Origin of the sequence: Fibrobacter sp. UWP2 (genome assembly GCF_900141705.1) — a bacterium.
Taxonomy (GTDB): Bacteria; Fibrobacterota; Fibrobacteria; order Fibrobacterales; family Fibrobacteraceae; genus Fibrobacter.
Genome location: NZ_FQYM01000024.1, coordinates 1 through 45817 on the forward strand (window position 1 = coordinate 1; position 45817 = coordinate 45817).

Genomic DNA, 45817 nt, shown 5'->3' on the forward strand with positions numbered 1-45817 from the left:
GAAAAGAGCATGAAACTACTTGACAATGAAGCGCTAATAGCCTAGATTTACACCAGTTGGAGACCTGGATTTTCAACTAAAAAAGGGACAAATTCAGCAATATACCACTTTTCTCTTTTTGGTTCTTTTTCTCTTTTTTGAGGAAAATTACATTTAGCAACATCCACAAAGGAGGCGTCATGGACGCAATCAGAAAACCGAGCGTAGAAACGCTCGTGAAAATCGGAAAATTCGAATTGACGGTGGTCGCTTACAGGGCTATTACCGAAGCCGAAGCAAAGATGGCCGCAAGGCAATATCTGGCAAACACTAAAAGCCGGTCATATCCAAAGACCGGCAAGGGGAAAATCGTGACTATTATCGGGCACGACGGGCTTTAAACGCTAAAACCGAAAATAGCCTTGGACACAATCTTCATTGCATTCAAGGACGCTTCTTGCGCCTTGAGCGTCTCTTGAATAAATTTTTCAAAATCCGCCTGTTCTAGCATGTGGTAAGTTGGGCCGGCCTTAGCCTCGGCCTCAGCTTCTTTCCATATTTTTTCGTTTTTCTTTGCCATGCCGTTAATATAGATTTGGCGAGGCGATGCGGACGCGAAAAAGTAACAAGTTATTTTTACGGGCAAAAAGAAAGGCCGCCGAGGGCGACCTGAGTTGAAAGAAACCGTGCTTTAATCACACAAAGCCTTTACCACAGCAATCTTTAACCTTTTTCCCGGAATTACAGGGACACTTTGCATTTCGACCAAGCGATCTGTAGTATTTCGCCTTGACATCTTCCGCTTCTTTTACAAAATCTATTTGCTTTTCGGACGGATACCTGAACGAAACGACTGTCCGCCGGTCTTTATTAGTTATGCAAAAATCTCCAAGGGTAATCACGTTCATTCCGATAATCATATCGAAATCATTTATGGATTTTGTCGAAAGCAGCTTGACATTCCTGACAATGACCTTGTTGAGCAGTTCTATATCGGCAATGTAAACATTGACCTTGGAAGAACCACCAGCGTGATTCATGGTTGCTTCACTTATCTTAGTCAGCCCAATTTTTTCAGCAAAACTTTCAGAAATAACACACTGCGTAGCGCCAGTATCCCACAAAGCATTCAATTTAACCTTGTCTACAGATCCTGGTTTCGAAACAAAAGCGTCGGACTTTATCCTGTGGGTTATCCCGTTATAAGTAATCGTAAACGAAAGACTCATCCGATGAGTCCCATAGTAGAAACCGTCGCTGTATAAGCCTCCTCGCCAGGAATACACGTCTGAAGAGAGAAATTACCCTCGCCAAACATGCCTACACCTTCAGAATAAGCCTCGCCAACAGAATCATAAGCACCGACAAGCTCATCGCCATGAAACAAGAGCTCTTTTCCACAATACTTCTCGACAAGTTCGCTCTGGTGAGCAATGAAGTAATCTAGCGCTTTTGCGTGAATATCTGTAACCATATGACAAATATACATTTTTTACAATTTTAAACAAAACCACATTTTACATCATTTTTGTAAAACGACGGCGTTTTATTCATTTTGTAAGAAATAAATTACATATTAAACCGGGCTTTTCCAGCCTTCGGCGCGGACGAACCAGTAGGCCCACACGGGCACGCCCTTGACCTTGCAATCGGGCAGGCGGGCGCACTCGATCATCCAACGGACGTAATCCTGGTAGTAAATCTGGATGTCGCCCTTTTCGCCGTGACGGAGCGCCGGCAGGCCTTCGCGCACCCAGGTGTAGACAGCCTTTGGCGTAACGCCCTCCTTGGCGGCGAGTTCCTTGGGGCTGTACTTGCCCATGTCGGGCTTTGCAGCCAGGGCCTCGGCGCGGCTCGCCACGATGCAGAAAAGCGGACGATCCATCGACTATTCCGCATTCTCGATTTCAAGCGTTTCCGTTTCGGAAAGTTTCGTGGACCATTTTTCGAGTTCGCTGGTAAGTTCATCGTCCACCTTCTTCAATCCGGCAATCATCAGCTTGTGAATCTGCTCGTAGGACAGTTTGAGTTTTTCGCCCTCCTCGGACAGTTTGACATGCTCGCGTATAAGAATCCTGAACGACTTGATGCACGTGATTCTTGCCTTGCAGTATGTGACTTCCATTTCCTTAGCGTTCATACCTTTTCCTTGGTTAAGTTCGTTGCTATCCCCATTTCTTCCAGGAAGCGGTTGTGCGCGTTGAGTAGCCGTTTCTTGAAGAAATCCTCCTGCTCGGCAAAAGTCTCGCCGAAAAGCTCGTAATCGGTAGCGCCCATTTTCTTGAGCTTGTAGATGACGTCGTACACCGGCGTATTGGTCCCTGCGGCCCATTTATACACGGTCTCCGGCTTCACGCCAACCTTCTTGGCAAGTTCCTTCTGTGTGATGCCTATGCGGGCCACGAATTCTTTAACTTTAAACTTTGGCATGCATATAATATAACAAAACTTTTATAAAAAATACAAATTTTTTATAAAAATTATCATAAAAAATATAAAAACTTGTATAAAAAGTATTATATTTGAGAAAAACACACCGAAACGATAGGCAAAAGCACGGCATGAAGACGATTGGACGCATCTACGCAGTTTTACTTGAATGCTTTACCGCCCGCATCAGCGCCGAAGAGGCCCTGGAAGCAATCCGCAAGATCCTGATGATGTAAGATACCCAGCATCTTTTTTTTTGTAAGAAATAAATTATAAAAATTGTCAAAATATATATTGACAATAGTAAAAATATAATGTATATTATAGACATGGAAATCAAAGTGAAAGAGATGATAAAGCTTCTTGAGTCGAACGGATTCCGGCAAGTCAGGTCAAAGGGTTCGCACTTCCGCTACGCTGACGACAAGGGACACAAGGTCACGATACCGGCAGGGCACGGAATGAACGAAACCTTGAAACCCGGAACCGCAAAGTCGATAAAGAAGCAGGCGGGGCTGAAATAGGCCCCTCCCCTCTCTTTGAAAAGTACACAAGACGAAGACAACAATTAGAAGACGAGGTATAAGATGTACTACACTGCAAAACTCACCAAAGAAAAAGACGGCGGCTACTCCGTAAGCTTCCCCGATCTGGACGGGTGCTTTACGCAGGGCGACACCCTTGAAGAAGCGCTCGCAATGGCGAACGAGGCGATGGAACTTACCCTCGAAGATGTGTTCGACGGCGACCCGCTGCCGGAATGCAAGACAAAAGCCAACGAGAAGAAGGGACTCTACCGCATCGACGTGGACCCGGAACTCGCTATCGCGCTCCAGGTGGCCGCAGCTCGCGGCAAGGTGCCACAGGCAACCGTCGCCCGCGAAATGGGCATGACCAAGCAAGCCTACCAGCGCCTTGAAGACCCGAAGGCGAACCTGAGCGTCAAGATGCTTAAGCGCATCGCCGAAAGCATGGGCAAGCGCCTGGAAGTCCAGTTCGTGTAACTCGCACCTCACACAAAAAAAATATAGCCCGGAGAAATCCGGGCTTTTGTCGTCAGCAAAAAAAGATCAGTGGATTTTGCGGATTACGCAGTATCCAGGAACCAGCCCGCCTTCTTTCGACTTGTAGACGACCGTAATATCGGCCTTGACGTTTGCACCAATCTGCACCTTGGTCACGTCGACTCCGTCAGCAACCTTCACTTTGATCCTACGGTCAGAAACCGCCGGGACTTTCGCAGCCCACCCGCTCTTTACGGAGTCAAGGTCGGCCGCACGAATCTGCACATCGACCTTTTCAAAATCTTTCAGCTCATCGACAGCATCAATGTCGATATTCTTCGGGAACGCGTCTACAACTTCTTTGGGAAAGTTGTAATCCTGAAAGTCGTTAAATTTAAACGCGCTGCTGTCGCCGAAGGCGTTGAAAATCTTGTACGAATCTTTTGCAAGCCTTATCGAATCCGAATGAGGGATGGCACGCTCTATGATTTCGCGAACGGCATCGGCATCCTTACCCACGTCTGCTGATATCATGTTTATGATTGTCGTATTGTTCGAGTTGATGACAGGAGACGAAGAAGCGTCGCCAGGAGAAATAACTCGGTAAGCAATAATGCCGCCAGCAATCAGCAGCGCAAAGAAAAGAATGAACGGTACAGCCTTGTGATTCATAACCGCCAAAGCCGAACTTCACAACCAGGTCATCGTAAAGCGATCCGATTTCAATCTTGTTGACATCAACCGTGACCGACTTGATTGGTGCGTCGAGCAGAGCGGAAAGAATTTTAGGGAACCTCTTTGCAATCCCATCAAATCCCTGAAGAGAATCGACAACTTCCTGCAATGACGGCGTCGTTCTCCTGTCGAAGAAAAAAGGCATTGGCAAAGAGATTTCGTTCGTTTTTATAATATACCTTTTAATCTTGTCAGCAAACTGACAAAAAGTAACAACTAAAATTTGTTGATGGGTTTGGCGGACGGGAGCAGGCGTTCGATTTCCTGGCGGACAATGTCCTTGACTTTTTCCTCGGGGACGAGGCCTTTTTTCATCAGGTCTTCCATAAGCTGTTCGCGGAAGCCTTCGAGCAGTTCAGGATGCGCTTTAAGGAATTCCGGAGACGGAGCCGCCGATACAGGTTCGGGGGCGGGCCGGTGGGTGTCGGCATAGTCCACGCCGAAGAGGGTTTCGACGGATGCGCCGGCCTGCAGCAACTTGACAACGGCGTTAAAGTCGGGTCTACTACCGTCTTTATGCATATATTGCCATTTATAGACAACCTTCGGACCTATTCCAACGAGTTTAGCAATTTCTTCAATCGTTTTACCGGTCTCTTTTTTAAGAGTTTCGAGATTGATTTTGTGTAAAAATTTGTTTTCCGATTCGTCCATATTCGTAAAAATAACCAATTCAATAAAATAAAGAAAATTTTTCTCCAAAAAAAAGAAAAAAAGTATTGACTTTCTCCAAATGAGAAACTATATTCTCTGTTGCAAAGACAAAATTCTTTGTAACAGAGAATCTATATTCGACTCTGTTATGACAAAAAGGACGTTAAAATGGCAAAACTTCTTCAAGTAAAACTCCCGCCAGAGATGGACGCCATGTTTGCCGACATAAAGGCGGAACGAGCAAAGAAGTTCGAACCCTTATCGAACACATCAATCGTTATTGACGCCATAAAGGAAATGCATTCCAGAATTCAGGAGCAGCAGTAATGGCATGGCTCGCACACGCAATTCAATCGCACAATTCGTGAGCTTCGATATGACGGCAATGGCGAATCGCATTCAAGGCATGACAGACGCGCAGCTCGGCGCGTGGTGCAGGAAGATGGTAATCGACTGCTGCTCGGGCTGTCTTGACCCGAACACCGACCCTTTTGTTCGCTCATACTACAACCGTTCGCACTCCAAGATGCTTGAAAAGCAGAATCAAAACTCACGCAATTACCAATCACGTATCGCACGAAGAGCCGCAGAATTTTTCGAAAACGAAACAACCGACCAACCTATAGCTGAAAGCGCAATGCGCACCTCAGAGGCCGAAAAGGCCTTGGCAAATGGGGACGCTCGCGAGGGATCCCTGAACGTTGCCGACGGCAGCAATGCCGCCCGAATGGAATCTGGTACATCTGCCAAAACTTTAGGCAAGGCTAGGGAAAGCCGGCGCACGGTGGGCACTCCTAAGAGGGTTGAGAAGCCTACGGCAAGCCATGCCGAAATGCTCCCCGAGCGTTCCCCGGACCTGTTCGGCGAAGGCGAGAAGAAGCCCTACGGCACTTGCAAGAACGTGCTCCTTTCCGATGCCGACGGTCACCACCTCCGCGATGTGTACGGGCAGGACCTCTCGATAGCAATCGAAATTCTGGATTCCGCGCTGGAGAACAACCCGAAGCTCAAGAAGCGTTACAAGAACCACGCCGCAGTGCTGCGCTACGGCAACTGGGTGTGGCAGGAAGTCCAGAAGATCAAGGAGCGTCAGGTTCGCCTGGAAACCGCAGAAATCAACAAGAAGGCCGCAGAAAAACGCGCCGCGAACGGCGACGGCCGCACATTCAAGCAGAAGGACAGCGACGACCGCAACGAATGGCTCCGCACGTCCATGTTCACAAACGAGGCCGCAAATGGATAGGATGAACCGTTTAATCACAAGCATTTGCGCTTGGATTCTGTCAAGACAGTCCAAAGCTTTCATGAAGCGGATGGGCTTCAAGAATATCCGCCGCAATCTTGGCAAGCATAACGACCTTTTTGTAGTCGCCTACATCTGCACCGACTATCCGTTCTACAAGGGAAAATTGAATGTTGCCGCAGACAACGTAATCGATATCATCCAGCCTCAAAATCATTTCGATGCGCATCAAGCAGACTCTGACAGGAGTCATGATCCCTGTCCTGATAAAGCGCAAGATACTCGGATTCGCTGACACCGTAAATCACGTAATGCCCACCGTCTTTATAAAGGAAAAGTTCATGCCCGTCATACTCTGCTTGAAAGAACACCGGACTGTCAATGTCGGTAATAACGCTGTCAATAATCATGCCTTTAACCTCTAACAAAAGAATAGAAAAAGAATTTATGGATAACGTCCAGGAACAGGTAAACACGCTCGCCAAGGCGCTCAGGCTGCAGGTCATCGAGGCGCTGGTGAAAATCGACCGCGTGAAGTACGGTGCGCCCAAGATCGATGGCGAGGAACTCTTCTTCACGGTCAAGAGCATCGACGCGCTCCCCTGCTGCACGGCACAGCTGCGCAGGCTCTTCGAGGACACGCACGACTACCACAACGATATCGGCATGTACCCGCACGCCGCGACCATCGGCGACCTGGAATACTGCTGCAGGCACCGCACTATCGGCTACAGCAGCAGCCAGCACGTGCCCAACTCGTGGCTCCCGAAAAAGCAGGATGCCGACCTGCGCACGCTGCCGGCATTCAGGCAGCTCGCAAACATCTACCGCCCGCTTATCGCCGCAGGCAAGCGCATCTTGCCGCCGGTTGACCGCAAGGCCGTCGAGAACGAGGCGGACACAATCATCAACGAACTTGCGACGAATCTTATTGGAGGATAAATGTCGACGAACGTATGCGTATTTATCGGGCGACTCGCCAAGAACCCCGAAATCACCACTCTCCCGAGCGGCAAGGAGCGCACCCGCTTCAGCATCGCCGTGGACCGCGATTACAAGAACGAGGACGGCTCGCGCACTACCGACTGGCACAACGTGGTTATCTGGGGCAGCGCGAATTACATCCGCAAGACCCACCTTGGCCAAGGCGACAAGGTGTGCGTGATGGGCCGCATGGAAAACAACGAGTGGATTGACAACGACGGCATCCAGCACCGCGAAAAGGTGCTGAACTGCAGCAAGATTGAACTGGTGCAGAAGAAGCGCAGCGACAAGGATGCCGCCGCCGAAGACACCGCAGCCGCAATGCAGCAGGGCACCCTGCAGGAAGAAGACGATTTACCGTTCTGATGGAGGCAACCATGAAGAAACTGTTCTACACGGAAATAAAGAACGCCCAGGGCCAGTATGAGCCGCTCGGTGTAATGACGATGGAAGATGCGTTCAAGTACGCATGGGCGCACGACCACGCCACGGTCAAGTTCACCGAGGCTCAGGCGCTCTCGCCCGCAGGCACCGCCCGCTGACCGCCCAAAGGAGGCCCGCCATGGGAAAGCGCAAGGATATCTGGAAGAACCGCACGGTCACGCCCGAAATGATGCAGAAGGCCATCAAGCGCCACAACTTCTATCTCGCTTTCGAAAAGCTCTGCGAGAAACTCGGCGAGACGAGGAATTTCTTCCGCCTGATCCGACGCCGCGACCCGGAAGCCACCATCGGCGAAATCGCGGAGTTCAAGCGCAAGATGACGCGACTCCTGGCATTCAATTACGACGTGCACCGCTGCCCCGAGCCGTGCACCAACAAGAAACTCTACGGGGACGAACCACTCAAATACCCGCCCGAATGGAGGGAAGCATGACCGTAATTATCGCCAAAAATCCCGTCGGAAAACGTTATCGCCTCACAGTCGAAGACGACGGTACCCGCGTCAAGCAAATCACTATAACCGGAGTCGCACCGATGTGGATACAGCAGCGCGTAAACACTTACCGCATAACGAAACCGGACTACCTGAACGTGCTCGCGCTTCTCAAGTCTGAACTGATACGTCACGGCGAACTCGAATCCATTACGGCATAAATACGAACGGAAACTTCAGCAGATGAAAAATTCAAGACCGTGGATGAACAGCGACGTCGCAGCGCTTCGGGCTGGTCGACAGCCTCACGGGCGAACGTACCGGGCATGCATGATGTTCTGCATCAGACACGGCATCCCGTTCCCCGGGAAAAAGGCTTTCGAAGAAAACAAGGAACTCGACAAAAAATTCACACAACTACAAGGCATCATCATGACTAAAAAAACACAACCCAAGAAAAGCACGACGGCGAGCGTCAAGGACGCGAAGGCCGCGGCAAAGGCCAAGGCCACCCCCGACGCCGTGAAGGCCACAAAGCAGGACGCCACGAAGTCTGAAGAACGTTCGTACAGCTTCCGCACCATCGACGTAGACAAAATTCTCGGCAATGGCGACAACGTCCGCAAAGTCAACGACATCGAAGATCTCGTCAGCTCGATCCAGGCGCACGGCATCATCAACCCCATCACCGTCACGCAAGACGTCGGCATGGCTACTTACTATCGCGTCATCGCTGGTTTCCGCAGGCTTGCGGCCGCAAAGCAGCTCAAGCTGAAGAAGGTCCCGTGCCACGTGGTAAGCAAGGACACCGAAGGTTTCGATGAAATCCCGCTTTCCGAAAACGTGACGCGAATGGACATGACGCCATACGAAGAATGCATGGCCGTGAAGAGCCTTTCCAACAGCAAAAAGACGCCCGCCGCCATCGCAAAGCATTTCGGGCGCACGTTGCGCTGGGTACTGGTCCGCAAGAAGCTCGCGGACGCTGGCGAAAAAGTCCTGAAGAAGGTCAAGGAAGGCGTAATCGAACTTGCACTGGCCGCAAAGATTGCCGACCTCCCGGACAACGTCTTCAAGCGCGAGCTCGAAAGCTGCTACCGCACGGACAAGTATTTCATCGACGGAGTTCTGGACCGTTACCACAAGGACCTGAGCCGCGCACCGTTCGAGCACGAAGCCTGCCTGAAATGCGACAAGTGCAGCGCATGCCAGGCGGACCTTTTCGAGAACGAACCGAAGGCCTACTGCCTCGATCCGAATTGCTGGGCCCGTAAGGCCAAGAAGGCCGCAGAGGCCAAAGTTAAGAAACTCCAGGAAGAAGGCAAGAATGCACGAATTGGAAAATTCTCCAGTTACGGCGTAGACTGCATGGACGAAGCCGACAAATATGAAATCGGCAAGTATGACAGCAGCGGACAGAAGCAAGCCAAGGAAGCCGGCATCCAGAAGAGAGTCCTTGTCGATGCAGCTACTCTCAAGACGTTCGAATACTTTGACAAGCGAGACCTGCCCGACTACCACGAAGAAACTGAAGAGGAACGCGAAGCAGCAGAAGAAGAAGAAAGAAAGGAATTCCGGTTCCGTAAAACAAAACAAGACATGACGAAAAACCGTCTCCGCAAAGCCATTGCGGAAAAGTTCCAGAAATGCGACAAGGATGACGTGATTGCACTGCTGCTCTTTTGCTGCTACGACCTTGATGACACAATCGACGAATCGCAGTATGACATTCTCGGAATCAAGAACGACGAAAACCGCTGCGCAGGCCTTTCCGACATCGACAATCAGGTCAGGCCTTGCGACATCCACGACGCTGTTCTCGGCAGCGTTGAACACATCCTCGAGAGAACCTACGATATCGATATTCTACGGAAGATGTACTCCATCATCACTTACGGCGACCCGAAGGAAGCCGAACCCGTGGACGACGAAGTCGAAGACGAAATCAAGCGCCAGGACGAAGAACGCACAAAGAACAAATCCGAAGACGACGATGACGATCTTGAAAACGAGGAGGAAAACAGCGATGACTAACGAATTGATGATTGATATTGAAACCACGGGCCAGAAGCCCGGATGCAAGGTATTGAGCCTCGGGGCCTTCGGCTTCGACAAGGACGGCAACCAGGTGGAATTCTACCGCCGTTTCGCCATCGACAAGCAGGCAGATGCCGGGCTCACCGATGACGCCAGCACTATGGACTGGTGGCAAAGGCAGTATCCAGAAGCACGCGCCGAAGCTTTCGGCGGCAAAACTGATCCGGCAGAAGGCCTTGGAGAATTCAAACAGTGGTTCCTGAAGAATTTCAGCACGGGCAAGAATGACGAATTCCGCGTGTAGGCCTGCGGCCTGGATTTTGACTTTCCGATTCTGCAATACTTCATGCGGACTTTCGGTTATTCCTTTCCGTGGTTCTTCTGGAATCAATATGACTATCGGACCATCAAGAACCTGTTCCCGGTAATCAAGGCGGACGAAGGCAACGTCGCTAAGCACACTGCCCTGGAAGATTCCAAGGCTCAGATGCGCAGGCTCAGGAGTTTCTTCGTAAAGCTCTACACTGCACGAAAGAACGGCGTCATCAACTTCTAAATAAAGCCCGGCGACAATGAAAAAGGCAACCAATGAACGCAAAAAACTTGAAAAGGCAGCTGGTTAACATTTGGATGTGGTTCGTGGCCATCGTGGCCACCATGTTCATCGCGTGCTCCATCCTTCTCGGCATCGGATCTGTCGTATTGGGGACGATATCATGGCTAAGATAAACATCATGGCCGAAGCCCGCAAAAGGACTCTCGAATCGATGCAGCGAGTCGCCGATGCAGCCAAAAACGACGATTCGTCAGAGGTCGCAACGGCCGCAAAGGCCGACAGGAAGTCTCGCATGCGCATCAACTACATCAGGTGGCGAGACAAGCACATCGAAGAAATCCGTCTCAAGGCCCGCTTGCGCTACCACAAGAACCATCCAGGATCGAAGAAATACGAAAAATGCTGGGAGAAGGAGGACAACTAATGGCTATGCAATCACACCACTTGCACACACACGGTCCGCAACCGCTCTACATGCAGATAACCGTCGAAGAATACAAAGCCCTCAAGAACGAAAACCGCGCGCTCAAGGTGCTCAGCGAGAATGCGGAAAGATGGCACCACATTGACGAATGCCTTCCTGAAGAAGACCAGTACGTTCTTTGCTGCAATTACGAGGATTCCGCAAATCCTGGCTACGACGTAATGATGGTCGTCAGCAGGACGCTTCAGGGAGGCTCCGTAAAGCAATGGTTCAACGGTCACGACTATTTAAGCATCGACGACGTAACGCACTGGATGTACTTGCCGAAACACCCGGAGAATGCAAAAACCAATGGAGAACGCCAAAAATAAAACATACGTCGTTTGCCACCTATGCGGATTCCGCAAGTGGTGCACAACGGACAAGAACCAAAAGCCGATTTGCCTTGCCTGCAAGACATACGGCGTCAACCCAAGATTCACCAAGGACAAATGCAGATAAACAAATAAACGCTGAAAAAGCAAAGGAACAAACAAATGTCTAACAACCACGAACCGCGCTCAGCGCAGAGCAATGATTTTCGGGTGGACACCCGTTTCGCCCAAAAACGACATCGCAAGCGTCGTCAACGGCACCAAACATAGAAAGCCTTACCAAATCAAACTCATCAACAAGCGCCTTGCCAGCAACGGCTTGAGGACCATCCGCGCATAGCGCAAAGGAACAGACAAATGGATAACAATAACGAAACAAACAAGCTCCCAGAATTTCTCAAGGAAATCCTCGAAAGATTAGAAACACGCAAAGACTCACCCAGCGAGAAAATCATAAAGCTGGCTATCGAACGCGACACCATCTACGACAAAATTAACCGCAAGACGAAGGAACTTGAAGCCATCGAGAACGACGCCCTCGACGAAGTTTCTTTCCTGAAAGCCCAAATCGCCGGACTAAAGGACCAAAAGGAAATTCTCGGCAAGCGCATCAAGCAGCTGGTGGACGAAACCTAAAACCACATCGGATGTAGCTTAATTGGTTAAAGCGCGGCTATACCCGAATATCGGTTCGACTCCGATGAAAGAAGGTGTTAAACGGTTACACGCGGGAAGAAGGTGCCGAAGGTTGCGGGTTCGACTCCCGCCATCCGAGATAATAACAGGAGACACAACATGAACTTTGTAAAAATTGGTGAAAATTACATAAACATTGACAACGTGACTACAATCGAAAAAACGGAAAATGGCTATGTACTCCACTTTGCCGGACAAACACACAGCCGCAAATGCAGTAACGCCGATATGATAAAAATCAAGTTGGCGTTAGATACCGAGAAAATCGTTCTTAACAACCCTCTGGTGGAACCATGAACATCGTTCTCGCAATCCATCCGAAGTGGGCCACGCTGATTTATTCCGGGAAAAAGACAATCGAATTCCGCAAGTCTTTTCCGAAAATCTACTACCCGCTCATGAAGATTTTCATTTACGAAACGGCACCAGTTTGCCGCGTCACAGGATATTTCACCTGGGCCGGAACAAAGCGATTCCAGAATGTTGACTGGACAAAAGCCGACGCATACCACAAGAAAATCCTCGACGCCGGCTGCGTGCCTGCAGAAGATCTGAACGCCTACCAGGGCAACCGCAAGACGATTTGTGGATGGGGCGTCGAGAAGACGGTAAAGTTTGACAGGCGGCTCACGCTGCTAGACTTTGGCATAAACACACCGCCGCAAAGCTGGTGCTATACCGACTACGAAATCACAGCCTTCGGGCAAGGGAGATCCGTAAAATGACAATCACACTTTCTTGGCCAGTGACAGCCATCATCATCTTCGTCCTTGTCACGCAGATTTGGGCGTGGACGAGGGACGGTAGCAGTTTCTATTTCCCGATCTCGGACAGGGGTTTCGCAGTCCTGTTCGCTACGTTCATAGACGCATTTTTCATTGCCGTAGTAGGAGGTATTTGGATATGGTAAAAGCAATTGACGACTACACAACTGACGGCTACATAACCATTAAAGAGCTGACAAGTAGCAGGTCGGCGTTCAAGTGCGCGACGTGCGACAACAATATAACCGAATTGAGGGCCATGAAGTTCCCGATATGCGACGAGTGCATGAAGGACCTGAGCCGAATAATCTCCGAGCGTAGGAAACCGAAAGTAGGGTGATTGGAGGTGTAGAATATATTAAGAAAAAGGAGCAAAAAAAAATGACCGAAAATGAACATGTAAAACTCACACCAAGACACTACGGCGATCGAGCTGAAGAATGGATGCGGACCAAGGAAGACAACGTCAAAGGCGACATGTGTTTATGTAATGGTCTTGATTATTATTACAACGGTGAAAAATGGACCATTGTTAATTCAATATTCAACAGAAAAAAGTCGTCTGACTTTAACGCAAGGCTAAAATTGTACGAAAGGTTGGTTGACAGGCTCGTAGCAAGAGAGACGACGAAAACGAAAAACAATTCCGTCGATTACAGCATAGTAGTGCTTTGCGGACTGATAATGATGTTCACTCTAGGATTCATTCTAGGCAGCTTGTAGAACCAAACCAATAAGCGAGACAACAAAGGAGAGAAAACCATGAGAAACATCGCAGGAAAACCATGCTTCAGCGTGAAAGATCTCGTCGATTTTTCCGGCTTTTCGCGTTCTTACATCAGCACTCTTATTGCCAAGACGAAGGAAGGCAAGCTCTCGCCTCCATTACCATTCTATGATTTCGTGACCAACAAGCGCCATAAGTATTTTTTCGAAAAGGACGCTATCTTGTCTTGGTTCGACGCCATAAGATCTGTCTAGGAGTACAAAATGAAACGTTACAGCATCTTCCAAAAGCACAAGCGCAGGGGCAACATGACCTGGTACGGCCGCATATCGGAAAACGGCCTGTTCCACGTCATTTCCCTCGGCACCAAGAAAAAGGCCGACGCCATCGCCTGGCTCGATCTGATGAACGCGCAGAAGTTTCTTCCGGAAGGATTCGCGAGCGACAAGCCCGACGCGCACCTGGTCGAACTCAAGAATAAGTTCGTCGATTCCATCGAGGTCGCAAACTCGGCAAGCGATTCGACGGTCCGCGCATACCAGCTCAGGCTTTCGTATTTTCTCGACTGGGCTGCATCGAGAGGCAAAAAGCTCGTGTCCCAGGTCAGCGACAAGGACGCCGTCGACTTTTCGACCGTCATCGCCACCAAGTACGCCCCGAAGACCGCCAGCGAGATCCTGAAGCTCACCAAGGCAATGTTCTCTTTTTCCCAGCGTATATACAAGACCATCGGGAACCCGTTCGAGTACGTGCGCCGGCCGAAGCTCAAAAGGACCGCAAAAGGCTTCTGGACGCCAGAAGAAATCAACGCCATCTTGGCCGCAGCTCCGAGCACCGCATTCCGCAAGTTCTGGGCCCTCATGGCGTTCGCCGGACTTCGCTACTTCGAAGCCCGCGATTTGCGCTGGAAAGACGTCTCCGGGGACAAGATCACGCTCATGGGCAAGGGCGACAAGCTGGCCACCGTTCCGCTGTCAGAACGCCTCAAAAACGAGCTTGGCGAGCCAGGGAACCCGGACGAAACCATCGTGGCCTCAGGGACGTTCGCCAACAACACCACGAGCATCCGCACGCTCCGTGCCGCAGTCATATCCGCCGGCCTGGATCCCGAAGGCGCAAACAACCACAAATTCCGCCACAGTTTTGCCAGCAACCTCATCAGGTCAGGCGTAAACATCAAGGCAGTCCAGCAGCTCATGCGCCACGAATCCATCGACATCACCCTGAACACTTACTCGCACCTGATGCAAGACGACCTCAAGGATGCAATCAACGCAATCTAGTCCCTTGTTTTTTTGGTTTTAGGTGGTTACAAAATGGTGACTACATCTGCACACAACAAGGAAAAACGGCAAAATTACGCAAAAAACGGCAAATAGCGTATTTTTAGAATTTTGGCAAAAATCGGCATTTTCGCAGGTATCAAAAACAGCCGAAAAAATAAAAAAAGTGCCGAAATCTTGCGAAATTCGGCACTTTAGTGGATGATGCAGGGGTCGAACCTGCGACCCGCTGATTAAGAGTCAGCTGCTCTACCAACTGAGCTAATCATCCATTGTCGCTTGGACGCGCACAATTATAGAAAAGGATTTAACCCTTGGCAAGGGGATTTTAGAAAAAAAATTATCTTTTTTTTGAAAAACTCGTCAAAATCTATGAGTCTAAACTACAATCGGCTAGACGCCTACCTTTCTTTTTTGGGAGTGGAACGGAACCTCTCCCCCAAGACCCTCCAAAGCTACCAGGAGGACTTGCGGCACTTTGTCGCCTGGCTCGACGAACGTGGGCTCGACCTCAAAGAAATGACACCCGCCGTGCTGGACGAGTTCCTGACACTGACCGCCGAGCGCGAGGACTACTCCCCCACCTCGGTCGCGAGGCACTTTTCGAGCCTGCGCGGGTTCCTCAAATACATGCAGAACCAGGGCGAGTACGACTACAGCACCGAATCCATGCTCGCCACGCCCAAGCTGGGCCACTACCTGCCCGAGTACCTCACCCGCGAAGAGGTGGACAGCGTCTTTGAAAGTGCCGCCAACGGCAAGAACCCGTTGCGCGATACGGCGCTTTTCGAGCTCATGTACAGCGCGGGGTTACGCATTTCTGAAACGCTAGGCATCAAACTTTCGCAGCTGGATCTGGACAATGAATGGCTTACCCCCATCGGGAAGGGCAACAAGCAGCGTCTGATTCCGCTCGGGAGCAAGGCGAAGGAGAACCTGAAGGCGTGGATTGAAGAGGGGCGCCCACTCACCCACCCGACTACAGACAACATAATTTTGAACTCCCTCGGCAAACCGATGACCCGCATGGGAGCTTGGAAAATCGTACAACTGCACACGGCCCACTTGACCAAGCAGGTCTCGCCGCACACCTTCCGGCACAGCTTTGCCACGCATTGCCTGGAGGCAGGCATGGACCTGCGCGTACTGCAGGAACTTCTCGGCCACGCCGACATCAGCACCACGCAGATCTACACGCATATCGACAAGGAATTCATCAAGCAGGAACATAGGCAGTTCCACCCACGGGAAAAAGGGGCTTCTGCCTCCGGTTAAAAAAAACTATAATTGCCGTTGTATGGGAAAAAAAAGGAGCTATAGTATGAGAAAAAAGGTTTTCTCTCTTTATCTCGTGGTCTTTTTTTGTACCACATTGTCATTTATAGCCTGTAGTAACGGCGATTCCTCCAGTCGCGAAGTTATAACGGAAGTCAACTCGATTTTCGAACTCGGAATATGTGGCGAAGATAACGAGGGCGATACGGTATATGCCAAGGAACAGGATGCAGATTACTACTGCCACGAAGCGAAATGGTCGCCTGTTGCCACCCCCGCTTCATCTAGCTCTGCAAAATCCTCTAGCAGTGTCGCCAGTTCATCGTCCATGACCAAGGACGAACTCAAGACGTTTACAGAGCTGTGTAAGGCTTCCGGTGGTACCGCGAAAGATGGGGCCTGCGTCTGCAAGAGCGAACTCTGCGATATCGGTGCAGTCTGTAACACCATCACGGGCGTCTGCGGCAACCAGAGCAAGCCCTCCGACATATCGTCGGATTCCAAGAGTTCCAGTTCTTCAGCTACAGCAACATCTTCTTCCAGTGAAAACAAGCCAACGACTTTCGCCGACTTGTGCAAGGCATCGGGCGGTACGGCAAAAGACGGGGCTTGCGTCTGCGACGAAGTCTCCTGCGACGAAGGCGTTCTCTGCAACACCAAGAGCAAGGAATGTGCGAACAAGGACGCTGTTGAAATCGAATGTGACGCGAGCTACAAGAACTCCTGCTCCAACAGCCCCGCAAGTATCGGCATTGTCAAGGAATGCATAAAAGGAATCGTCGTGAACCGCTCGTGCGGCACAGTCTCTTGCAACGAAGAGGGCTCGGACTGCGGCGAATGCCTCGACGACGTACAGACTTGTACCGAAGACAAGAACTTCAAGGCGACCGTCACCCGCTGCGAAAAGGGCAAGAAGGTGACCGAGAGTTGTAACGGGAAATCCTGCGACCCGCGCGACAACGCATGTGGCGAGTGCACGAACTACGAACACACCTGCACCAACGATGAAACAGGAAAGGGAACTGTCTACGAATGCGTCGCCGGCGAAGCCAAGAAGGCCGTTTCCATATGCGGCAACAAGTCGTGCCGTACCGACAAGGCCATCTGCGGCGAGTGCCTGAACGGCGAACTGAGGTGCGACAACGACATCAACAACAACGCCATCATGTACAGGTGCGTCGACGGGCAATGGGAAAGACTCCATAACAAGTATGACCCGCTCGACAAGGACAATTACAAATGTCCCGTCGCTTGTAGAGAAGGCTACCCTATAGATAAGATGATAGACCAATGCGACATGGATCAATGTTCGAATTGCGATCCCTGCTGGGGTGAACCCATGATTGGATCACCCTCCAATCCAAACCCCTGCTACGACGAGGAACGTTGCAAACAAATTCTTAAGGACGAAGACCCCGACTACCCGCCGTTCAGGGATTTTGAGACGAAACAGAAATGGAAGGACCTGATTCCTAGCAAAAAGATGGTAGCAAAAACCGTCCACGGGTACAACTGGATGAATCACAAAACAGTCTCCGATCCTGATGAACGCGTGGAAGATTTCGAATTCGACCTTACTAACGAGACACGCCGCGTATCGTGCGACGCCCTGGGAACCTACTTCGGAGTTTGCCACAATTCCCTCCAGACCTGCATCAACACAAGTTATCACAAAGGCGGATTCATGGTGGTCTGCGCAAACGGCGAGCTTGTCGACACCGATGGCAACAACGACGGAATCGCTTGCAATTGCGAAGATCTTGGCAACGTCAACGCCTACGGATGTTGCTACACCAGAAGTGCCTGCTTCAAGCAGACCAACTGGGCTAGAGACCGCTGCGCTAAGCCCCAGAGTACCGCTGCCGACGAATAATTTCATCGACTTTTCAAGAGAAAGGAACCGCAAGGTTCCTTTTTTTCTATCTTTGCCTTGGTCAAAATTTAAACCAAGGATTAACAATGAGCAAGAATTACAAGATTGCAGTGCTTCCGGGCGACGGTATCGGCCCCGAAGTCATGAAAGAAGCTGTCCGCGTGCTGGACGTGGTCGCGAAGAAGTTCGGCTTCGACGTGAACGCCGAATGGGCAAACGTCGGTGGTGCCGCCTACGACGAAAGCGGTTCCCCGCTGCCGGAAAGCACCCTCAAGCTGGGCGAAGCTTCTGACTGTATTCTTTTCGGTTCCGTGGGTGGCCCGAAGTGGGAACACCTCCCCCCGAACCTGCAGCCGGAACGCGGTGCACTGCTCCCGCTCCGTAAGCACTTCAAGCTTTTCTGCAACCTCCGCCCGGCCCGCGTCTATAAGGAACTCGCAGGCGCTTGCCCGCTCCGCGCCGACATCGTGGGCGACGGTTTCAACATCCTCACCGTCCGCGAACTGACGGGTGACGTTTACTTTGGCCAGCCGAAGGGCCGCGAAGGCGTTCCGGGCTCCAAGGAAGAAATCGGTTTCGACACCATGAAGTACAGCCGCTACGAAGTCGAACGCATTGCCCGCTTCGCCTTTGACGCCGCCATGCTCCGTAACAAGAAGGTTGCCTCCATCGACAAGGCCAACGTGCTCACCACGAGCGTGCTTTGGCGCGAAGTCGTGAACGAAGTCATCAAGGACTACCCGGAACTGACTCTCGAACACCTCTATGTGGATAACGCAGCCATGCAGCTCCTCAAGCGCCCGCGTGAATTCGACGTGCTCCTCTGCCCGAACCTCTTCGGCGACATCCTCACCGACGAATGCGCCATGCTCACTGGTTCCATGGGCCTCCTCCCGTCCGCTTCTATCGCCGAAGGTTCCTTCGGTCTGTACGAACCGGCCGGTGGTTCCGCTCCGGACATCGCAGGCAAGGGTATCGCTAACCCGCTCGCACAGATTCTCTCCGTGGCCCTCATGCTCCGCTACACCTTCAAGGAAGAAGAAGCGGCCAAGGCTATCGAAGCGGCTTGCGAAAAGGTGATTGCCCAGGGCTTCCGTACTGGCGACATCTACCAGGAAGGCTGCACCAAGGTCGGCACGACCGGCATGGGTGACGCCATCATCAAGGCACTCGGCTAATAGTCGCGCTCATCGATATGACATAAAAAAATCCCTCGGTTTAAAACCGGGGGATTTTTTAAACCTAAGTTAAAACTAGTCCTCGACGAGGGCTTCGCCAGCATCTTCCACGGTCCAATCGCGGATGTGCTTGGCGAGCGCCACCTGGCCGTCCTTCTCAAGAGTATCCGAAATGGCGTTCAAAACTTCGGCGTCCTGCGTAGTGAGTTCCTTCTCGAACAGGTCGAGGTAACCCGAGAGCTGGTCGTAGCACTTTAGCGAGACCATGAGCTGCATGAACTCCACATCGAGGCCGTCGCCGCTGCGAAACTTGGCATGTGCCTCCACAAGGCTCTTGACCTCGGAGGGCGGCACCACCGAGCACAGGCGCGCGAGGTGGATGACCTTCGGGAAGGTCTCGTAAAGACGGTGGGCGATTTTCACGCAGTCCGTCTTGCGGCCTTCGCGGTCAGCTATGGCGGCGAGCAGGTCCAGGTACGCCTCCTCGTCCTCGTTGCCTGGGTTCTGGACGTCACCCAGCCACTGCTTGGCAAGCTCAATGTCGCCTGCCATAAATTGCGAGTTCGCAATGTCAATAAGCGTCGCGTTGCTCTTGTCCGGGTCCTTCATGAGCGCAGCCTTCGCAAAGTCCTCTGCGTCCTTGATGGAATCGGCCATGTCGCAAATGGCGTCCAGAACATCCTCGCGGTTTTCGAGTTCCACCTCAGAGACCGTATCGATGAGTTCACGAATCAATGCCTTCGCGCGTTCCGCCGGCAAGAATTCTTCCAAAGAGAGGAACACCACGGAACGGCCTTCCCCACCCACATGACGCAGCGCCAAGTCGTGCACCAGGTCCGCCACGTAATCCTTGTCCTCGAAGGCAGTTGCGAGTTCAACAAAAAACGTACCCGCGTCGTAAAACAGGTCGTTCCACGCCTCCTGTTCGTCGTCCTCGGCCTTGAAAGCGACAAAGTCCGCACGCAAGGTCCAGGCGAGCAGTTCCAGCTGGAGCCTGCCATCCTTCACGTCCTCAATATCGTCGATACCCTTCGCGATGGTGTCGAACAGTTCTTCCGGGCGATTCAACAGACGGGACTCGCCCGAAACAATCTGCGAGAGCGTCTCGCGAATACGGTCCTCTTTACCGCGGTTCGCCTGTGCGAGTGCAGCCGACTTAAAAAACTTCTTTTTCTTTGCCATGCGCAGAAATGTAGAAAACTAGCCGCAACGCGTCTTCTGCGAATCGCTACCGATGTAATCGGGATAATCGTTGTCAAAACAGGCGGCACAGTAATGCTCGCCGTCGCCGGTGCATTCCTTCATGCCATCGACGCTCAGGTAGCCAAGGCTTTCAACGCCGAGCATCTTGGCAATTTCTTCGGGCGTCATCGAACTTGCCGCAAGCTCCCCCTGGCTCGGGAAATCCATCCCGAAAAAGCAGGGGTGCGCCACCGGGGGCGACGCGATGCGGATATGCACCTCCAAAGCGCCAGCATCCCGCAGCATGCGAGAGAGGATCTTGAGCGTCGTCCCGCGAACAATGGAATCTTCAACGACGCAAACGCGCTTGTTCTTGAGCACGCCCACAATCGGGTTGAACTTGAGCTTCACCTTCTGTTCGCGCACGTTCTGCGTCGGATCAATGAAGGTTCTGCCCACATAGTGGTTACGCAGGAGACCTATTTCAAATCTGATGCCGCTCGCCTGCGAATAGCCGAGAGCCGCCGTTGTCGCGCTGTCCGGGACAGAAATCACGATGTCCGCATCCACCGGGCATTCCTTCGCTAGTTGCTTACCCATCTTGCGGCGCACCTTGTCGCAGCTCTGCTCGAAAATCACGGAGTCCGGACGACTGAAATAGATGTACTCGAAAATGCAATGCGCCTGACGGTCCTTCTGCGTAAAGCGCTCGGAATGTAGCCCGTTGTTCGTGATGGTCAGGAACTCACCCGGCTGGATATCGCGCACATAATTCGCCCCGAGCAAGTCGAAGGCGCAAGTTTCGCTCGCCACGCACCAGGATTTTCCCATTCTTGCCAAAGACAGCGGGCGGAACCCGAAACCGTCACGGGCGACGTACATCGTGTCCTTGCTAATGAATACAAGGCAAAAGCTTCCCGTAAACTTCGTAATCGCCCTCTTGAGGGCTTCCCCCAAGGTATCGGCGGAAGTGCGTGCGATTTCGTGCAGGAGGATTTCGGAATCGGAAGTCGTCTGGAAAATGTGTCCTTCAGCTTCCATCTCGGCGCGGAGTTCGTTCGCGTTGGTGATGTTGCCGTTGTGGACTACCGCAAGCTGGCCCCACTTGCAGCTCACGAGTATCGGCTGCGCATTGGCCAAGGTACTTGCACCCGTAGTGCTGTAACGCACATGACCAACTCCCGCAAAGCCTTGCAGTTCGTCAACGTTGTGTTCCCGTAAAAGTGTAGAAACCAGACCCATGGACTTACGGACGCGAACCTTGTCGCCGTCGGTGACCGCGAAGCCAGCGCTTTCCTGACCGCGGTGCTGAAGAGCATAAAGACCCATGGTGATATTACGTACAACGTTATCTCCATTATAAATTCCGATAACGCCGCATTCTTCGTGCAATTCTTCGAGCATAACGCCTCTTTGAATTTTAGCCTCCCCCACCTCTAAGGTCGCAGCCCATCCACGCGGATGCAAGCAGGGAAGCGGACGTCAAAAATATAGCAACGGCAAAACCCTTCAACAATACAAAAAACAAAACATTTTTTTGCCCTTACGTCCCGAGCGCATAAACAAACCAAGCACACTTTTACATTTTTTGATTTTTTTTCATTTTGCGAAAAGAAAATGTAAAACAAGCACTTTTCAAACACGCCGATTCTTTTACGTGTTATGAAACTGTCGCCGATTTTTCACGTTTTTTGCGAATTTCCTACGACATAAAAATTTTGGCACGCAATTTGCATAATGGATAACGAAATTCACAATCCCGTGAAAATCAAACAAGGGAAACCCATGAAGCTCGTAACAGCTTACATTCAGCCAGAAAGGCTCAATCTCGTGAAGCAAGCGCTTTACGAAAACAACATTTTCAAGATGTCAGTAACCAACGTGCTGGGCTGCGGCCAGCAGAAAGGCTACAACCAGCGCTTCCGCGGCGTGGTGACCGAGGTGAATTTGCTCAAGAAGATTTGCCTCAAGATTGCGGTGAACGACGAATTCGTGCAGCCCTGCATCGACGCCATCATCAAGGGCGCGCGCTCCGGCGAAATCGGCGACGGAAAGATTTTCGTCACGAATCTCGAACAGTGCATCCGTATCCGCACCGGAGAAAGTGGGCCGGAAGCGATTGGTTAATCTTCAACGAAAAGGATCTTCACAATGAACGAAGTTACACAAGTCGTACCTGTCAGCGACGCCATCTTTATGACAGAAAACATCTGGATCATGATCAGCGCCATGCTGGTGTTCATCATGGGTCTTGGATTCGCCTGCGTTGAAGCGGGCCTCGTGCGTGCGAAGTGCGCCGCCAACGTCGCCTTCAAGAACATCGCGGTCCCCGCCATAGGCATCACGATGTATGCCCTGCTAGGCTTTGGCCTCATGTATCCGGGAACCTTCAACGGGATTCTCGGTTTCGCGGGCTTTGGCATTGGCGACTGGGCGAATCCGGCCAGTTTCACCTCTGCCTACAACGGCCACTTTACCTTGTTTGCAGACTGGCTGTTCCAGGCAATGTTTGCCGCCACTGCAGCGACGATTGTCTCTGGTGCCGTGGCCGAACGCGTGAAGCTCAACTCCTTCCTCGTATTCACTCTTGTCTACGTGGCTATCGTCTACCCCATCGTGGGCAGCTGGACATGGGGCGGTGGCTGGCTTAGCACCATCGGCAAGGCTGGCTTCCATGACCTCGCTGGTTCTACGCTCGTTCACTCCGTGGGTGGCTGGGCAGCGCTTGCCGGCGTGATGATCCTCGGACCGCGTATCGGCAAGTACGTGAACGGCAAGGTACACGCCATTCCGGCACACAACATCCCGCTTGCAACCATCGGTGTATTCATGCTGTGGTTCGGTTGGTGGGGATTCAACGCCGGTTCCGCCCTCTCCGGCGACCCGAAGGCAACTAGCTGGATTTTGGTGACCACGAACCTCGCCGCTGTCGCTGGCATCATTACCGCAACACTCACGAGCTGGATTGTTTCGAAGAAGCCCGACGCCACCATGGCCCTCAACGGATGCCTTGCCGGTCTCGTGGCAATCACTGCCGGTGCCGACGTGGTGACTCCGCTCTCCTCCTGGATTATCGGTGCCATCGCTGGCGTGCTCGTAGTCGGTGCAGTGTTCATGTTCGACCGCCTGCACTTGGACGACCCGGTCGGTGCTCTCTCTGTTCACCTGGTGAACGGCGTGTGGGGTACGATTGCCGTGGGTATCTTTGACATGACGGGCGATTACAGCGTGCTCACTCAGCTTATCGGTGTTGCCGCCTACGCCCTGCCCTGCTTCGCCGGTGCTAGCCTGATCTTCTTCGTCATCAAGAAGACAATGGGCCTGCGCGTCACGGAAAGGCAAGAACTCCGCGGTCTCGACCAAAGCGAACACGGACAAGAATCCTACAGCGGATTCCAGATCTTCAGCAACATGTAATGTCAAGTGGTTAGTGATTAGTGATTTGTGATTAGGAACGCTAATTAGAAATCACGAAAACTAACTTCATGAATTTCTCTGTTAACTAAAAAGCCCCGGGACAAAAGTCTCGGGGTTTTCCATATTTAGAGTAAAATAAAAAAGCCTCGATTGGAGGCTTGAATACTCGCATTTTTAGTGATTAAATTTATTTGGACCAGTCCCCAAAACTGGAGTCACTGGGCATGCGCCAGTCGGCACGGGGCGACAGCGAAATGGTACCGACCTTCGGGCCGTCCGGGATGCAACTGCGTTTGAACTGTTGCGAAAAGAATCGCCTGATAAAGACGGCGAGCGCCTTGTCGATTTCTTCGTCGGTATGCTTGTTTGCGAACGCGTATTTCGCAAGGTAACGGAGCTTTTCGGGAGCAGCGCCGTATTTCGCAAAATGGTAAAGGAAAAAATCGTGCAGTTCGTAGGCACCGAGAATGCTTTCCGTCTTTTGAGCAATCTGGCCGCTTGAATCGGCGGGCAAGAGTTCCGGAGAAACGGGAGTATCGAGGATGTCGCGGAGGACTGCGGCAAGATTCGCGGCTGTTTCGCCGGGTTCAAGATGCGCGCCGGGTTCGCTCGGGTTACTAATTGCGCGATCGGCATACCAGTTCACGATGTGGCGCACGAGCGTCTTGGGAATATCGCAGTTCACCGCGTACATGGACATGTGATCGGCATTGTAGGTGCTCCACCCGAGCGCAATTTCGGAGAGGTCACCCGTACCGATGACGATTCCGCCCTCGCTGTTCGCGATGTCCATCAGGATTTGCGTGCGTTCGCGGGCCTGCACGTTCTCGTAAGTCACGTCAAGCTTTCGCGGGTCATGCCCGATGTCAGCGAAGTGCTGGAGGCATGCCTTTTGGATATTGACGGTGCGGAGTTCCACGCCCAGAAGTTTCGCGAGTTCAACCGCATTGTTCCTGGTGCGCTTGGTAGTGCCGAATCCGGGCATCGTGAGCGCAAGGATTTCTTTTGCAGGGCGGTTCAGCAGCTTGAATGTTTCCGCAACCACAAGAAGCGCGAGCGTCGAATCGAGCCCGCCGCTCAGGCCAATCACCGCACGCTTGCTATGAGACGCTTCGAGACGTTTTGCGAGACCAGCGCACTGTATGTTGAAAATCTCGGTGCAAGATGCATCGCGGGCTTCGGTGCTCCCCGGCACAAAGGGCGTCGGCGAAACAAAACGGTACTGGAGCATATCGCAATCACGCAGGCCTTCAAGAGTCGCTGAACGCGCAATGATAGCACGGCTGTCGAAATCCTGGAAGCTTCCTTCGCTCAGGCGCTGCATATTCAGGCGTTCCACGTCCACATCGGCATACACGATTTCGGTTTCCCGCGAGAACGGCTTGCTTTCGGCGAGCATGTTCCCGTTTTCCGCAATTATCAGGTGACCGCTAAAGACCATGTCCGTCGTAGATTCGTGCACTCCGGCGGAAGCGTAAACATAGGCCGCCATGCAACGCGCCGACTGGTTCATCACCAAGTTCCTGCGGTAATCGCGTTTGCCTACCAGCGCATCGCTTGCCGAGAGATTCACGATGACGTTTGCGCCCGCAAGGGCAAGTTTCCCGCTCGGTGGCGCAGGCGTCCACAAGTCCTCGCAGAGTTCCACGCCAATGCGAACTTCGGAACCCGAATTACAAGATGCGCAGCCCTTCACAGTAATAAAATTCGTAACGGGTACTTCGCCCGCGCCCTCGATAAAACAGCGGAGAGGCACGCAGCCATTACCCGCATTGCCACGCAGTAAATCGCGCCCGCTCGAAAAATGCCTTTTCTCGTAGAACTCGCGCTGGTTCGGCAAGTGAATCTTGGGCGTAACGGCAACAACGCGACCGCGCTGCACAAAGGCGGCACAGTTGTAGAGGCGGCCAAAAAAACGCAACGGCAGGCCCACTGCAATCACGGTGTCGCTGTCAGAGAATGCTTTCGCAATCTTCAACAGCGCGCGGGTGCTGTTTTGCAAAAGCAGTTCCTGGTGAAATAAGTCGCTGCAAGTATAGCCCGTAATACTGAGTTCCGGGAAAACGACAAAAGCCGCCCCGTTAGAGGCAGCAATTTTCGCGCTCCTGATGATTTCCTCGGTATTGTAGGCGGTATCGGCCACCTTCAACACCAGAGAAACGCATGCGAACCGGTAGAATCCGAACATAATTCCGCGCGCAGTTTATAGCAGCTATTACTTCAGCGCCGCGACTTTAGCCTTTGCATCGGCCATGGCACGCACCACAAGGGAGGCGCCGTTCGCGCAGTCGCCCACCGCATAGATGTGTCGGGCAGGATCCGGGATAATCGCCGTACGCGGGGTGAGTTGCAGGCCCAAGTCGTTCACCAGGCCCTCGGCAGGCACTCCGGTAAAGCCCATGGCGAGTACCACCAAGTCGGTATCAATGACCTCAGTAGAATTCGGGACTTCGGCAGGCTTGAGCGGGCGGCCCTGCGGAGACATTTCCCATTCCACGCGAACTGCTTCCACGCCGGCCACGCGACCGTCCTTCACAATGAACTGCTTGGAAGAAACATTCCAGCGACGCTCACCGCCTTCGTGCTGAGCGTAGCTCGTGCGCAGCATGTACGGCCAGTCGGGCCAAGGCGTAGACGGGGAACGTTCCTCGGGAGGCTTGGGCATGAATTCCACCTGGAGCACGCTTTCGCACCCTTCACGAATGGCCTTGCCCACGCAGTCGTTACCCGTATCGCCACCGCCAATCACCAACACCTTGCGGCCCTTCGCGCTGAACTTTTCGGGATTGCTTTCACCCGGCATTTCGGCACCGTGCAGAAAATCGAGGGCAAGGAAAATTCCTTCGGCTTCGCGGCCCGGGATTTTCAAGTCGCGGGCGTTCGGCGTACCGATGGCGAGGAACACCTCGTCATAATTCTTGTGGACATATTCTGCGGCAATGTCCTTGCCGATTTCGGTATTGTAGACAAACTTGATTTCGGCGGCTTCGAGCAAAGCGATGCGGCGGTCGATAATGGACTTGTCCAGTTTCCAGTTCGGGATGCCGTAGCGCAGCAGGCCACCCGCTTTCGCTTGCTTCTCGTAAACAGTAACAGCATAGCCCTTACGGCGTAAGGCTTCGGCAGCGAACAGACCCGAAGGACCAGAGCCGATGACAGCGGCAGACTTGCCGTTCGGTTCAGCCGTAGGGAGCACCACGCGACCTTCCTCGAAGGCGGTCTCGATGATGAACTTCTCTATCTGGCGCACCATCACCGGGTCGTTATGCACGTTGCCAGTACAGGCGGACTCGCAGAGCGCGGGGCAAACGCGGCCCGTGAACTCCGGGAAAAACGCCGTCTTGCTGATGATATCGTAGGCCCGTTCCGCATTCCCGGCAGCAATGGCCGCATTGAATTCGGGAACGAGGTTACCGAGGGGGCATCCCGCACCATGGCAGAACGGGATTCCACAAGTGTGGCAGCGTTCCGCCTGATTGATGACCTCTATCGAGGTGAGTTTGCGCTCAACTTCGTTGTTGTCCTTGACACGCTCTTCGACAGGGCGGTAGATGTCTGCGATTCGGTTGATTTCCTGCATATTAACCTCAAATCCCTATGCCTTTTGGGCCTTCAAAAGAGCGTTCCTGTAATCCACCGGGAATATCTTCACGAACTTCGGACGTTCGCTATTCCAGTTCTCGAGAATGCGCTTGCCCTTCTCGCTACCCGTCGCCTGAACGTGCTGGTTGATGATATCGAGCAATTCGCTTTCGCTCTCGGTACCGGGGAGCACGCTTTCGAGGTCGGCGGAATCCACGTTGCAGCTCAGGTCAAAGTGGCCCGTCTCATCGTACACGTAGGCAAAGCCACCCGTCATACCGGCAGCGAAGTTCACGCCCACGCGGCCAAGCACCACGACGCGACCGCCCGTCATGTATTCGCAACCATGGTCGCCCACGCCTTCGCTAACCAGGAGCATACCCGAGTTACGGATACCGAAGCGTTCACCAGCGAGACCATTGATGAAGATCTTGCCCGAGGTTCCACCGTAACCGATGACGTTACCTGCAATCACGTTGTCTTCGGCCTTGAAACTTGCATTGCTAGGCGGGCGCACGATAATCTTACCGCCCGAGAGGCCCTTGCCCATAAAGTCGTTCGCTTCGCCTTCGAGGTCGAGCGTAATGCCCGGAGCAAGGAAGGCACCGAAGCTCTGGCCCGCGACACCCTGCAGGTGAATCTTGATGGTATCTTCGGGGAGGCCCTTCACGCCAAAATATTCGTCCACCTCGCCGGAAAGTTCCGTACCCACCGTACGGTCGACGTTGTGCACCACCGTGCAGAGTTCCACGGCCTTGCCGCTCTTGAGCGTGTCAGCCACGAACGGCAACAGTTCACGACGGTCGAAGTTTTCAAGCGGTTCCTTCACGAAGTTCTTGTCGAAGGACTTGATGCCGCCATCAACAGTTTCGAAAATCTTGGAGAAATCGAGGTTGTGCGCCTTGTAGAAGGCAATCGCCTCGTCACGTTCCAGCAAATCACTACGGCCGCAAGCTTCGGCCAGCGAACGCAGGCCAAGGCTTGCGAGAATCTCGCGGACTTCGTCGGCGATGAAGAAGAGGAAGTTTTCCACGTATTCGGGCTTGCCCGCAAAGCGCTTGCGGTAATCCGCATCCTGCGTGGCAATGCCCATCGGGCACTGGTTCGTATGGCACTTGCGGTCCATCACGCAGCCAAGGCTTACGAGAAGGTTCGTGGCAAAGCCGAATTCTTCGGCACCGAGGAGAGCGGCCACAACCACATCGCGGCCCGTCTTGAGCTGGCCATCGACCTGGAGCTTGATGCGTCCGCGCAAATCGTTGAGCACGAGCGTCTGTTCCGCTTCGGCAATACCGAGTTCCCACGGGAGGCCGGCATGCTTGATGGAAGTGAGCGGAGATGCGCCTGTACCGCCATCGTGGCCAGAAATCAGCACCACGTCGGCATGAGCCTTCGCCACACCCGCGGCAATCGTGCCCACGCCCACTTCGGACACGAGCTTCACAGAAACACGGGCCTTCGGGTTGGCGTTGCGCAAGTCGTAAATCAGCTGCGCCAGATCTTCGATGGAGTAAATGTCGTGATGCGGCGGCGGAGAAATCAGCGACACGTTCGGGATGGAGTGACGGATGCGTGCAACGAACTCGTTCACCTTGTGTGCCGGCAGCTGGCCACCTTCGCCGGGCTTTGCGCCCTGGGCCATCTTGATTTGCAAATCCTTTGCATGGCGCAGGTAATCAATGGTCACGCCAAAGCGGCCCGAGGCAACCTGGCGAATCGCGGAACTGCGGATATCGCCGTTTGCGGCCGGAGTATCGCGGTCCGGATCTTCACCACCTTCACCGCAGTTGCTCATGGCGCCGATGCGGTTCATCGCAATCGCAATCGTCTCGTGGGCTTCCGGGCTCAAGGAGCCAAGGCTCATCGCGCCCGCCACAAAGTGATGGATAATCGATTCGCGAGACTCAACTTCACTAATATCAATCGGGGTCGCCTTCTTGAACTTGAAGAGGCCACGCAAAGTCGCCTGACGTTCGGACTGGTCATTAATCAACTTGCTGTAGACCTTGAACTTCTCGTAGTCGCCACCCTGCACCGCCTGGCGGAACGCGGCAAGCGACTGCGGAGTCCACAGGTGCTTCTCGCCTTCCTTACGGAACGCATACTGGCCGCCCGACTGCAAAACCTTGCTTGCATCGGCAAAGGCAATCTTCTGGCGCTCGCCCACTTCACGGGCAATTTCTTCCAGGCCGATACCTTCGATACGGCTTGCCGTACCCGGCAGGAACTTCTCGATGAGTTCGTGATTCAAGCCCACAGCTTCGAAAATCTGTGCACTGCGGTAGCTGCGGAGCGTGGAGATACCCATCTTCGACATAATCTTCAACAGGCCCTTATCCACCGCCTTTACATAATTTGCAGCAGCCGTCACCGGGTCCACATCCAGGTCGCCGTTGTGGCACATGTTGGTGAGGCTCTCGAATGCGAGATACGGGTTAATGACCGTCGCACCGTAACCGAGCAGCAGCGCAAAGTGCATCACTTCGCGCACTTCACCGGACTGCACAATCAAACCGATTTCGGGGCGTACACCCGCTTCCACCAGGGCACGGTTCACGCAAGCCGTCGCGAGGAGCGAAGGTATAGGCACGTAGCCCCAGTCAATGTTCTTGTCCGAAAGCACGATGATATCGTAGTTGTCGTTCACCGCACGCACGGCATCGCCGGCGAGGTTCTGCAGGGCTGCTTCCAGCACGGAACCGTCACCGCCCAGCGGGAACTGCATCTTGAGCACTTTCGCCTTGAACGCCTTGTCGCCAATGTTTTCAAAGCGGCGAATTTCGTCTTCGGTCACAATCGGGCGCGGAATCTTGATGAGGTGCGCCTGCTCCGGAGTTTCTTCGAGGATGTTGCCGTGGTTACCGATGTAAGTCGTAAGACTCATCACCAATTCTTCACGAATCGGGTCAATCGGCGGGTTCGTCACCTGCGCAAACAGCTGCTTGAAGTAATTGAACAGCGGCTGCGGCTTGTCCGAAAGCACGGCCAACGCGGCATCGTTACCCATGGAGCCAATCGGCTCGGCACCGTTCTTGGCCATCGGCTGCAAAATAATGCTGAGGTCTTCGGCAGAATAGCCGAAGCGCTTCTGCTGTACCAGAATGTCTTCCGGAACGTCGGACGGGTTGATTTCGCTGAAAAGCCCGCGGACGCTCATCTTGTTTTCGGCAACCCAGCGGCGGTAAGGCTTGGCGCGGGCTACTTGCGCCTTCATCTCCGCATTCTTCAGAATACGGTGATTTTCCAGGTCGAGGTAGATAATCTCGCCGGGTTTCAGGCGGCCCTTTTCTTCAACCTCGTCGTCGCGGAGGTCAAGTACGCCTGTTTCGGATGCCATCACGAAGAGACCATCTTTACACAAAGTGTAACGTGCCGGACGAAGGCCGTTGCGGTCGAGAATCGCACCCGCGTTTACGCCATCGCTGAAAGCCACGGCGGCCGGACCATCCCACGGTTCCATAAGCATGGATTCGTATTCAAAGAAACCACGCACATCGCGACCCAGGTAATGCTTCTTGCCCCAGGCCTGAGGCATGAGCATCATCATCGCATGCGGGAGGCTACGACCCGCTGCAACGAGAAGCTCAAACATGTTGTCAAGGCTGGCCGAGTCGCTCTGGCCTGCCGGAACGAGCGGGAAAAGCTTCTGCAGGTCATCGCCGATAATATCGCTCTTCATGTGCGGCTCGCGGGCGCGCAGGCTGTTGAGGTTACCGCGCAGGGTGTTGATTTCGCCGTTGTGAGCGAGGTAGCGGAACGGGTGCGCAAGCGGCCAAGTCGGGAACGTATTCGTGGAGTAGCGCTGGTGAACAAGCGCAATCGGGGTCTCGAAATCGAGATCGTTCAGGTCCTTGTAGAAGCCTTCGATCTGGCTCGCCAGAAGCAGGCCCTTGTACACGATGCTACGGCGGCTGCAGCTACAAACATACAAGCCCTTGCAAGCCTTTTCCATCAGGCGGCGGGCAACATACAACTTAATATCGAACACGCTGTCGGATTCGAAAGCGGAACCGTCAAAAAACGCCTGCCGGATATGCGGAAGGGTTTCGCGAGCCGTGCGGCCGATCTTATCGGCATTCACCGGCACCTCGCGGAAGTTCAGCACCGGCATGCCCTCGGCAGCGGCGATTTCCTTAATCTTAGCGTCAAAAGCATCGGCATCCAGCGTATTCTCCACAAAAAACATGGCCACGCCATAGCGGGCAGGCAGTTCCGGGTACAGCTTGCGGAAAAACTTGTGGGGCATCGAAAGCAAGAGACCCGCACCGTCGCCGGTTTCCGGGTCTCCACCTGCTGCACCGCGGTGCATAAGCCTCTTCAAAACGGTAATGCCCTGCAGCACAATCTGGTGCGAGGCAACATTATTAATATTGGCGACCAGGCCGACACCGCAGGCGTCGTGTTCATTCATCGGGTCGTAAAGAGCTTGAGCGTTCATAAAAGTCCTTTTCTTGCTTTTTGCGCTCTTTATTTGCAAAAACCGTGCCAATTATGTAAAGCACCCGCCAATTATTGAAAATATGGTCAAAAATGTAAAAGACACGGATTGCAGACCGCTTTCGCGAGTTTTCAGATTTCAATTTCTGTAAAACACCACGCTACATTTACACTATATGTAAAACAAAAAGGCGGCATTTTCATTGCCGCCCTTTACGATTTTCGCACCTCAAAAATCTACTCGAACACCTTCTTCTTGCGCTGGTCACGGCCAATGACAACGAGTGCGACGACCACGCCGGCAAGGAGCGCCACCGAGGTGACAATCCATGCGGTTGAATGTCCGCAGGTTATCTGGAAAAAAAGCACCGAGAGGCTCCAGCCGATAATTGTCTGGAACACCATCATAAGCGTTCCATAGAAGCGACCGAGTTCGCGGAAGGCGGTTCCCATGGCGGCAAGGCACGGCACGTAGAGCAAGATGAACAACAGGTAGGCCAGCACCTGGAAACGCCCCAGGTTGAAATGCGCCTGCATCATCTTGTACGCGCCTTCGTTTTCAGCACCTTCGCTTTCTTCGATAGCGTCTTTGACGCCCAGCGGGTTCGCAATCGAGGTAAAGACTTCTACCAAATTCGCCGGGACGCTCACGAGAGCTTCTTTCACCGTCGATTTGAGGCTAAATGACGACTCAGGTCCCTGAGCCTGCCGAAGGGCCTCGTTCTCGGCTGGAGCTGCGCCAGCCTCCCCCGCACCGTCCGTGCCCTCGATGGCATACAGCGAATTGAGCGTTCCGACAATTGCCTCTTTTGCGAAGAGCCCCGTAAAGAGCGCCACCGAAGCAGGCCAGTTGTCGCGTTCGACACCGAAGGGTTCGAACACCGGCGTAATCACCGTGCCCACGGCACTCAGCACCGACTTTTCGTTGTTGTCGTTACCGAAACTTCCGTCTGTGCCGACGGAGCCCATAAAGCCGAGCACCGTCACCATAATGAGCACGACCTTGCCCGCGCGGAAAACGAATTCCTTGAGGCGGAGCCATGCGTGGCGGAAAAGGTTGCGCACCTTGGGCAAATGGTAAGGCGGCAGTTCCATGATAAACGTCGATTCCTTGCCCATGAAAACCGTATGGCGCAAGAGCAGACCGTAAATCAGGGCAATCACAATGCCCGTCAGGTAAATTCCGAACACGAGCGCCCCTGCGCTTTCGCCGAAGAACGCCGCGCCAAACAGCGCATACACCGGGAGGCGCGCGCCGCAGCTCATGAACGGCACCAGGAACAAAGTAAGGAACCTTTCCCGTTTGTTTTCGAGCGTACGCGTGCCCATGAGCGCCGGCACCGAGCAGCCGAAGCCCACAATCATCGGCACGAAAGCCTTGCCCGGGAGCCCGAGGAACCGCATAAAGCGATCCGCCACGAACGCCGCACGCGACATGTAGCCGGAATCCTCGAGGAACGAAAGGCAAAGGAACATGAAGAAAATGACCGGAATGAACGTTGATACCGTCTGGATGCCCGTACCGATGCCGTTCGCCAACAGCGCCACGATAACACCCGGCGCACCAATCTTCGTCAGGAGTTCCGTCATGCCGTCCACGAAAATTCCGCCGAACAAAATGTCGAAGAAATCGATGAACGCGCTACCAACCTTCACCGCAAACCAGAACACCAAATACATAGCGATAAGGAAAAGCGGAATTCCCAAAATACGGTTCAGGAAAAGTTTATCGAGCTTGTCGGTCCGCGTGCGCTTGGTAGTGTTGTCGCGGATGACCGCCTTCGCGATGTCGCGGGCGTAGGAATAGCGGGAATCGGCCAGCGCAAATTCCACCTCTTCGCCCAAGTCCTCTTCAATCTTATCGTGCGGAATTTCAACACCGAGTTCGTCGGCAAGTTCAAGCACTCGCCCGCTATGTTCCAAATACTGCACCGCCGTCCAGCGCGGACTTGCGCCGAGTTTTTCGGCTACGGGCTTGAGCGGCACCGCAATTTCTTCAATCAGCTTTTCCAGAACTTCGGAATGCTTGACCGCTTTCGGGAGCGGAAGTTCACGGCTGTTATGCAGCAGCTTGTGCAAGTCGTTCACGAAGCCTTCGCAACTCTTGGGCGAAACCGCCGTAAGGCCAATCGCCGTCACGCCGAGGATTTCTTCGAGCTTGTGCAGGTCCACATGGATGCCGCGGCTCGCCGCGATATCCATCATGTTCACCGCCAGGACCATCGGCACGCCCTTTTCCATCAGCTGGCTCGTGAGGAACAGGTTGCGCTCCAGGTTTGTCGCATCCAAGATATTCACGACCAGGTCCGCCTCGCCCTTGAGCAGGTAATCGAGAGCGGCACGCTCGTCTTCGGAGTTTGCAAACAGCGCGTAAATACCCGGCAAGTCCACCACGCGAATCGTGTGGTTGTCGAGCTTGAACTGGCCTTCCTTCTTTTCGACAGTCACGCCAGGCCAGTTGCCCACAATCTGGTTCGAGCCGGTCAGCGAGTTAAAGAGCGCCGTCTTTCCGCAGTTCGGGTTGCCCGCAATCGCAATCGTGAAAACTTCTTTCTCGATAGGCATCAAACTCTCCTCAACTTGAGCACGTTGGCTTCTTGTTTACGGAGCGAAAGCCTGTACGAAAGCACGCTCACCTCGACCGGGTCGCCGAGCGGTGCCACCTGCAAAACCTGCAGCACCACGCCGCGCACAAGCCCCATTGACAAAAGTTTGGACTTGTACTGAGAATCACCCGTGTTGTATCCAATAATTTCGGCCTTGTCGCCTTTTTTAAGTTCCGAAAACTTCGGTTCGTTATTCATACACCAACGATTTACTTTTTCTTAGATTTAGCGGCGTTCGACTTTTTCGCCGTCGCACCCGTATTGGGGGAATTCACAAATTCCTCGATTTTCTCGAGAGTCTCCGCCGAAAGAATGTGTTCCATGCAGCAGGCGTCCTTGTCGGCAATCGCCTCGGACACGCCGAGCTTGATCAGGAATCCCTTCAGCAAAATATGACGGTTCAGAATCTGGGACGCCACAAGCGCACCTTCCGAAGTGAGCTCGATACCGCTGTACGGTTCCTGCGTCACAAGGCCGAGCTTCTTAAGTTCAATCACCGCCTTAGCAACCGACGGCATCTTGACCTTGAGCGCCGCCGCAATGTCGCGGACACGGGCAATCCCGTTCGCAAGGCGCAGCATGTGCACCATTTCCAAGTAGTCTTCAAGGCTCTGGCTTAACTTTACTTGTTCCATAGGACGGCTCCGATTAGACGAAAAACACACCTTATATATTAGTCATAGCTAAATTTAGAAAGCCTTGGCTAATTAGTAAAGGCTAAACTGCGGAAAATGGGGGTAAAAAAGCCACCCCGCGATTAAGCAGGGTGGCCGTACTGTATGGTGATTGGACTAAATACTATTCAACATTGTCGCAGCAACTCTGACGTCATAGAAATAATCTACAACCGGGACGATGTAATAGGCAGTTCCGGTGGTCACATCCATTTCCTTGGTGACCTTGCCACTAGCGATATCGTAGCGGTAAATGGCGCCGCCCTTGCTGTCGGCGTGGCCCACGAGGACACTCTTGCCATCGGCATCGCGGTGGATGGAAGGTGCGAACCACGGGATGGTCGGAGTGAGGCCCTTGACTTTTTCAACGGTCTTCTTGTAGACATCGACCACCACGAATTCCCATTCGTAGTTATTGAAGTTGGTCGGATCGGCAAACGTGCCGAAGAAACCGAAGAATTTGCCATTACCCATGTAGGTACCGCCCACCATCAGGCTATTATTGTTGGTTTTCTTACCATCGTAAGCAGCATCGTGCATGCGGAAGACCCAATCCTTATCGAATTCGCTTTCGCCGCTCTTGATGCGCACCCAACCTTCCTTGTAGCCTTCAATAAAACTGTAGGAGGCGTTAGAATAGAAGTAGATGTCGCCCTTTTCGTCGACAAAAGAGGCCGTTCCGTTCATGTCGTCCATGCCGCCAAGAGCTGCCACCTGGTCGGTGTAGATAACCTTTTCCACTTCATCCTTATTCAAATCAATGATTGCCACGGAGCCACGCGGGCCAGCAATCATGTTGTTGAAATCAACGAACTGATTAAGCGACACATACATTTTCTTTCCATCAATGACTGCGGAACCCGGGACAGTGCTCAGTGCGCCGCTTTCTTCATCAATGTATTCAGAAAGATCAATCGTCTTGACCGTCTTAAGCGTCTTAATATCAACGACCGTGATTGCATCACCCAAAGCCTGTTCCACATACAGTTTTCCATCGGACTTTTCTGTATGCAAGAACTTCATGGCGATAGCATTTGTACCCGTAAACTTGGCGGTGGCAGCGGGCTCATCAGCCATCTTGAGGTCCTTAACCTCGTAACGGGAAAGCGTACTGTTCATGGCATCGTCTGTAGCAAGTACATAGACGGAGCCGTTGAAATAGGCGACGGAGCCAGCATTCGGAGCTTCGATAAAGTCCTTGACAATCTTTTTTTGGTCGGCAGAAAGCGGAGCGATACCCACAAACTGCGATGTTTCCATCATGAAAGAGAGAAGGTACTTGGATTCTTCCTTCTTTTCTTCTACGGAAGAACTAGACTTAGCGTCATCCTTGACAGAAGAACTGGATTTTTCTTCTTTTTTAGAAGAGGAACTCTTATCTTTCGCCTTCGAAGAAGAACTCTTGTCCTTCTCTTTTTCGACAGAACTGGAGCTAGTCGGTTCGTCGGCAGAGGCGCTGCTGGAGTCATCGCACGCGGCAAGGCCAAAGACAAGGCTTGCCGATGCAAGGGCCATTAGGATTTTATTTTTGAAGAGGTTCATTTGATTTCCTTTTGTTTATAGTGTAAACTTGATTTTGGTGGCAAAGGCGCGGCCGGGCTTGGATTCGCCATACTTATCGAAGACGAGTTCATCCATAAAATTGCGCACTTCAAAATTCCACGAGAGTTTATTAGCAAGAATCGAGTATTCTACGCCTAAATCTTGCGAGAAGGAACTCGGAATGGTGCGATCCTGTTTGTTGGAAACTTTCCACGAGTAATAATATTCGTCTGTGTAATTTGCCAGCCAGTACAACTTGAAGAAATCATCGCGGAAGAGCAAATCGCCTATGTGGAATTCTGCGCCGAAATTCATGTAGAGCGTGGGAATATTCGGCACGGTGAGTCCCTTCGCAATTCCAAACGCCAAATCCGTTTCGCGGCTTTCAGCATCTTGCTTAGTGAGGTTGTAAGAAAGCGAAATGTACTCGTTGATATCAACAGCGGCATCGATTTCAAAGCCAGTCGTCTTGGTACCGACGCTATTGTAATAGGGACGAGGAATGGCCGCATAGTTGTTCCAGAAAATACGGTCATCCATAAGCATGTAGAACCAATTGAATTCCAGGTGTAGCTTGAGCAACAGCGGAATCTGTCGCAAATCCAGTTCAGTACCCGCCGTAAAATTGTCCGACTTTTCGGGTTTCAGGTTCGGAGCACATTGCACATACATACCGTCGCCAAAGATTTCTTCGCGGGTCGGGAATCGCAAACTGTGCTGGTAGCCACCCTTGACTGCAAACTGATCAATAACGGCAACCTGATCCAAAATTTTCACGCGCAGATTTTCGCTGTAACCAAAGTCCTTGTGGTCGGCATAATCGTTGATAAGTTGCTGGATACGTTTTTCACCGTCATTTTCAGCTTCGATGACATAATAATACCCCTTGATGCCCGTCACATTTTGAATTCGTTCGTTCCAGAAATTATTTTCGAGCGAAAGACCCGACACTACCGAATGGCTATGGCCCGGGAAACCGGCATTATTGAGCTTCTGTCCCTGAACCATGCGTTTATCCTTCGGATCTTGCGATTCATAGCGATACAAGCCGCTCTAGGTGAGAGTATGATTTGGGGTGAAGGCATAATCAAAATTCCAGGGCGCAACGAAGGTCTGGTTTTTACGCTCGATGTGAGATGCACCGCCCATCGTAATTTCGCCAAAAGCCCTTTTGTTTTCGCGGAAATTGTTCTTATCCCAGCCGTAATAATACGTGTGGCTCGTATCGACAATAGCCTCTTTGCCGAAGGCATAGCTTAGCGAAAGCCCCATCGAAAGCCCCTTCACAAATAGGTTCGCCTTTTCAAGGGAAAGATTCACGCCGTAGGACTGCGCATTTGCAGTCGCTTCTTCGATGCGGTGGGCATTTGACTGGATTTCTTTATCCATCGCGTTGTAAATCACGCCAAGGGTCATACGGTCAAAAAAGAACTTTTCCAACGAGACATACGGCAGCACATTGTAACTGTAGTAGCGGTCGTGATCGCGCGTTACCGTCGTATCCATGTAAGGCGTGGTGAATTCGTAATCGTTGTCAGAATAGTTGTAGTAGGCAGAAATCCCCGTTGCAACGGAGCGCCCCTTAAGCGAATCGACCACCCAGACATACTTTGCATCGAGCGAAGCCTTGTGCGTATTAAAACTTCCGAAGCCGTAGGAACCCGTTATGGAACTTTTGGGCAAATCATGCGTCACAATGTTGATGACGCCGCCCATGCCGTCGGTCGCGAAGCGTTCGGGCACGTAGCTCTTGTAGATTTCAATGCGGTCAATCTTGTCGATGGGAATATCGTTGACCGAGAAATTTCCGTTACCGTTATCGACAGGCACGCCATCAACAAGCACCTTTACGTTCTTGCCTTCCATGCCGCGAATATTGATTTTACTTTCGCTACCCATGCCGCCCGATTGGCGGATTTTCACGCCCGAAGAACGATTCGTGGCGTCAGCGATGGTGGCGCTGGAGCCCTGAAGTTCCGTAGCGTCCATCACCTTGACCGATTCGGCCTTAGTTTTCTTGTCGACGGGTGCGGCTTCGTTGATACCTTCGCCTTCAATACCCATTTCGTCAAGAACCGTTACATTCGAGTTCTTTTCCGACGCATTTGCAGGAGCACCTTCGTTTGCAGGGGTTTCTTCGGCAAAAACATCGTCAAAATTCGTGATTTCTTCGGCAGATTCAGATTTTTCACCGTTCGTCGATTCTTGTGCACGCGCAGCCACAGAGGCAATCGCGACTATCACCAGCATGAGAGTTGTCAATTTGTATGCAAAAAGGTGTTTCATCGCGCCCAAATTGAGAAATAAGCGCAAAAAAATTCTACTCCAAAAGGTTTGGCGAAAATCCGTTTGGAGTAGAACAGAAAACGTTTTTTTCCAAAATTTGATTCAGCCCTTTTGGGAGGAAACTCTATGAAAAAGAAATCTCTGCTCTCTTGGATTTTTCTGTTTGCCAAAAACAAGAAAAAATACTACATCGCAAGCATTTTCTTTGCGCTATTGCGCGTCACTTGCGGAATCGTCCCTTACATCATTATCGCCAATATCGTACACGAATTGCTTTCGGGCGTGCGCGATTGGGATGTTTACCTAAAAGAATGTTTGATTATTGCGGCATTCTGGTTCGGAAACGTCCTGTTTCACAGCATTTCCACGACGCTTTCGCACGTAGCGACATTTAATGTACTCGGAAACATCCGCAAGGATCTTTGTGACAAGCTTTCGCGAGTGCCGCTGGGTTCCGTTCTTGACATGCCTTCGGGTGAGCTCAAAAACATTCTGGTAGAACGCATTGACAGCATGGAAACGACGCTCGCGCACATCGTTCCCGAATTCACTTCGAACTTGATTCTCCCTATACTCATGTTCGTCTACCTTTTCCATATCGATTGGCGCATGGGTCTTGCCTCGCTTGGCACACTCCCCTTCGGAATGATCGCCATGGTATTTATGTTTAGCGGCGCCCAGAAGTGGTTTGACAATTCTGTTCAAAAAACGAAAGCCCTGAACGACACGGCTGTTGAATACATCAATGGTATCGAAGTCATCAAGGCGTTCGGCAAGTCAAAATCGTCATACGACAAGTTTGTTGTAGCCGCAAAAGAAGGGAGCGACTGTTTTGTTGAATGGATGCGCAAATGCATTTGGCCGCATTCTATCGCCATTATGGTCGCTCCTGCCACACTATTGACGGTACTGCCGTTCGGTGGTTACTTCTATTTCAACGGGACCATTTCGGCCGTTGATTTTATCACCATCATCATTATCTCGGTGAGCATCATGATGCCGCTCCTTACCATCATGAGCTACAGCGATGACATCAGCAAGGCTGGCGTGATTTTTGGTGAAGTCGGCTCGGTGCTCGAAATGAATGAACTCGAGCGCCCCATCGTAGACTTGCACAAGCCCGCAAACAACTCGATTGAACTGAAGGATGTCCGCTTCAGCTACCACAAGGGTATTGAAGGCGAAGAAAAGAAGGAAATTCTTCACGGCATCAGCATGAAACTCCCTGAAGGCAGCTTTACCGCATTCGTGGGCCCGAGCGGTTCGGGCAAATCGACGATTGCTCGCCTTATCGCCTCGCTTTGGGATACCGACAGCGGCGATATCGAAATCGGCGGCGTGAATATCAGGGACCTTTCGCTCGAAGAATACAACCGCCGCGTTGCTTACGTTTCGCAGGATAACTTCTTATTCGACTTATCCGTCCGCGAAAATATTCGACTCGGGCGGCCTTCGGCATCCGATGCCGAAGTCGAAGAGGTGGCGCGCCAAAGCGGCTGCTACGACTTCATTATGAGTCTCGAAAACGGATTCGACACAATTGTCGGCGGCTCGGGCGCCCACCTCTCCGGTGGCGAGCGCCAGCGCATCGCCATCGCCCGCGCCATGATGAAAAACGCCCCGATCGTGATTCTCGACGAAGCGACCGCCTACACCGACCCAGAAAACGAAGCCATCATCCAGAAATCCGTGGCAAAACTCGTACAAGGCAAGACACTCATCGTGATTGCGCACCGTCTTTCTACCGTCAAAGACGCCGACAAACTCTACGTCATCAAGGACGGCAACATCGACAGCTGCGGCACGCACCAGGAACTGCTCGAAAAGGGAGGTCTGTACAAGTCCATGTGGCAGGCCCACATCAGTGCCAAGGATTCCGAGGAGGATGCATAAATGTTCGATACACTCATTAAATTCTTCAATTTCTGCAATGCAGAAAACCGCCACAAATTCTACGGTTCCATTATCGTCGGCGTTTTCAACTCCTTCTTCATGGCACTCCGTATCGGTGCCATGGCAGTCATGCTGCAGGGCGTTATTCGCCACGTGCAGGGAACGGCGCCGTTCACCATGGATATCGTTTGGCTTTCGCTTGGGATCATGGTAGTAAGCCTTATTGGCGCAACCATTACCAAGCGCGTCATGAGCATGTGGCAGACCGAAGGCGGTTACCGCACTTGTGCGAGTAAACGCATCGAGATTGCCGAACACCTGCGCTATCTGCCTATGGGCTACTTCAACAAGAACAGCCTCGGCTACATTACCTCCGTCACGACAAACACCATGGAACAGCTCGGCGACGTGGCAACCCGCGTAGTCATGATGGTCACGCAGGGCATTCTCGACACCGTCCTCATCATCGTGATGATTGCCTTTTTCGATTGGCGAATTGCGATTGTCGCAACCATCGGCTTTGCGATTTTCCAATTCATCAACACACTCATGCGCATGAACGTTCGCGCCATTTCGCACGAAAAAGTGGAATGCGACAGCAAGGTCGTCGAAAAAGTTCTCGAATACATCCAGGGAATTGCCGAAGTCAAGGCATACAACATGACCGGCAAGCGTTCCAAGGAACTGAACGAAGTCATCGACAAGTGCACCGCAGCAAACATCAGCATGGAACTCAAGTGCGTCCCGCTTTCGAACTTGCAGACCTTTATTGCAAAGCTCACTGGTGTTGCCATCATGATGTTCTCGATTCATTTCTACTTGAACGGAACTATGGAACTTGCCGATTGTGCTATCATGCTCGTGTGCTCCTTCATGCTATTTGCAGTCCTTGAACTGGGCGGCAGCTACGCAGCACTCCTCCGTACAGTCGATATTTCGGTCAACCGCGCAAATGACATCTTGAACAAGCCGACCATGGATATCGATGGCGACGACATCTCCCCCGTCAATCACGACATCAAGGCAAACGGCGTCGATTTCGCCTACGACAAGCGCAAGATCATTGACAACGTGACGCTTACCATTCCCGAAAAGACGACCACGGCAATCGTGGGTCCGAGCGGTTCTGGAAAGACAACGCTTTGCCACCTGCTTTCACGCTTCTGGGATGTAAATGCAGGCTCAGTCACTTTGGGAGGCCGCCGCGTGCAAGATTACAGCATGGACAGCCTGATGAAAAACTTCAGTTTCGTATTCCAGAACGTGTATCTGTTCCGCGATACAATTGAAAATAACATCAAGTTCGGAAACCCGGGCGCTACACACGAACAAGTCGTTGAAGCCGCCAAGAAAGCTTGCTGCCACGACTTTATCGAAAAGCTGCCCGACGGCTACAATACAGTCATCGGCGAAGGCGGAGCAAGCCTCAGTGGTGGCGAACGCCAGCGCATCTCGATTGCTCGTGCCATCATGAAGGACTCCCCCGTCATCATCTTGGACGAAGCCACCGCAAACGTGGACCCCGAAAACGAGCGCGACCTGATGAACGCCATCCAGGAACTGACCAAAGAGAAAACGGTCATCATGATTGCCCACCGACTCAAAACCGTGCGCCACGCCGACCAGATTGTCGTCTTGGACAAGGGCCGCATCGTGGAACAGGGCAAGCACGAAGAACTCGTGAAGAACGGCGGAATCTATGCCCGGTTCATCGATTCCCGCCGTGAAGCAGTCAGCTGGAAACTGTAATGCAGATTCAGCTTTCGGACCACTTCACTTGCAGGAGGCTTCTTCGCTTCGTCTTTCCGTCTATCTTGACAATGTTTTTTACCACCATCTACAGCATTGTCGATGCCGCATTTGTCTCGAACTTTGTCGGAAAGACTTCTTTTGCTGCCGTAAACCTCGTCATGCCGGTCCTTATGCTTATTGCCGCTCCCGGCGTGATGATGGGGGCCGGCGGCAGCGCGCTCGTCGCAAAATTCCTCGGCGAAGGCGATAAAGAAAAAGCGAACAAGGCGTTTTCAACAATCGTGTATGCGACAATCGCCTACGGAATTACCGCAAGTATCACGGCATCCTATTTTATGGAAGGATTAGCCGCATTCCTGGGTGCCGACGGCGAGTTCCTTTCGCAGGCGACTCGTTACGGGCGCATTGCTGCCCTTGGCGGAATCGCCTTCGTGTTGCAGCATCTCTTTTACTGTTTCATGATTGTGGCAGAAAAGCCTAAGCTGGGTTTTGCGCTTACGGTTTTAGCGGGCATCACAAACATTGTACTGGACCTGTTGTTCATTGTCGTTTTGGAATGGGGCATTTCCGGAGCGGCCCTAGCGACCGTTATCGGTCAGTCCGTCGGAGGATTCACCCCGTTCGTATTTTTCTTATTGCGAAACAAGACTCCTCTCCGAATCGTAAAACCCGTTTTCGATGGCCGCACGTTGTCAAAAGCCATATCGAACGGAGTTTCCGAGCTAGTCACAAACATCGCCATGTCCATCGTAAGCATGCTGTACAATTTCCAGCTCATCAGAATTGCCGGAGATACGGGCGTTGCCGCATACGGGGCAATCATGTATGTGAGCTACATTTTTTCGACATTCTTTACAGGCTATTCGTTTGGACGTGCTCCCATCATAAGTTTCCATTACGGAGCCCGCAATACAAACGAACTCAAAAATCTATTCCTTATGGATTGCGTGATTGTCGCGGTTGCGGGTATCGTACTCACGGCCTCGTCAGAAGCGTTGGCATTACCTTTGGCAAAAATTTTCGGCGGTTACGATCCAAATTTATTCGAAATGATTCGCCACGGCATCGTCATCTATTCATTCGCTTACTTGCTGATGGGCGCGAACTATGCAGGTTCCTCTTTCTTTACGGCCCTGAACAACGGCCTGGTTTCGGCTCTCATTTCGTTCTTGCGGACATTCGTGTTCGAAATCATCGCCGTGCTTGCGCTCCCCATTTTCTTCGGGCTTGACGGCATCTGGAGTTCGTGCGCTGTTGCTGAAATCGCCTCGTTTGCGGTTACTGCAATCTGCGTCGTGGCCTTCCGTAAAAAATATGGCTACTGTTGATTTAATATTCATGCAAAATTCTCCATTTAAATCATGGACAAGAATGTCATTGCGATTGGTTATGCGATAGCGGCGGCCGCATTTTATGCACTGAATGTTCCCTGCTCCAAAATGCTGCTGGCCCACATTTCGCCTGTATTCATGGCGGGGCTGCTCTATATTGGTGCAGGGCTCGGCATCGGCTTTCTCTACCTGTTCCATATCAAGCACGAGCCTCTATCGGAAAGGCTCTGCAAAAAAGATTTCCCCTACACGCTGGGCATGATCCTGCTCGACATTGTCGCCCCCATACTGCTCATGTTCGGCGTCAAGTACGGAACATCCAGCAACGCATCGCTGCTCGGGAACTTCGAAATCGTCGCGACAACGTTGATTGCGCTATTCATCTTTAGAGAAAAGGTGTCTACGCGTTTGTGGATTGCTATTTTATTTATAACGACATCCAGTTTCATTCTCTCGTTCGAAAATGCCGATGGATTCAACTTTTCGATCGGCTCCATCTTCGTCCTCGGAGCGACCATCTGCTGGGGGCTAGAAAACAACTGCACTCGCAAAATTTCGGACAAAAGCACATACCAGATTGTGACCATAAAAGGTCTCTGTTCCGGAATCGGTTCCATCGTCGTTTCGCTTACCACAGGCGAAATGCTTTTTGCCGCAAAATACATCCCGCTCGCCCTGCTTCTCGGCTTTGTGGCTTACGGCCTGAGCATTTTCACCTACATCCGCGCGCAACATTACCTGGGGGCAGCAAAGACCAGCGCCTTTTACGCATTCGCGCCCTTTATCGGCGTTCTTTTTTCTGTCGTGCTCCTGAACGAAAAAATCACGCTGCAATACGTCGTGGCGCTCCTGGTCATGATTGCCGGTACCATTTTTGTGGTTTACGATACGCTTGTCCGCTCACATTCGCACATGCATCAGCATATTTTCACGCACACGCATGGCGGCATAACCCATACACACGTTGTTACGCATTCCCATTTGCACAACCATGTCTTTTCCGATGCAAAGCACAGCCACAGCCACAACATCAAGGACCTAGAAAAAATCTCGACACACTGATGAGGAATGTTCATTTTCTTAAAAAAGTGATATCCCGTTATCTTGCTTTTTCAAACTCATTTACCCATTCCTTGACCTTCGCCTGCAAAAGTTTCTTGTCGGGCAGGTACAGCTCATAGGCAGAGGCGTAAATATTCGCATCCTCGGGCAAAGTCAGCTTCACAAGGGTATCCTTCTTCTCCTTGCAAAGCAAAATGCCAATGGTAGGCTTTTCAAAATCCTGCTTTACATACCTGTCGTAATAGTTTACGTACATCTGCATCTGGCCGAGATCCTGATGTGTCAACTTGTCGACCTTCAAGTCAACGAGCACATAGCACTGCAACAGACGATTGTACAAGACCAAGTCCACATAGTAATCGTCTTCGTCAAAGGAAAAACGCTTCTGACGCGCTTCGAACAGGAACCCCTTCCCCAGTTCAAGCAGGAATTCCTGCAACTTGCCGATGATGGCAGATTCCAAGTTAGACTCCGAATACGATGCGTCCGGCTTCAAACCGACAAATTCCAGCGTCACCGGATTCTTGATGATATCCTCCGGTTTTTCTACCACATTGCCAACCCGCGACAGGCGGGCGACCTGCTCCTTGTCCCGGCTCAGCGCAAGACGTTCATACAGGCTTGAACCATACTGCCGTTGCAATTCGCGAACAGACCAGTTCCCGGAAGTCGCCTCAATTTCGTAAAAACGACGTTCGTCGGCATTCTCGATGCGCATGAGAACCAGGTAATGGGACCACGAAAGAGTAAAATCAGGCAAAACTTCAGATTGGGGCAACACTGTTGCCCCAATTTGCTGGGGACAATAAATACGATAAAAGAAGCGGCAACGCTTGAGCGTATCAACGGTCCAACCGCCTTCATAGGAAGATGCCCCAAAGTTAGTTGAAATTTCTGCAACCAAAAAGAAAAAGGTGGTCTCCAACTTGTAAATTTGGTTCAGCAAAAAAACACCAAGCA

At 52.1% G+C, this 45817-nt stretch carries 52 protein-coding genes, 2 tRNA genes and 1 pseudogene; 32 read left to right on the forward strand and 23 right to left on the reverse strand.

Annotation, left to right across the window (positions count from 1 at the left end; all coding sequences use genetic code 11):
- Positions 1 to 179: 179 nt before the first annotated feature.
- A complete protein-coding gene (locus tag BUB55_RS10640) occupies positions 180 to 380 on the forward strand; it encodes a hypothetical protein (protein ID WP_073191022.1) in 201 nt (66 codons plus the stop codon).
- Here BUB55_RS10640 and BUB55_RS10645 read toward each other — a convergent pair.
- The 6 genes from BUB55_RS10645 to BUB55_RS10670 form a co-directional block, all read right to left on the reverse strand.
- The gene (locus BUB55_RS10645; RefSeq protein ID WP_073191025.1) at positions 377 to 559 is read right to left on the reverse strand and encodes a hypothetical protein; all 183 of its coding nucleotides are present in this window, start codon (positions 557 to 559) and stop codon (positions 377 to 379) included. The two genes, BUB55_RS10640 and BUB55_RS10645, sit on opposite strands and share 4 nt — an antisense overlap.
- 115 nt (positions 560 to 674) lie before the next feature.
- A complete protein-coding gene (locus BUB55_RS10650) occupies positions 675 to 1208 on the reverse strand; it encodes a retroviral-like aspartic protease family protein (RefSeq protein WP_073191042.1) in 534 nt (177 codons plus the stop codon).
- Positions 1205 to 1453 carry a hypothetical protein gene (locus tag BUB55_RS10655; RefSeq protein WP_073191045.1) on the reverse strand — a complete coding sequence of 83 codons (249 nt, stop codon included), beginning with the start codon at positions 1451 to 1453 and terminating at the stop codon, positions 1205 to 1207. Before BUB55_RS10655 ends, BUB55_RS10650 begins: the two co-directional genes overlap by 4 nt.
- A 102-nt stretch (positions 1454 to 1555) precedes the next feature.
- A complete protein-coding gene (locus BUB55_RS10660; RefSeq protein ID WP_073191048.1) occupies positions 1556 to 1864 on the reverse strand; it encodes a hypothetical protein in 309 nt (102 codons plus the stop codon).
- Between the two features lie 3 nt (positions 1865 to 1867).
- Positions 1868 to 2119, reverse strand: a complete 252-nt coding sequence (locus tag BUB55_RS10665) for a hypothetical protein (protein ID WP_073191051.1) — start codon at positions 2117 to 2119, stop codon at positions 1868 to 1870.
- Entirely contained in the window at positions 2116 to 2409 is a 294-nt protein-coding gene (locus tag BUB55_RS10670; RefSeq protein WP_073191053.1) for a helix-turn-helix transcriptional regulator, read from the reverse strand. The genes BUB55_RS10665 and BUB55_RS10670 overlap by 4 nt, the downstream gene beginning before the upstream one ends.
- A gap of 329 nt (positions 2410 to 2738) precedes the next feature.
- On the opposite strand from BUB55_RS10670, the gene BUB55_RS10675 reads away from it, so the two are divergent.
- Complete coding sequence (locus BUB55_RS10675; RefSeq protein ID WP_073191175.1) at positions 2739 to 2933, forward strand: type II toxin-antitoxin system HicA family toxin; 195 nt, start codon at positions 2739 to 2741, stop codon at positions 2931 to 2933.
- 63 nt (positions 2934 to 2996) lie between these two features.
- On the forward strand, positions 2997 to 3413 hold the full coding sequence (locus BUB55_RS10680; protein WP_073191056.1) for a type II toxin-antitoxin system HicB family antitoxin: 417 nt from the start codon (positions 2997 to 2999) through the stop codon (positions 3411 to 3413).
- 66 nt (positions 3414 to 3479) lie between these two features.
- Here the strand turns inward: BUB55_RS10680 and BUB55_RS10685 are convergent, their stop codons facing one another.
- Together BUB55_RS10685 and BUB55_RS14025 are read right to left on the reverse strand one after the other, a co-directional pair.
- Positions 3480 to 4085: a hypothetical protein gene (locus BUB55_RS10685; RefSeq protein WP_073191059.1), complete on the reverse strand. Its 606-nt coding sequence runs from the start codon at positions 4083 to 4085 to the stop codon at positions 3480 to 3482.
- A 279-nt stretch (positions 4086 to 4364) separates the two neighbouring features.
- Positions 4365 to 4670 (reverse strand): hypothetical protein, encoded by a 306-nt coding sequence (locus tag BUB55_RS14025; protein WP_143153015.1) that lies wholly within the window; start codon positions 4668 to 4670, stop codon positions 4365 to 4367.
- A 300-nt stretch (positions 4671 to 4970) separates the two neighbouring features.
- On the opposite strand from BUB55_RS14025, the gene BUB55_RS14245 reads away from it, so the two are divergent.
- Positions 4971 to 5129, forward strand: a complete 159-nt coding sequence (locus BUB55_RS14245; protein WP_159431966.1) for a hypothetical protein — start codon at positions 4971 to 4973, stop codon at positions 5127 to 5129.
- A 310-nt stretch (positions 5130 to 5439) separates the two neighbouring features.
- Positions 5440 to 6045, forward strand: coding sequence for a hypothetical protein (locus BUB55_RS10695; protein WP_234971906.1), 606 nt, complete (start codon positions 5440 to 5442; stop codon positions 6043 to 6045).
- Between the two features lie 40 nt (positions 6046 to 6085).
- Here the strand turns inward: BUB55_RS10695 and BUB55_RS14030 are convergent, their stop codons facing one another.
- Positions 6086 to 6274, reverse strand: coding sequence for a hypothetical protein (locus BUB55_RS14030; protein ID WP_143153016.1), 189 nt, complete (start codon positions 6272 to 6274; stop codon positions 6086 to 6088).
- Entirely contained in the window at positions 6243 to 6455 is a 213-nt protein-coding gene (locus tag BUB55_RS14035) for a hypothetical protein (RefSeq protein ID WP_143153017.1), read from the reverse strand. Before BUB55_RS14035 ends, BUB55_RS14030 begins: the two co-directional genes overlap by 32 nt.
- A gap of 37 nt (positions 6456 to 6492) precedes the next feature.
- Here BUB55_RS14035 and BUB55_RS10705 point away from each other — a divergent pair, with 37 nt between their 5' ends.
- The 18 genes and pseudogenes from BUB55_RS10705 (at position 6493) to BUB55_RS10785 (ending at position 14767) form a co-directional block, all read left to right on the forward strand.
- Complete coding sequence (locus tag BUB55_RS10705; protein WP_073191072.1) at positions 6493 to 6987, forward strand: hypothetical protein; 495 nt, start codon at positions 6493 to 6495, stop codon at positions 6985 to 6987.
- Positions 6988 to 7395 (forward strand): single-stranded DNA-binding protein, encoded by a 408-nt coding sequence (locus BUB55_RS10710; protein ID WP_073191075.1) that lies wholly within the window; start codon positions 6988 to 6990, stop codon positions 7393 to 7395.
- A gap of 11 nt (positions 7396 to 7406) precedes the next feature.
- Positions 7407 to 7571, forward strand: coding sequence for a hypothetical protein (locus BUB55_RS14250; protein ID WP_159431967.1), 165 nt, complete (start codon positions 7407 to 7409; stop codon positions 7569 to 7571).
- A gap of 20 nt (positions 7572 to 7591) precedes the next feature.
- Positions 7592 to 7906, forward strand: a complete 315-nt coding sequence (locus tag BUB55_RS10715) for a hypothetical protein (protein WP_073191078.1) — start codon at positions 7592 to 7594, stop codon at positions 7904 to 7906.
- Entirely contained in the window at positions 7903 to 8127 is a 225-nt protein-coding gene (locus BUB55_RS10720) for a hypothetical protein (protein ID WP_073191081.1), read from the forward strand. Before BUB55_RS10715 ends, BUB55_RS10720 begins: the two co-directional genes overlap by 4 nt.
- A 22-nt stretch (positions 8128 to 8149) precedes the next feature.
- Positions 8150 to 9940 (forward strand): ParB/RepB/Spo0J family partition protein, encoded by a 1791-nt coding sequence (locus BUB55_RS10725; RefSeq protein ID WP_083596984.1) that lies wholly within the window; start codon positions 8150 to 8152, stop codon positions 9938 to 9940.
- A gap of 7 nt (positions 9941 to 9947) precedes the next feature.
- Positions 9948 to 10499 (forward strand): annotated as a pseudogene (locus tag BUB55_RS14585) (3'-5' exonuclease).
- A 32-nt stretch (positions 10500 to 10531) separates the two neighbouring features.
- On the forward strand, positions 10532 to 10672 hold the full coding sequence (locus BUB55_RS14260) for a hypothetical protein (RefSeq protein ID WP_159431968.1): 141 nt from the start codon (positions 10532 to 10534) through the stop codon (positions 10670 to 10672).
- Entirely contained in the window at positions 10660 to 10923 is a 264-nt protein-coding gene (locus tag BUB55_RS10740) for a hypothetical protein (protein ID WP_143153018.1), read from the forward strand. The genes BUB55_RS14260 and BUB55_RS10740 overlap by 13 nt, the downstream gene beginning before the upstream one ends.
- Entirely contained in the window at positions 10923 to 11294 is a 372-nt protein-coding gene (locus tag BUB55_RS10745; RefSeq protein WP_073191096.1) for a DUF551 domain-containing protein, read from the forward strand. The genes BUB55_RS10740 and BUB55_RS10745 overlap by 1 nt, the downstream gene beginning before the upstream one ends.
- A gap of 202 nt (positions 11295 to 11496) precedes the next feature.
- Positions 11497 to 11637 carry a hypothetical protein gene (locus BUB55_RS14265; RefSeq protein WP_159431969.1) on the forward strand — a complete coding sequence of 47 codons (141 nt, stop codon included), beginning with the start codon at positions 11497 to 11499 and terminating at the stop codon, positions 11635 to 11637.
- Between the two features lie 17 nt (positions 11638 to 11654).
- Positions 11655 to 11933: a DUF5320 domain-containing protein gene (locus BUB55_RS10750; RefSeq protein ID WP_073191100.1), complete on the forward strand. Its 279-nt coding sequence runs from the start codon at positions 11655 to 11657 to the stop codon at positions 11931 to 11933.
- A gap of 7 nt (positions 11934 to 11940) precedes the next feature.
- Positions 11941 to 12072: transfer RNA gene (locus BUB55_RS14270), tRNA-OTHER, on the forward strand.
- A 20-nt stretch (positions 12073 to 12092) separates the two neighbouring features.
- Positions 12093 to 12290: a hypothetical protein gene (locus BUB55_RS10755; protein WP_143153019.1), complete on the forward strand. Its 198-nt coding sequence runs from the start codon at positions 12093 to 12095 to the stop codon at positions 12288 to 12290.
- A complete protein-coding gene (locus BUB55_RS10760; protein WP_073191106.1) occupies positions 12287 to 12718 on the forward strand; it encodes a hypothetical protein in 432 nt (143 codons plus the stop codon). Before BUB55_RS10755 ends, BUB55_RS10760 begins: the two co-directional genes overlap by 4 nt.
- Positions 12719 to 13138: 420 nt before the next feature.
- Positions 13139 to 13480, forward strand: a complete 342-nt coding sequence (locus tag BUB55_RS10775; protein WP_143153020.1) for a hypothetical protein — start codon at positions 13139 to 13141, stop codon at positions 13478 to 13480.
- A 39-nt stretch (positions 13481 to 13519) separates the two neighbouring features.
- Positions 13520 to 13738 carry an RING finger protein gene (locus BUB55_RS10780; RefSeq protein WP_073191121.1) on the forward strand — a complete coding sequence of 73 codons (219 nt, stop codon included), beginning with the start codon at positions 13520 to 13522 and terminating at the stop codon, positions 13736 to 13738.
- Between the two features lie 9 nt (positions 13739 to 13747).
- Positions 13748 to 14767: a tyrosine-type recombinase/integrase gene (locus BUB55_RS10785; protein ID WP_073191123.1), complete on the forward strand. Its 1020-nt coding sequence runs from the start codon at positions 13748 to 13750 to the stop codon at positions 14765 to 14767.
- 198 nt (positions 14768 to 14965) lie between these two features.
- Here the strand turns inward: BUB55_RS10785 and BUB55_RS10790 are convergent.
- Positions 14966 to 15038 (reverse strand) — tRNA-Lys (locus tag BUB55_RS10790).
- Positions 15039 to 15139: 101 nt separating this feature from the next.
- Here BUB55_RS10790 and BUB55_RS10795 point away from each other — a divergent pair.
- From BUB55_RS10795 to leuB, 3 genes are all read left to right on the forward strand, one after another.
- A complete protein-coding gene (locus BUB55_RS10795; RefSeq protein ID WP_073191126.1) occupies positions 15140 to 16042 on the forward strand; it encodes a tyrosine recombinase in 903 nt (300 codons plus the stop codon).
- Positions 16043 to 16088: 46 nt separating this feature from the next.
- Positions 16089 to 17915 (forward strand): hypothetical protein, encoded by a 1827-nt coding sequence (locus BUB55_RS10800; RefSeq protein WP_143153021.1) that lies wholly within the window; start codon positions 16089 to 16091, stop codon positions 17913 to 17915.
- Positions 17916 to 18001: 86 nt separating this feature from the next.
- Positions 18002 to 19093 (forward strand): 3-isopropylmalate dehydrogenase, encoded by a 1092-nt coding sequence (leuB, locus tag BUB55_RS10805; protein WP_073191132.1) that lies wholly within the window; start codon positions 18002 to 18004, stop codon positions 19091 to 19093.
- 75 nt (positions 19094 to 19168) lie between these two features.
- Here leuB and BUB55_RS10810 read toward each other — a convergent pair whose 3' ends face one another.
- Entirely contained in the window at positions 19169 to 20275 is a 1107-nt protein-coding gene (locus BUB55_RS10810; protein WP_073191134.1) for a hypothetical protein, read from the reverse strand.
- A gap of 18 nt (positions 20276 to 20293) precedes the next feature.
- Entirely contained in the window at positions 20294 to 21679 is a 1386-nt protein-coding gene (purF, locus tag BUB55_RS10815; RefSeq protein WP_073191137.1) for an amidophosphoribosyltransferase, read from the reverse strand.
- 381 nt (positions 21680 to 22060) lie between these two features.
- Between purF and BUB55_RS10820 the strand changes: the two genes are divergently transcribed.
- Both BUB55_RS10820 and BUB55_RS10825 read left to right on the forward strand, forming a co-directional pair.
- Positions 22061 to 22402 carry a P-II family nitrogen regulator gene (locus BUB55_RS10820; protein ID WP_073191178.1) on the forward strand — a complete coding sequence of 114 codons (342 nt, stop codon included), beginning with the start codon at positions 22061 to 22063 and terminating at the stop codon, positions 22400 to 22402.
- Between the two features lie 24 nt (positions 22403 to 22426).
- Complete coding sequence (locus tag BUB55_RS10825) at positions 22427 to 23692, forward strand: ammonium transporter (protein WP_073191139.1); 1266 nt, start codon at positions 22427 to 22429, stop codon at positions 23690 to 23692.
- Between the two features lie 187 nt (positions 23693 to 23879).
- On the opposite strand, the gene BUB55_RS10830 is transcribed toward BUB55_RS10825, so the two are convergent.
- From BUB55_RS10830 to BUB55_RS10870, 9 genes are all read right to left on the reverse strand, one after another.
- Positions 23880 to 25880, reverse strand: a complete 2001-nt coding sequence (locus BUB55_RS10830) for an NAD(+) synthase (RefSeq protein ID WP_073191142.1) — start codon at positions 25878 to 25880, stop codon at positions 23880 to 23882.
- Positions 25881 to 25907: 27 nt separating this feature from the next.
- Complete coding sequence (locus tag BUB55_RS10835; protein ID WP_073191144.1) at positions 25908 to 27272, reverse strand: glutamate synthase subunit beta; 1365 nt, start codon at positions 27270 to 27272, stop codon at positions 25908 to 25910.
- Positions 27273 to 27287: 15 nt separating this feature from the next.
- A complete protein-coding gene (gene gltB / locus BUB55_RS10840; RefSeq protein ID WP_073191146.1) occupies positions 27288 to 31712 on the reverse strand; it encodes a glutamate synthase large subunit in 4425 nt (1474 codons plus the stop codon).
- 236 nt (positions 31713 to 31948) lie between these two features.
- Positions 31949 to 34276, reverse strand: a complete 2328-nt coding sequence (gene feoB / locus BUB55_RS10845) for a Fe(2+) transporter permease subunit FeoB (protein WP_073191149.1) — start codon at positions 34274 to 34276, stop codon at positions 31949 to 31951.
- Positions 34276 to 34515, reverse strand: a complete 240-nt coding sequence (locus BUB55_RS10850; RefSeq protein WP_072799394.1) for a FeoA family protein — start codon at positions 34513 to 34515, stop codon at positions 34276 to 34278. The genes feoB and BUB55_RS10850 overlap by 1 nt, the downstream gene beginning before the upstream one ends.
- An 11-nt stretch (positions 34516 to 34526) precedes the next feature.
- A complete protein-coding gene (locus BUB55_RS10855; protein WP_073191151.1) occupies positions 34527 to 34952 on the reverse strand; it encodes a metal-dependent transcriptional regulator in 426 nt (141 codons plus the stop codon).
- Between the two features lie 156 nt (positions 34953 to 35108).
- Positions 35109 to 36533 carry a hypothetical protein gene (locus BUB55_RS10860; RefSeq protein WP_073191154.1) on the reverse strand — a complete coding sequence of 475 codons (1425 nt, stop codon included), beginning with the start codon at positions 36531 to 36533 and terminating at the stop codon, positions 35109 to 35111.
- Between the two features lie 15 nt (positions 36534 to 36548).
- Positions 36549 to 37541, reverse strand: coding sequence for a TonB-dependent receptor domain-containing protein (locus tag BUB55_RS10865; RefSeq protein ID WP_073191157.1), 993 nt, complete (start codon positions 37539 to 37541; stop codon positions 36549 to 36551).
- A gap of 45 nt (positions 37542 to 37586) precedes the next feature.
- The gene (locus BUB55_RS10870) at positions 37587 to 38819 is read right to left on the reverse strand and encodes a TonB-dependent receptor (RefSeq protein WP_143153022.1); all 1233 of its coding nucleotides are present in this window, start codon (positions 38817 to 38819) and stop codon (positions 37587 to 37589) included.
- A gap of 126 nt (positions 38820 to 38945) precedes the next feature.
- On the opposite strand from BUB55_RS10870, the gene BUB55_RS10875 reads away from it, so the two are divergent.
- The 4 genes from BUB55_RS10875 (at position 38946) to BUB55_RS10890 (ending at position 44857) form a co-directional block, all read left to right on the forward strand.
- Entirely contained in the window at positions 38946 to 40712 is a 1767-nt protein-coding gene (locus tag BUB55_RS10875) for an ABC transporter ATP-binding protein (protein WP_073191163.1), read from the forward strand.
- On the forward strand, positions 40713 to 42461 hold the full coding sequence (locus BUB55_RS10880) for an ABC transporter ATP-binding protein (RefSeq protein WP_073191166.1): 1749 nt from the start codon (positions 40713 to 40715) through the stop codon (positions 42459 to 42461).
- A gap of 65 nt (positions 42462 to 42526) precedes the next feature.
- A complete protein-coding gene (locus BUB55_RS10885; protein ID WP_200778531.1) occupies positions 42527 to 43792 on the forward strand; it encodes an MATE family efflux transporter in 1266 nt (421 codons plus the stop codon).
- 33 nt (positions 43793 to 43825) lie between these two features.
- Positions 43826 to 44857, forward strand: a complete 1032-nt coding sequence (locus tag BUB55_RS10890; RefSeq protein WP_073191172.1) for a DMT family transporter — start codon at positions 43826 to 43828, stop codon at positions 44855 to 44857.
- Positions 44858 to 44894: 37 nt separating this feature from the next.
- On the opposite strand, the gene BUB55_RS10895 is transcribed toward BUB55_RS10890, so the two are convergent.
- Positions 44895 to 45817, reverse strand: a 923-nt coding sequence (locus tag BUB55_RS10895; RefSeq protein WP_143153023.1) for a PDDEXK nuclease domain-containing protein, incomplete at its 5' end; no start/stop codon positions are given.

Excerpts from the sequence above, each read along its gene's own strand:
- BUB55_RS10640 (WP_073191022.1), top strand. The coding sequence starts at position 180 with ATGGACGCAATCAGAAAACCGAGCGTAGAAACGCTCGTGAAAATCGGA.
- BUB55_RS10645 (WP_073191025.1), bottom strand. The coding sequence starts at position 559 with ATGGCAAAGAAAAACGAAAAAATATGGAAAGAAGCTGAGGCCGAGGCT.
- BUB55_RS10650 (WP_073191042.1), bottom strand. The coding sequence starts at position 1,208 with ATGAGTCTTTCGTTTACGATTACTTATAACGGGATAACCCACAGGATA.
- BUB55_RS10655 (WP_073191045.1), bottom strand. The coding sequence starts at position 1,453 with ATGGTTACAGATATTCACGCAAAAGCGCTAGATTACTTCATTGCTCAC.
- BUB55_RS10660 (WP_073191048.1), bottom strand. The coding sequence starts at position 1,864 with ATGGATCGTCCGCTTTTCTGCATCGTGGCGAGCCGCGCCGAGGCCCTG.
- BUB55_RS10665 (WP_073191051.1), bottom strand. The coding sequence starts at position 2,119 with ATGAACGCTAAGGAAATGGAAGTCACATACTGCAAGGCAAGAATCACG.
- BUB55_RS10670 (WP_073191053.1), bottom strand. The coding sequence starts at position 2,409 with ATGCCAAAGTTTAAAGTTAAAGAATTCGTGGCCCGCATAGGCATCACA.
- BUB55_RS10675 (WP_073191175.1), top strand. The coding sequence starts at position 2,739 with ATGGAAATCAAAGTGAAAGAGATGATAAAGCTTCTTGAGTCGAACGGA.
- BUB55_RS10680 (WP_073191056.1), top strand. The coding sequence starts at position 2,997 with ATGTACTACACTGCAAAACTCACCAAAGAAAAAGACGGCGGCTACTCC.
- BUB55_RS10685 (WP_073191059.1), bottom strand. The coding sequence starts at position 4,085 with ATGAATCACAAGGCTGTACCGTTCATTCTTTTCTTTGCGCTGCTGATT.
- BUB55_RS14025 (WP_143153015.1), bottom strand. The coding sequence starts at position 4,670 with ATGCATAAAGACGGTAGTAGACCCGACTTTAACGCCGTTGTCAAGTTG.
- BUB55_RS14245 (WP_159431966.1), top strand. The coding sequence starts at position 4,971 with ATGGCAAAACTTCTTCAAGTAAAACTCCCGCCAGAGATGGACGCCATG.
- BUB55_RS10695 (WP_234971906.1), top strand. The coding sequence starts at position 5,440 with ATGCGCACCTCAGAGGCCGAAAAGGCCTTGGCAAATGGGGACGCTCGC.
- BUB55_RS14030 (WP_143153016.1), bottom strand. The coding sequence starts at position 6,274 with ATGCGCATCGAAATGATTTTGAGGCTGGATGATATCGATTACGTTGTC.
- BUB55_RS14035 (WP_143153017.1), bottom strand. The coding sequence starts at position 6,455 with ATGATTATTGACAGCGTTATTACCGACATTGACAGTCCGGTGTTCTTT.
- BUB55_RS10705 (WP_073191072.1), top strand. The coding sequence starts at position 6,493 with ATGGATAACGTCCAGGAACAGGTAAACACGCTCGCCAAGGCGCTCAGG.
- BUB55_RS10710 (WP_073191075.1), top strand. The coding sequence starts at position 6,988 with ATGTCGACGAACGTATGCGTATTTATCGGGCGACTCGCCAAGAACCCC.
- BUB55_RS14250 (WP_159431967.1), top strand. The coding sequence starts at position 7,407 with ATGAAGAAACTGTTCTACACGGAAATAAAGAACGCCCAGGGCCAGTAT.
- BUB55_RS10715 (WP_073191078.1), top strand. The coding sequence starts at position 7,592 with ATGGGAAAGCGCAAGGATATCTGGAAGAACCGCACGGTCACGCCCGAA.
- BUB55_RS10720 (WP_073191081.1), top strand. The coding sequence starts at position 7,903 with ATGACCGTAATTATCGCCAAAAATCCCGTCGGAAAACGTTATCGCCTC.
- BUB55_RS10725 (WP_083596984.1), top strand. The coding sequence starts at position 8,150 with ATGAAAAATTCAAGACCGTGGATGAACAGCGACGTCGCAGCGCTTCGG.
- BUB55_RS14260 (WP_159431968.1), top strand. The coding sequence starts at position 10,532 with ATGAACGCAAAAAACTTGAAAAGGCAGCTGGTTAACATTTGGATGTGG.
- BUB55_RS10740 (WP_143153018.1), top strand. The coding sequence starts at position 10,660 with ATGGCTAAGATAAACATCATGGCCGAAGCCCGCAAAAGGACTCTCGAA.
- BUB55_RS10745 (WP_073191096.1), top strand. The coding sequence starts at position 10,923 with ATGGCTATGCAATCACACCACTTGCACACACACGGTCCGCAACCGCTC.
- BUB55_RS14265 (WP_159431969.1), top strand. The coding sequence starts at position 11,497 with ATGATTTTCGGGTGGACACCCGTTTCGCCCAAAAACGACATCGCAAGC.
- BUB55_RS10750 (WP_073191100.1), top strand. The coding sequence starts at position 11,655 with ATGGATAACAATAACGAAACAAACAAGCTCCCAGAATTTCTCAAGGAA.
- BUB55_RS10755 (WP_143153019.1), top strand. The coding sequence starts at position 12,093 with ATGAACTTTGTAAAAATTGGTGAAAATTACATAAACATTGACAACGTG.
- BUB55_RS10760 (WP_073191106.1), top strand. The coding sequence starts at position 12,287 with ATGAACATCGTTCTCGCAATCCATCCGAAGTGGGCCACGCTGATTTAT.
- BUB55_RS10775 (WP_143153020.1), top strand. The coding sequence starts at position 13,139 with ATGACCGAAAATGAACATGTAAAACTCACACCAAGACACTACGGCGAT.
- BUB55_RS10780 (WP_073191121.1), top strand. The coding sequence starts at position 13,520 with ATGAGAAACATCGCAGGAAAACCATGCTTCAGCGTGAAAGATCTCGTC.
- BUB55_RS10785 (WP_073191123.1), top strand. The coding sequence starts at position 13,748 with ATGAAACGTTACAGCATCTTCCAAAAGCACAAGCGCAGGGGCAACATG.
- BUB55_RS10795 (WP_073191126.1), top strand. The coding sequence starts at position 15,140 with ATGAGTCTAAACTACAATCGGCTAGACGCCTACCTTTCTTTTTTGGGA.
- BUB55_RS10800 (WP_143153021.1), top strand. The coding sequence starts at position 16,089 with ATGAGAAAAAAGGTTTTCTCTCTTTATCTCGTGGTCTTTTTTTGTACC.
- leuB (WP_073191132.1), top strand. The coding sequence starts at position 18,002 with ATGAGCAAGAATTACAAGATTGCAGTGCTTCCGGGCGACGGTATCGGC.
- BUB55_RS10810 (WP_073191134.1), bottom strand. The coding sequence starts at position 20,275 with ATGGCAAAGAAAAAGAAGTTTTTTAAGTCGGCTGCACTCGCACAGGCG.
- purF (WP_073191137.1), bottom strand. The coding sequence starts at position 21,679 with ATGCTCGAAGAATTGCACGAAGAATGCGGCGTTATCGGAATTTATAAT.
- BUB55_RS10820 (WP_073191178.1), top strand. The coding sequence starts at position 22,061 with ATGAAGCTCGTAACAGCTTACATTCAGCCAGAAAGGCTCAATCTCGTG.
- BUB55_RS10825 (WP_073191139.1), top strand. The coding sequence starts at position 22,427 with ATGAACGAAGTTACACAAGTCGTACCTGTCAGCGACGCCATCTTTATG.
- BUB55_RS10830 (WP_073191142.1), bottom strand. The coding sequence starts at position 25,880 with ATGTTCGGATTCTACCGGTTCGCATGCGTTTCTCTGGTGTTGAAGGTG.
- BUB55_RS10835 (WP_073191144.1), bottom strand. The coding sequence starts at position 27,272 with ATGCAGGAAATCAACCGAATCGCAGACATCTACCGCCCTGTCGAAGAG.
- gltB (WP_073191146.1), bottom strand. The coding sequence starts at position 31,712 with ATGAACGCTCAAGCTCTTTACGACCCGATGAATGAACACGACGCCTGC.
- feoB (WP_073191149.1), bottom strand. The coding sequence starts at position 34,276 with ATGCCTATCGAGAAAGAAGTTTTCACGATTGCGATTGCGGGCAACCCG.
- BUB55_RS10850 (WP_072799394.1), bottom strand. The coding sequence starts at position 34,515 with ATGAATAACGAACCGAAGTTTTCGGAACTTAAAAAAGGCGACAAGGCC.
- BUB55_RS10855 (WP_073191151.1), bottom strand. The coding sequence starts at position 34,952 with ATGGAACAAGTAAAGTTAAGCCAGAGCCTTGAAGACTACTTGGAAATG.
- BUB55_RS10860 (WP_073191154.1), bottom strand. The coding sequence starts at position 36,533 with ATGAACCTCTTCAAAAATAAAATCCTAATGGCCCTTGCATCGGCAAGC.
- BUB55_RS10865 (WP_073191157.1), bottom strand. The coding sequence starts at position 37,541 with ATGGTTCAGGGACAGAAGCTCAATAATGCCGGTTTCCCGGGCCATAGC.
- BUB55_RS10870 (WP_143153022.1), bottom strand. The coding sequence starts at position 38,819 with ATGAAACACCTTTTTGCATACAAATTGACAACTCTCATGCTGGTGATA.
- BUB55_RS10875 (WP_073191163.1), top strand. The coding sequence starts at position 38,946 with ATGAAAAAGAAATCTCTGCTCTCTTGGATTTTTCTGTTTGCCAAAAAC.
- BUB55_RS10880 (WP_073191166.1), top strand. The coding sequence starts at position 40,713 with ATGTTCGATACACTCATTAAATTCTTCAATTTCTGCAATGCAGAAAAC.
- BUB55_RS10890 (WP_073191172.1), top strand. The coding sequence starts at position 43,826 with ATGGACAAGAATGTCATTGCGATTGGTTATGCGATAGCGGCGGCCGCA.